The sequence below is a fragment of the Streptomyces sp. NPDC024687 genome (genome assembly GCF_055559055.1).
Genome location: NZ_JBVHLJ010000007.1, coordinates 172826 through 229864, shown reverse-complemented (window position 1 = coordinate 229864; position 57039 = coordinate 172826). Strand labels below are relative to the sequence as shown.

The 57039-nt window shown below is 70.1% G+C and carries 51 protein-coding genes (2 of these 51 only partly in view); 18 read left to right on the top strand and 33 right to left on the bottom strand.

The genetic code is table 11. The annotated features are described in order from the left end of the window. From ACZ39I_RS27535 to ACZ39I_RS27505, 7 genes are all read right to left on the bottom strand, one after another. Window positions 1–152 carry the 5' portion of a hypothetical protein gene (locus ACZ39I_RS27535; protein WP_352390116.1) on the bottom strand. Its footprint begins 139 nt before the window's first position, so 152 of the gene's 291 nt are visible here — the first part of the coding sequence; it begins with the start codon at window positions 150–152; its stop codon lies beyond the left edge, outside the window. After that, the gene (locus tag ACZ39I_RS27530; protein ID WP_352390117.1) at window positions 149–1198 is read right to left on the bottom strand and encodes a helix-turn-helix transcriptional regulator; all 1050 of its coding nucleotides are present in this window, start codon (window positions 1196–1198) and stop codon (window positions 149–151) included. The genes ACZ39I_RS27535 and ACZ39I_RS27530 overlap by 4 nt, the downstream gene beginning before the upstream one ends. A gap of 19 nt (window positions 1199–1217) precedes the next feature. Beyond that, entirely contained in the window at window positions 1218–2171 is a 954-nt protein-coding gene (locus ACZ39I_RS27525) for a helix-turn-helix transcriptional regulator (RefSeq protein ID WP_352390118.1), read from the bottom strand. A 136-nt stretch (window positions 2172–2307) separates the two neighbouring features. Further along, complete coding sequence (locus tag ACZ39I_RS27520; protein WP_467247257.1) at window positions 2308–2679, bottom strand: FKBP-type peptidyl-prolyl cis-trans isomerase; 372 nt, start codon at window positions 2677–2679, stop codon at window positions 2308–2310. Between the two features lie 88 nt (window positions 2680–2767). Next, window positions 2768–3772 carry an FKBP-type peptidyl-prolyl cis-trans isomerase gene (locus tag ACZ39I_RS27515; RefSeq protein ID WP_467247255.1) on the bottom strand — a complete coding sequence of 335 codons (1005 nt, stop codon included), beginning with the start codon at window positions 3770–3772 and terminating at the stop codon, window positions 2768–2770. A gap of 127 nt (window positions 3773–3899) precedes the next feature. Continuing rightward, window positions 3900–5261, bottom strand: coding sequence for a Pup--protein ligase (pafA, locus tag ACZ39I_RS27510; RefSeq protein ID WP_007380857.1), 1362 nt, complete (start codon window positions 5259–5261; stop codon window positions 3900–3902). A 9-nt stretch (window positions 5262–5270) separates the two neighbouring features. Continuing rightward, window positions 5271–6530, bottom strand: coding sequence for an MFS transporter (locus ACZ39I_RS27505; RefSeq protein WP_467247253.1), 1260 nt, complete (start codon window positions 6528–6530; stop codon window positions 5271–5273). An 88-nt stretch (window positions 6531–6618) separates the two neighbouring features. On the opposite strand from ACZ39I_RS27505, the gene ACZ39I_RS27500 reads away from it, so the two are divergent. After that, window positions 6619–7635: a LacI family DNA-binding transcriptional regulator gene (locus ACZ39I_RS27500; RefSeq protein WP_467247251.1), complete on the top strand. Its 1017-nt coding sequence runs from the start codon at window positions 6619–6621 to the stop codon at window positions 7633–7635. A gap of 71 nt (window positions 7636–7706) precedes the next feature. On the opposite strand, the gene prcA is transcribed toward ACZ39I_RS27500, so the two are convergent. The 6 genes from prcA to arc form a co-directional block, all read right to left on the bottom strand. Then, entirely contained in the window at window positions 7707–8462 is a 756-nt protein-coding gene (prcA, locus tag ACZ39I_RS27495) for a proteasome subunit alpha (protein WP_467247249.1), read from the bottom strand. A 60-nt stretch (window positions 8463–8522) separates the two neighbouring features. Further along, entirely contained in the window at window positions 8523–9368 is an 846-nt protein-coding gene (gene prcB / locus ACZ39I_RS27490) for a proteasome subunit beta (RefSeq protein WP_451475931.1), read from the bottom strand. Continuing rightward, window positions 9320–9880 (bottom strand): endonuclease VII domain-containing protein, encoded by a 561-nt coding sequence (locus tag ACZ39I_RS27485; RefSeq protein WP_467247247.1) that lies wholly within the window; start codon window positions 9878–9880, stop codon window positions 9320–9322. The genes prcB and ACZ39I_RS27485 overlap by 49 nt, the downstream gene beginning before the upstream one ends. Window positions 9881–9929: 49 nt before the next feature. Further along, the gene (locus ACZ39I_RS27480; protein WP_007380863.1) at window positions 9930–10148 is read right to left on the bottom strand and encodes a ubiquitin-like protein Pup; all 219 of its coding nucleotides are present in this window, start codon (window positions 10146–10148) and stop codon (window positions 9930–9932) included. Between the two features lie 155 nt (window positions 10149–10303). Continuing rightward, on the bottom strand, window positions 10304–11815 hold the full coding sequence (dop, locus tag ACZ39I_RS27475) for a depupylase/deamidase Dop (RefSeq protein WP_467247245.1): 1512 nt from the start codon (window positions 11813–11815) through the stop codon (window positions 10304–10306). A 245-nt stretch (window positions 11816–12060) separates the two neighbouring features. After that, on the bottom strand, window positions 12061–13827 hold the full coding sequence (gene arc / locus ACZ39I_RS27470) for a proteasome ATPase (RefSeq protein WP_062045307.1): 1767 nt from the start codon (window positions 13825–13827) through the stop codon (window positions 12061–12063). 244 nt (window positions 13828–14071) lie between these two features. On the opposite strand from arc, the gene ACZ39I_RS27465 reads away from it, so the two are divergent. Then, window positions 14072–14377, top strand: coding sequence for a ferredoxin (locus tag ACZ39I_RS27465; protein ID WP_467247243.1), 306 nt, complete (start codon window positions 14072–14074; stop codon window positions 14375–14377). Window positions 14378–14434: 57 nt separating this feature from the next. Here the strand turns inward: ACZ39I_RS27465 and ACZ39I_RS27460 are convergent, their stop codons facing one another. From ACZ39I_RS27460 to ACZ39I_RS27450, 3 genes are all read right to left on the bottom strand, one after another. Then, a complete protein-coding gene (locus tag ACZ39I_RS27460) occupies window positions 14435–15013 on the bottom strand; it encodes a hypothetical protein (protein ID WP_352390126.1) in 579 nt (192 codons plus the stop codon). A gap of 213 nt (window positions 15014–15226) precedes the next feature. Next, window positions 15227–16129 carry a tRNA (adenine-N1)-methyltransferase gene (locus ACZ39I_RS27455; protein ID WP_020117726.1) on the bottom strand — a complete coding sequence of 301 codons (903 nt, stop codon included), beginning with the start codon at window positions 16127–16129 and terminating at the stop codon, window positions 15227–15229. 38 nt (window positions 16130–16167) lie between these two features. Continuing rightward, window positions 16168–17739: a site-2 protease family protein gene (locus ACZ39I_RS27450; protein WP_467247240.1), complete on the bottom strand. Its 1572-nt coding sequence runs from the start codon at window positions 17737–17739 to the stop codon at window positions 16168–16170. 799 nt (window positions 17740–18538) lie between these two features. Between ACZ39I_RS27450 and ACZ39I_RS27445 the strand changes: the two genes are divergently transcribed. Both ACZ39I_RS27445 and ACZ39I_RS27440 read left to right on the top strand, forming a co-directional pair. Next, entirely contained in the window at window positions 18539–19423 is an 885-nt protein-coding gene (locus ACZ39I_RS27445) for a RecB family exonuclease (protein WP_467247595.1), read from the top strand. A 14-nt stretch (window positions 19424–19437) separates the two neighbouring features. Continuing rightward, window positions 19438–20109, top strand: a complete 672-nt coding sequence (locus ACZ39I_RS27440) for a response regulator (protein ID WP_007380871.1) — start codon at window positions 19438–19440, stop codon at window positions 20107–20109. A 122-nt stretch (window positions 20110–20231) separates the two neighbouring features. Here ACZ39I_RS27440 and ACZ39I_RS27435 read toward each other — a convergent pair whose 3' ends face one another. The 4 genes from ACZ39I_RS27435 to metH form a co-directional block, all read right to left on the bottom strand. Next, window positions 20232–21812, bottom strand: a complete 1581-nt coding sequence (locus ACZ39I_RS27435) for an ABC transporter substrate-binding protein (RefSeq protein ID WP_467247238.1) — start codon at window positions 21810–21812, stop codon at window positions 20232–20234. Window positions 21813–21890: 78 nt separating this feature from the next. Continuing rightward, a complete protein-coding gene (locus ACZ39I_RS27430) occupies window positions 21891–23495 on the bottom strand; it encodes an ABC transporter substrate-binding protein (protein ID WP_467247236.1) in 1605 nt (534 codons plus the stop codon). 435 nt (window positions 23496–23930) lie between these two features. Beyond that, window positions 23931–24629 (bottom strand): HAD family hydrolase, encoded by a 699-nt coding sequence (locus ACZ39I_RS27425; RefSeq protein WP_352390131.1) that lies wholly within the window; start codon window positions 24627–24629, stop codon window positions 23931–23933. A 119-nt stretch (window positions 24630–24748) separates the two neighbouring features. Beyond that, window positions 24749–28273, bottom strand: coding sequence for a methionine synthase (gene metH / locus ACZ39I_RS27420; RefSeq protein WP_467247234.1), 3525 nt, complete (start codon window positions 28271–28273; stop codon window positions 24749–24751). A 284-nt stretch (window positions 28274–28557) separates the two neighbouring features. Here metH and ACZ39I_RS27415 point away from each other — a divergent pair, with 284 nt between their 5' ends. The 5 genes from ACZ39I_RS27415 to ACZ39I_RS27395 all read left to right on the top strand — a co-directional run bounded on the left by ACZ39I_RS27415 (window position 28558) and on the right by ACZ39I_RS27395 (window position 34471). Next, window positions 28558–29331 carry an IclR family transcriptional regulator gene (locus tag ACZ39I_RS27415; protein WP_352390963.1) on the top strand — a complete coding sequence of 258 codons (774 nt, stop codon included), beginning with the start codon at window positions 28558–28560 and terminating at the stop codon, window positions 29329–29331. Window positions 29332–29683: 352 nt separating this feature from the next. Then, a complete protein-coding gene (locus tag ACZ39I_RS27410; protein WP_352390962.1) occupies window positions 29684–30484 on the top strand; it encodes an MIP/aquaporin family protein in 801 nt (266 codons plus the stop codon). Between the two features lie 48 nt (window positions 30485–30532). Continuing rightward, on the top strand, window positions 30533–32071 hold the full coding sequence (gene glpK / locus ACZ39I_RS27405) for a glycerol kinase GlpK (protein ID WP_467247231.1): 1539 nt from the start codon (window positions 30533–30535) through the stop codon (window positions 32069–32071). Window positions 32072–32126: 55 nt separating this feature from the next. Beyond that, window positions 32127–33743 carry a glycerol-3-phosphate dehydrogenase/oxidase gene (locus ACZ39I_RS27400; protein ID WP_393604698.1) on the top strand — a complete coding sequence of 539 codons (1617 nt, stop codon included), beginning with the start codon at window positions 32127–32129 and terminating at the stop codon, window positions 33741–33743. Between the two features lie 158 nt (window positions 33744–33901). After that, the gene (locus ACZ39I_RS27395) at window positions 33902–34471 is read left to right on the top strand and encodes an SMI1/KNR4 family protein (RefSeq protein WP_467247229.1); all 570 of its coding nucleotides are present in this window, start codon (window positions 33902–33904) and stop codon (window positions 34469–34471) included. Here the strand turns inward: ACZ39I_RS27395 and mtnK are convergent. Genes mtnK through ACZ39I_RS27375 form a run of 4 tightly spaced genes read right to left on the bottom strand, consistent with a single transcriptional unit; the run spans window position 34460 to window position 39314 of the window. Next, the gene (mtnK, locus tag ACZ39I_RS27390) at window positions 34460–35632 is read right to left on the bottom strand and encodes an S-methyl-5-thioribose kinase (protein WP_467247227.1); all 1173 of its coding nucleotides are present in this window, start codon (window positions 35630–35632) and stop codon (window positions 34460–34462) included. The genes ACZ39I_RS27395 and mtnK overlap by 12 nt on opposite strands. An 8-nt stretch (window positions 35633–35640) precedes the next feature. Then, the gene (locus ACZ39I_RS27385; RefSeq protein WP_467247225.1) at window positions 35641–36687 is read right to left on the bottom strand and encodes an ABC transporter permease; all 1047 of its coding nucleotides are present in this window, start codon (window positions 36685–36687) and stop codon (window positions 35641–35643) included. 25 nt (window positions 36688–36712) lie between these two features. Further along, the gene (locus tag ACZ39I_RS27380; protein ID WP_467247223.1) at window positions 36713–38230 is read right to left on the bottom strand and encodes a sugar ABC transporter ATP-binding protein; all 1518 of its coding nucleotides are present in this window, start codon (window positions 38228–38230) and stop codon (window positions 36713–36715) included. Continuing rightward, complete coding sequence (locus tag ACZ39I_RS27375) at window positions 38217–39314, bottom strand: substrate-binding domain-containing protein (protein ID WP_467247221.1); 1098 nt, start codon at window positions 39312–39314, stop codon at window positions 38217–38219. The genes ACZ39I_RS27380 and ACZ39I_RS27375 overlap by 14 nt, the downstream gene beginning before the upstream one ends. A 516-nt stretch (window positions 39315–39830) precedes the next feature. Between ACZ39I_RS27375 and ACZ39I_RS27370 the strand changes: the two genes are divergently transcribed. Genes ACZ39I_RS27370 through mtnB form a run of 3 tightly spaced genes read left to right on the top strand, consistent with a single transcriptional unit; the run spans window position 39831 to window position 41751 of the window. After that, a complete protein-coding gene (locus ACZ39I_RS27370; protein ID WP_467247219.1) occupies window positions 39831–40430 on the top strand; it encodes a 1,2-dihydroxy-3-keto-5-methylthiopentene dioxygenase in 600 nt (199 codons plus the stop codon). Then, window positions 40427–41146, top strand: coding sequence for an acireductone synthase (mtnC, locus tag ACZ39I_RS27365; protein WP_467247218.1), 720 nt, complete (start codon window positions 40427–40429; stop codon window positions 41144–41146). The genes ACZ39I_RS27370 and mtnC overlap by 4 nt, the downstream gene beginning before the upstream one ends. Next, entirely contained in the window at window positions 41143–41751 is a 609-nt protein-coding gene (mtnB, locus tag ACZ39I_RS27360) for a methylthioribulose 1-phosphate dehydratase (RefSeq protein ID WP_467247217.1), read from the top strand. The genes mtnC and mtnB overlap by 4 nt, the downstream gene beginning before the upstream one ends. 51 nt (window positions 41752–41802) lie before the next feature. Here the strand turns inward: mtnB and mtnA are convergent, their stop codons facing one another. After that, entirely contained in the window at window positions 41803–42834 is a 1032-nt protein-coding gene (gene mtnA / locus ACZ39I_RS27355) for an S-methyl-5-thioribose-1-phosphate isomerase (RefSeq protein ID WP_467247216.1), read from the bottom strand. Between the two features lie 178 nt (window positions 42835–43012). On the opposite strand from mtnA, the gene ACZ39I_RS27350 reads away from it, so the two are divergent. Beyond that, the gene (locus tag ACZ39I_RS27350; protein WP_123759673.1) at window positions 43013–43684 is read left to right on the top strand and encodes a FadR/GntR family transcriptional regulator; all 672 of its coding nucleotides are present in this window, start codon (window positions 43013–43015) and stop codon (window positions 43682–43684) included. Between the two features lie 157 nt (window positions 43685–43841). Further along, entirely contained in the window at window positions 43842–44849 is a 1008-nt protein-coding gene (locus ACZ39I_RS27345) for a PAC2 family protein (protein WP_467247214.1), read from the top strand. A 56-nt stretch (window positions 44850–44905) separates the two neighbouring features. Here the strand turns inward: ACZ39I_RS27345 and ACZ39I_RS27340 are convergent, their stop codons facing one another. The 5 genes from ACZ39I_RS27340 to ACZ39I_RS27320 form a co-directional block, all read right to left on the bottom strand. Next, complete coding sequence (locus tag ACZ39I_RS27340; protein ID WP_467247212.1) at window positions 44906–45835, bottom strand: SMP-30/gluconolactonase/LRE family protein; 930 nt, start codon at window positions 45833–45835, stop codon at window positions 44906–44908. A 203-nt stretch (window positions 45836–46038) separates the two neighbouring features. Next, window positions 46039–47268, bottom strand: coding sequence for a cysteine--1-D-myo-inosityl 2-amino-2-deoxy-alpha-D-glucopyranoside ligase (gene mshC / locus ACZ39I_RS27335; protein ID WP_467247210.1), 1230 nt, complete (start codon window positions 47266–47268; stop codon window positions 46039–46041). 101 nt (window positions 47269–47369) lie between these two features. After that, window positions 47370–48182 (bottom strand): SCO1664 family protein, encoded by an 813-nt coding sequence (locus ACZ39I_RS27330; protein WP_467247208.1) that lies wholly within the window; start codon window positions 48180–48182, stop codon window positions 47370–47372. Then, on the bottom strand, window positions 48146–48736 hold the full coding sequence (locus ACZ39I_RS27325; protein WP_352390947.1) for a DUF3090 domain-containing protein: 591 nt from the start codon (window positions 48734–48736) through the stop codon (window positions 48146–48148). Before ACZ39I_RS27325 ends, ACZ39I_RS27330 begins: the two co-directional genes overlap by 37 nt. A gap of 105 nt (window positions 48737–48841) precedes the next feature. Continuing rightward, window positions 48842–49528: a histidine phosphatase family protein gene (locus tag ACZ39I_RS27320; RefSeq protein WP_467247206.1), complete on the bottom strand. Its 687-nt coding sequence runs from the start codon at window positions 49526–49528 to the stop codon at window positions 48842–48844. 62 nt (window positions 49529–49590) lie between these two features. Between ACZ39I_RS27320 and corA the strand changes: the two genes are divergently transcribed. Next, window positions 49591–50586, top strand: coding sequence for a magnesium/cobalt transporter CorA (gene corA / locus ACZ39I_RS27315; protein WP_352390945.1), 996 nt, complete (start codon window positions 49591–49593; stop codon window positions 50584–50586). Here corA and ACZ39I_RS27310 read toward each other — a convergent pair. Both ACZ39I_RS27310 and ACZ39I_RS27305 read right to left on the bottom strand, forming a co-directional pair. After that, window positions 50583–51371: a ferritin-like domain-containing protein gene (locus ACZ39I_RS27310; RefSeq protein WP_467247204.1), complete on the bottom strand. Its 789-nt coding sequence runs from the start codon at window positions 51369–51371 to the stop codon at window positions 50583–50585. The genes corA and ACZ39I_RS27310 overlap by 4 nt on opposite strands. Before the next feature lie 228 nt (window positions 51372–51599). After that, window positions 51600–52655: an LLM class F420-dependent oxidoreductase gene (locus ACZ39I_RS27305; RefSeq protein ID WP_467247203.1), complete on the bottom strand. Its 1056-nt coding sequence runs from the start codon at window positions 52653–52655 to the stop codon at window positions 51600–51602. 174 nt (window positions 52656–52829) lie between these two features. Here ACZ39I_RS27305 and ACZ39I_RS27300 point away from each other — a divergent pair, with 174 nt between their 5' ends. Both ACZ39I_RS27300 and ACZ39I_RS27295 read left to right on the top strand, forming a co-directional pair. Next, window positions 52830–53813: an aldo/keto reductase gene (locus ACZ39I_RS27300; RefSeq protein ID WP_352390942.1), complete on the top strand. Its 984-nt coding sequence runs from the start codon at window positions 52830–52832 to the stop codon at window positions 53811–53813. Continuing rightward, the gene (locus ACZ39I_RS27295; protein WP_467247201.1) at window positions 53810–56152 is read left to right on the top strand and encodes a helix-hairpin-helix domain-containing protein; all 2343 of its coding nucleotides are present in this window, start codon (window positions 53810–53812) and stop codon (window positions 56150–56152) included. Before ACZ39I_RS27300 ends, ACZ39I_RS27295 begins: the two co-directional genes overlap by 4 nt. 67 nt (window positions 56153–56219) lie before the next feature. Here ACZ39I_RS27295 and ACZ39I_RS27290 read toward each other — a convergent pair whose 3' ends face one another. Further along, entirely contained in the window at window positions 56220–56903 is a 684-nt protein-coding gene (locus ACZ39I_RS27290) for a hypothetical protein (RefSeq protein WP_467247200.1), read from the bottom strand. Between the two features lie 47 nt (window positions 56904–56950). Between ACZ39I_RS27290 and ACZ39I_RS27285 the strand changes: the two genes are divergently transcribed. Next, window positions 56951–57039, top strand: the beginning of a protein-coding gene (locus ACZ39I_RS27285) for a DUF5703 family protein (protein WP_007380901.1). The gene runs 100 nt beyond the window's last position; the window shows 89 of its 189 coding nt (coding positions 1–89); it begins with the start codon at window positions 56951–56953; its stop codon lies off the right edge, out of view.

The window sequence follows — 57039 nt, the reverse complement described above, 5'->3', positions numbered from 1 at the left end:
CCGATGGCGAGGCGCAGGGCGGCGGCGGCCAGCTCGAACCGTTCCCGGCAGTCCGGGCAGCTCGCCCTGAAGGTCGCCGGGGCCGCGCTTCTCATCCCCGCGAAGGCGGCAGCCACCGTCATGCCCGCACCGGACGTCGCCGACTCGCTCAAAGCCCCTGCTCCTGCCTGTCGTACCCACCGTCGTGCACCCGCGTCCCCGGGGTCCTGCCCGCCTCGACCCCGTCATAGGCCGCCAGGGCCTCGCGGGCCGCCTCACGGGCGCTGTCGGCGAGGTCACGCGGCGAGACGATCCGGCCGTCACGGCCGAGCCGGAGCGCCAGTCGGCGCAGCGATGCCGGGTCCGGGGTGCGGAGGGTAATACGCAGCCCGCCGTCGGAAAGCTCATCGGCGCTGTCGTGCGGGTAGTACTCGGCGACCCAACGCCCGCCGGGGCCGACCTCGACGACCACCTCGGGGTCCTCGGCCGCGGGCTGCACGAGCCCCTCCGACAGGTCTCTGAGCTCGACCTCGGGCGGCGCGGACGGCTCGTCGAGGATCTTGATCTCGGCGACCCGGTCGAGCCGGAAGGTACGCCGTGCCTCGGAGCGGCGGCACCAGGCCTCGACATAGGTGTGTCCGACGCTGACCAGGCGGATCGGGTCGATCTCGCGCTCGGTGAGCTCGTCCCGGGCGGGCGAGTAGTAGCGGATCCACAGGCGCCGGCGCTCGGAGATGGCCCGGTCGACGTCCGCGAAGACGCCGCCCTCCGACTCGAAGGTCACCGAAAGACGCGCGCTGGCACCGGCGGTCTCACCGGCCGCGGTCTCCACCTTGGCGGTGGCCCGCAGCAGTGCCTGCCGGTCGCTCTCCCTGAGGCCGGGCAGCGTGGAGACCGCGCGGGCGGCCACCAGCAGCGCGGTCGCCTCGTCGGCGGCGAGGCGCAGCGGCTCGGCCGTCTCCTCGCCAAGGGCGGCGGGGTTGTGCCACCAGATCCGCTCGCCGTCGGTGTCGATGTCGAGCAGATCGCCGCCGCGGAAGCTGGTGCCGCACATGGGCAGCACATCGAGGTCGGAGACCAGCTCGTCCTCGGTGATCCCGAAGGCCCGGGCCACGTCCTCGACCCGCGCTCCGGGACGCTCCTTCAGATAGGTCACCAGCGAGAGCATCCGCCGGGTCTGGTCGATGGCGTTCGTGGGCCTGACCGGTTTGCCTGCCACAGTTCTCTTCCGTTCCCCCTCAGCCCTTGGCCACGGCGCGCAGCCGGTCCACCACGTCGGCCCGCAACTCGGCGGGCTCCAGGACCACCACGTCGGGACCGAACTCCACCAGCCAGGCGTCCAGGCCGTGGCCGTACGGAATCTCCAACTCGTCCCAGCCGTCGCCCAGTTCCCGCACCGAGGTGGCCTTCGCCCGCAGGGGGTACCCGGCGCCCGTGCGCAGCCGGATCCGCGCGCTGCGGTCGGCGGTCTCCCCCGCCCAGCTCGCCACCGTCTCGCGGACGGTGACGACGTCGGGGACCGGGGCCGTGAACCGGGTGCCGCGCGAGCGGACCTTGCCGGTGATCCGGGAGAGCCGGAACACCCGCTCGGCACCCCGGTCCCGGTCGAATCCGGCCAGGTACCAGTGGCCGCGCCAGCACTCCAGCGCCCACGGCTCGACATGGCGCGGCTCGGGGCGGGCGGCGGTGGCCTTGCGGTAGTCGAAGAGGACCGGGCGGCGGTCACGGCAGGCGAGCATCAGCGGTTCGAAGGAGGCCTCGTGCACCGGGATGCGCGGCTCCAGGGCACCGTGCGCCTCGTACGGGTCGACGTCCTCGGGCAGCCCCGCCGCGCGCAGTTTCTGCAGCGCGCCGCTGGCCGCGCCGGCGAGCCGGGCCTGCTGCCACACCTTGGCGGCCAGGCCCAGGGCGGCGGCCTCCTCGGCGTCGAGGGTGATGGGCGGCAGCCGGTTGCTGTCCCGGCGGGCGAGATAGCCGACTTCGCCGTCCAGGTTCTCAACGGTCTCGATCACGAGCCCGAGTTCGCGCAGATCGTCCTTGTCGCGCTCGAACATCCGGTTGAAGGAGTCGTCGGAATTGGCTTCCAGGTAGGCCTCGATGGACTCCCTGAGCTCACGCTTGCTCAGCGGCCGTCGCGTCCCGAGCAGACACAGCGCCAGGTTCATCAGCCGCTCGGCCTTGGCAATGGCCATCGACGCCCTTCGCCTCCCTATGGTGCTTACGGACGATGACCGTACCGCCCCGAAGGAGCAAGGCAAAAGCCGAGGGCCCATGCCCGGACAGGCATGGGCCCTGGTCGATCAGGTCCGCTCGGATGTCGTACGACGATCAGACACCGAGCAGGTCGACCACGAAGATCAGGGTCTCGCCGGGCTTGATCGCCGGGGTGGGGCTCTGGTTGCCGTAGGCCAGGTGGGCCGGGATGGTCAGCTGGCGACGGCCGCCGACCTTCATGCCCTGCACGCCCTGGTCCCAGCCCTTGATGACCCGGCCGCCACCCAGCGGGAAGCGGAACGGCTGACCACGGTTCCAGCTGGCGTCGAACTCCTCACCGGTGCTGAAGGACACGCCCACGTAGTGGACGGTGACGGTCTGGCCGGCCTGCGCAACCTCGCCGTCGCCCTCCCAGATGTCCTTGATCTCCAGCTCCGCCGGGGGCTCGCCGCCGGGGAAGTCGATCTCGGGCTTGTCGATGCTCACGTCACTCGCTCCTGCTTGTTCACGGAAAGGCAACAGGGACCAGTCTTACATCCCGGTCGCACGGACCTGCGCGCATGTCCCCCGTGCGTCACATCTTCGCGAGGATGTCCACGGTGAAGACCAGCGTGGAGTCCTTCTCGATCCCGCTGCCGGCGGGCGGGTTGTCGCCGTAACCCAGCTTCGGCGGAATGGAGATCAGCACCCGGCTGCCCACCTTCTTGCCGGTCAGACCCTGCGCCCAGCCCTTGACGACCTGCTGCAGCGAGAACGACGCCAGCTGCCCCCGCTTGTACGTCGAGTCGAACTCCTTGCCGGTGTCCCACACCACGCCCTTGTACTGGACGAGCAGCGAGTTCTCGGCCGTCACCTTGTCGCCGTCGCCCTCGATGACGTACTCCGCCACCAGCTTGGTCGGCGCGTCCGCCTTGGGGATCTCGATCGACGGTGCCTTGCCGTCGGTGTTGGTGCCGACCTTGGGCAGAGCGGCGTCACCCTGCGCGACCTTCGTGCCCTTGGCGGAGCTCTTCCCGTTGAAGGCGGCCTGCACGTCGACGACGAACACCAGCGTGTCGGTGCCCTTGATGCCCGCCTGCGCGTTGCCCTGCTTGCCGTACCCCCAGGTCGGCGGAATGGAGAACTCCACCCGGCTGCCGGCCTTCTTGCCCGCCAGGGCGTACCGCCAGCCGTCGATGATGCTGTTCTGCGCGAGCTGGATGACCAGCGCCGTCTTACGGTCGTAGGAGTTGTCGAAGACCTTGGCGGTGTTCCAGATCTGGCCCAGGTAGTGGGCCTGGATGTAGTCGCCCTCGGCGATGGTGGTGCCGCCGCCCGCGATGAGCGTCTTGACCGCGAGATCCTTCGACGGATCGCCGCTGCCCTTGGCGACCGTCGGCTTCTCACCGAATTTCGTGCCCGCAGTGACCGCCGGCAGCGGACCGTCGACGATCTTCGGCGCCGGTGGCGGGGAGGCCGAGGACGACGGCGAGGGTGACGTGCTGTCGCTCGCCTTGCTCGAGTCGGACTTGTCGTCACCGCATGCGGCGAGTGTGGCCAGTCCTGCGGGAACGGCGATGAGAAGGGAGCGTCGGCGCACGGTGAGAGCCTCGTAATCGGTCGATCTTGTTGATGGCGTGCGCGCAACTCTACGGCGTGAGAAGGGCGCCGTACGGGAAACGTACGGCGCCCGTGTTGCGTTCCGGCAGTGACGCGGAACGCTTTGCTCACATTCCGGCGATCAGTTTCTCCACCCGGTCGTCGACCGATCGGAACGGGTCCTTGCACAACACCGTGCGCTGCGCCTGGTCATTGAGCTTGAGGTGGACCCAGTCGACGGTGAAGTCCCGGCGCTGTTCCTGGGCCCTGCGGATGAAGTCGCCGCGCAGCCGGGCCCGAGTGGTCTGCGGGGGAACGGACTTGCCCTCGAAGATCTTCAAGTCGTTGCAGATACGGGCGGCTTGACCCTTCCTCTCCAGAAGGTAGTACAGCCCACGACGGCGGTGGATGTCGTGATACGCGAGGTCTATCTGCGCGACCCGCGGGTGGGACATGGTCATGTTGTGCTTGGCCCGGTACCGCTCGATGAGCTTGTACTTCATGACCCAGTCGATCTCGGTGCCGATCCGGTCGAGGTCCTCCGCCTCGATCGCGTCCAGCGTGCGGCCCCACAGCTCCAGGACCTGGTCGACCGTGCCGGTGCGGATCCCGCGCCGCTCGACGAAGTCGACGGCCTTGTCGTAGTACTCGCGCTGCACCTCCAGCGCGGAGGCCTCCCGGCCACTGGCCAGCCGCACCTTGCGTCGGCCGGTGATGTCATGGCTGACCTCGCGGATCGCCCGGATCGGGTTCTCCAGGGTCAGATCACGCATCACGGTGCCCGCCTCGATCATGCGCAGCACCAGGTCGGTCGCACCGACCTTCAGCAGCATGGTCGTCTCGGACATGTTCGAGTCGCCCACGATCACGTGCAGGCGGCGGTAGCGCTCGGCGTCGGCGTGCGGTTCGTCGCGGGTGTTGATGATCGGCCGGGAACGGGTCGTCGCCGAGGAGACACCCTCCCAGATGTGCTCGGCCCGCTGGCTGACGCAGTACACCGCGCCCCGCGGGGTCTGCAGCACCTTGCCGGCACCACAGAGAAGCTGCCTGGTGACCAGGAACGGAATGAGAATGTCCGCGAGCCGGGAGAACTCCCCGTGGCGGGCCACGAGATAGTTCTCGTGACAGCCGTAGGAGTTGCCGGCCGAGTCCGTGTTGTTCTTGAAGAGGTAGACGTCGCCCGCGATTCCTTCCTCGTGCAGGCGTCGTTCGGCGTCCACCAGGAGTCCTTCGAGAATGCGCTCGCCCGCTTTGTCGTGGGTGACCAGTTCGGTCACGTTGTCACATTCGGGTGTCGCGTATTCCGGATGTGAGCCCACGTCGAGATAGAGGCGTGCGCCGTTTCGCAGAAAGACATTGCTGCTGCGGCCCCATGACACGACACGGCGGAAGAGGTACCGCGCCACCTCGTCGGGAGACAGGCGTCGCTGTCCCCTGAACGTACACGTGACGCCGTACTCGTTCTCCAGCCCGAAAATGCGGCGGTCCATGAGTGAACATTACGCCCGATCCCCCGAGCTGAAACGGGGTTCGGCAGCACGGTTTGGATCATTTTCCGATGAAGACGCAACCACCGCCCCTCCCGCGGGAGCTGTGAGGACGCCTCCCGTGACCAGCAGAACCAGCAGCGACACACCCCCCGCCACCCCCGGCACGGCGAAGCCCCACAGGGCCCCACCACCCTCGACGACCGGGCCCGCCAGCCCCGTTCCGACCGAGGCGCCCACGGTGAACGTCGTCACGATCCAGGAGAACGCCTCGGTCACCGTCCCGGCCGGCGCGTGCCGGTCGACCAGCACGAACGCGCACGCGATCACCGGCGCCAGGAACACCCCCGCCAGGACCATCAGCAGCGTCATGGCGACCGCCCCCGGCATCAGCGTCAGCGGCAGGTAACACACCGCCAGCAGGCCCACCAGGACCCGCAGTCGCCACGCGGGCTCACCGGCCCACTGCCGCGCCCCGTACACCGTGCCGCCCACCAGGGCCCCCAGACCGATCCCGGCCATCAGCCAGCCGTACACCGCGTCCCCGCCGTGCTCGTCCGCGTACGGCACGGAGGCGACCGTGATGGACCCGAGCGCGATCCCCACGAACAGGAACGCGCCGAGCAGCACCAGGAGTCCGGGCGAGCGCAACGCACCGAGCCAGTGCGCCTCACGCGGACCGGAGCGCCACGCGCGCGAGGGCGGCGACACCACGACCGAGAGCGCCCCGAGGACCCCGATGACGTTCAGCACCACCAGCGCCGCCTGCGCCGACCACAGCGACACGCACAGCGTCACCAGCAACGGCCCCACGGTGAACATGACTTCCTGTGCCACCGCGTCCATGGCGTACGCCGTGTGCACCTGGTCCTCCCGGCGCAGCACGCTCGGCCACAGCGCCCGCAGCCCGCCCTCCAGTGGCGGCGTGAAGAGCCCCGCGGCCGCCACGGCCACGTAGGCGAGCGGGAGCGGATCGGTGCCGGTGAAGGCGAACACGGCCATCGCGAGGGCCGACAGCACGGCGGACGGAAGCTGCACCCGAGGCTGGCCGTGCAGATCGACCAGCCGCCCGAGCACCGGCTGCCCCACGGCGTTGGCGACCCCGTACACGGCCGCGAGAACTCCGGCGAGGCTGTACGTACCGCCCTGCGCCCGGACGAACAGCACGATCGCGATCGCCGCGGTGGCGTTCGGCAGCCGGCCCACCAGCGTCCCCGCCAGCAGGCGCGCCGCGTGCCTCGCCCTGAGGATCTCCAGGTATCCCGCGGCCATGTCCCGCCTCCAAGTCATACGTATAACGTCGACTCCCATACGTACCATGTGCGCTGTTCGGACGTCCAGACGAAGGAGCGGACCCACGGTGGCACGCAGCAGCACGCGACCGACCAGCCGCGACGTCGCACACGCGGCCGGAGTGTCCCAGGCCGCCGTCTCCCTCGTCCTCGGCGACAAATGGCGCGGCCGGGTCTCCGAGACCACCGCCGAACGCGTCCGCGAAGCCGCCCGCGACCTCGGCTACCGCCCCAACCTCGCCGCCCGCAACCTCCGCCTCGGCCACACCCGCACCGTCCTCCTCGTCGTCCCCGCCCTCACGACCGAGTTCTTCGCCGGCGTCTACACCGGAGCCGCACGCGTCGCCGCCGACCACGGCTTCGGCGTCGTCCTCTACCCCTCCCCCGAAGGCATCGGCCCCGCCCGCGACCCCTTCGCCTCCTCCCAGGCCGCCCTGGACGGCGTCATCGCCTCCTCCATGGCCGCCGACGCCCTCACCGCCATCCGCGGCGACCAGCTCCCCCTCGTCATGCTCGACAGCGACCCCTCCGGCAGCCTCGGCGCCGCCACCGTCAACCTCGACATCGCCGACGGCATCCGCCAGGTCGCCACCCACCTCCTGGACCTCGGCCACCGCCGCTTCCTGCACCTCGCCGCCGACATCCCCTCCTGGACCTTCGAAGTCCGAGCCCGCGAACTGGCCGCCCGACTCGGCACGGTCCCCGGCACCACCCTCCGCACCGCCCGCGCCCCCATCTCCATCGACGACGCCCTGACCGCCGCCGAGGCCGCCCTCGCCGCACCCGGCCCCCGGCCCACCGCCCTGGTCTGCGACGACGACAAACTCGCCGCCGGCGCCTACAAGGCCGTACGCCGACTCGGACTGCGCGTCCCCGACGACATCTCCGTCACCGGCCTCGACGACCTCGCCCTCGCCACCGCCATCGACCCCGAGCTCACGACCGTACGACTGGACGCCGAACTGTTCGGCGAACGCGGCATGGAAGCCCTCCTGGCCGTCCTGGAAGGCCGTACACCACCCGTCGGCGACATCCCCGTCGAGCTGGTCGTACGAGGCTCCACAGCGCCCCCCAGCGCCCCCTGAACGCCCTGTGCCCCGGCCAGGTGAACGGCCGGGGCACAGAAGGGGTGATCGTCGGGCGGAACCCGCCGGGACTAATCGTCCTCGGCACCCTCCGCCTCATCCGAACTCTCCGCCTCGGTGGACGCACCGCCGGCCTCCAGCAAGCGACCCAGCTGACGCCCCACAATGCGCTTGAACTTGCGCTTCTGCGGACGCGTACGGTCCAGCACCGCGACCTCCAGCCGCTCCGCCGGAATCTCCCGCTCACTGCCGTTCGTGTCACGGGACAACGCCTGAACGGCCAGCTTCAGCGCCTCCGCCAGACTCATACCGTCCTGGTGACGCTGATCCAGATAGCTGCTGATCGTCTCCGCGTTGCCGCCCACCGCCACCGAGCCGTGCTCGTCCACGATGGAACCGTCGTGCGGCAGCCGGTAGATCTGGTCACCGTCCGGAGTCTCACCGACCTCCGCCACGACCAGCTCCACCTCGTACGGCTTCTCACCGGCCGAGGAGAAGATCGTGCCCAGCGTCTGGGCATAGACGTTGGCCAGGCCACGAGCGGTCACATCGTCACGGTCATAGGTGTAACCACGAAGATCGGCATACCGCACGCCACCGATCCGCAGATTCTCGTACTCGTTGTACTTGCCGGCGGCCGCGAAGCCGATCCGGTCATAGATCTCGCTGAACTTGTGCAGCGCACGGGACGGATTCTCGCCGACGAACACGATGCCGTCGGCATACTGCAGCACGACAAGGCTGCGACCACGGGCGATGCCCTTGCGGGCGTACTCCGCCCGGTCGGCCATCGCCTGCTGGGGGGAGACATAGAACGGCGTCGACACCGGTTATCCGTCCCTTTCTGTGGAAGTCACTGCGATCACCTTGAACAAGACGGGTGGCGGCTACAGCAGCGCGGCCCGCGGGCCGTCGGGCTGCTCCAGCCGCCGCTCGAGAATCGAACGGGCGATCTCGGAGGACTCGTCGTCGGTGAGCCGGCGGAAGCCGTCCTCGGTGATCACGGTGACGATCGGGTAGATCCGGCGGGCGACATCGGGACCACCGGTCGCCGAGTCGTCGTCGGCCGCGTCGTACAGGGCCTGCACCACGAGCATCGTGGCCTCGGCCTCGCTCAGGGAGTCGTGGAAGAACTTCTTCATGGCACCGCGCGCGAAGATCGAGCCGGAGCCGGTGGCGGCGAAGTTGTGCTCCTCGGAACGGCCGCCGGTGACGTCGTAGGAGAAGATCCGACCCCTGCCGCGGTCCACGTCGTACCCCGCGAACAGCGGCACCACGGCCAGCCCCTGCATCGCCATGCCGAGATTGGAACGGATCATGGTGGACAGCCGGTTCGCCTTGCCCTCCAGCGACAGCTGGGCGCCCTCGACCTTCTCGAAGTGCTCCAGCTCCAACTGGAACAGCTTCACCATCTCCACGGCGAGACCGGCGGTGCCGGCGATCCCGACGGCCGAGTACTCGTCGGCCGGGAACACCTTCTCGATGTCCCGCTGGGCGATGACGTTGCCCATCGTGGCGCGCCGGTCACCGGCGAGCACGACACCACCGGGGAAGGTGACCGCCACGATCGTGGTGCCGTGCGGCGCCTCGATCACACCCTGCATGGGCGGCAGCTGCCGGTTGCCCGGCAGCATCTCCGGCTGGTGCTCGGACAGGAAGTCCATGAAGGACGACGACCCAGGCGTCAGGAAGGCAGCTGGTAGACGCCCGGTGCTACGAGTGTTGGCTTCCACGCGATTCCTTCCACGTAAGCAGCAGCCCGCCTTATGGCATCGGGCCGATCCTTGAACTGCCCCAGTGCGGCATTGCAGCTGAAGCACAGTACGCCTCGGACCCTACCCGTCTTGTGGCAGTGATCCACATGCTCGGGCACGGCCGCCAAACATATGCAGCAGACGCCCCCTTGAGAGGCGATCAACTTGTCTCGCTCGGCTTCGGTGAGGCCGTACTGGCGCTTCAAATGGTCTCGCCGACCCTGAGCCGCTCGGCACGCCTTGCAACGCGTCGACAACCCGTCCGAGGCCGTCGCGTTGCGATGCCATTCGCTCCACGGCTTGATCTCTCCGCACGTGCGGCAGAGCTTGTGCCCGTCCGGGACATCAACATGCTCCCGGACGGGCTTACCCATGGCCTCCCGGCAGTGCACCTGGAGGCCGTCACGCCGATTCCTGTCACGCGCAAAGGCCGCAAGAGGTAGATCCCGCCCGCACTTCCTGCATTCTTTCGCGTCGAGCTCTTCAGCCACTCAATCCCCCCGCAACCTTCACTTCGAAGGCAAAGTGGCCTATCAGCCTCTACTCTCCGCCTTTTTGCACGAAGGAGCGCACGAAATCCTCGGCATTTTCCTCGAGTACGTCGTCGATCTCGTCCAGGACGGAGTCCACGTCGTCGCTGAGCTTCTCCTGGCGCTCCTTGAGGTCCTCGGAACCCTGCGTTTCCGCAGTCTGCTCCTCGACCTCCTCGGTGTTGCGCGTGGCCTTCTGCTGTCCGCCGCCGGTGTCCTTGGTCGCCATAACCCCTCACCCCGCTCGGTTCGACGTTCTTGATCAGACCCTACAAGCAGGGTCCGACATCGGCCCCGCAGTTCCTACAACGTACGGGGGCCATCTCGATGATTCCCTCTGGCCGGGTTTTCCACCCTGCGGGACAACTCGGCCCAGGTATCCGTTCAGTTGCCCGACAGGACCCTGACCAGGTCTTCTGCCGTGCGACAGCGGTCCAGGAGCTCCTTGACGTGATTTCGCGTTCCGCGAAGCGGTTCGAGGGTTGGGACGCGCTGGAGCGAGTCCCGGCCCGGGAGGTCGAAGATCACCGAGTCCCAGGAGGCCGCGGCGACGTCGTCGGCGTACTGCTCCAGGCAGCGGCCGCGGAAGTACGCGCGGGTGTCCTCAGGGGGCTTGGTACGGGCTCGCTCGACCTCGTTCTCGTCCAGGAGGCGCTTGATGCGGCCGCGGGCCGCGAGCCGGTTGTAGAGGCCCTTGTCGGCGCGCACGTCGGCGTACTGGAGGTCCAGGAGGTGCAGCTTGGCGGCGTCCCAGTCGAGGTCGTCGCGGCGCCTGTAACCCTCCATGAGCTCGCGCTTGGCGACCCAGTCGAGCTCGCCGGCGAGGCTCATGGGGTCGTGTTCGAGCCGGTTGAGGGTGTCCTCCCAGCGGGCGAGGACGTCCTTGGTCTGGTCGTCCGCGTCGGCGCCGAAGCGTTCTTCGACGTACTTGCGGGAGAGCTCGTAGTACTCCATCTGGAGCTGGACCGCGGTGAGTGTGCGGCCGCTGCGGAGAGTGACCAGGCGCTGGAGCGTCGGGTCGTGGGAGACCTGGTGGAGGGTGCGGACCGGCTGGTCCACGGCCAGGTCCACGGCGATGAAGCCGTCCTCGATCATCGACAGGACGAGGGCCGTGGTGCCGAGCTTGAGGTAGGTCGAGATCTCCGAGAGGTTCGCGTCGCCGATGATCACGTGGAGGCGGCGGTATTTCTCGGCGTCGGCGTGGGGCTCGTCGCGGGTGTTGATGATGGGGCGCTTCAAGGTCGTCTCGAGGCCTACTTCGACCTCGAAGTAGTCGGCGCGCTGGCTGAGCTGGAAGCCGTGTTCGTGGCCGTCCTGGCCGATGCCGACGCGGCCGGCGCCTGCGAAGACCTGGCGGGAGACGAAGAAGGGCGTGAGGTGGCGCACGATGTCCGAGAAGGGGGTTTCCCGCTTCATCAGGTAGTTCTCGTGTGTGCCGTAGGAGGCGCCCTTGTTGTCGGTGTTGTTCTTGTAGAGGTGGATGGGCTGGGCGCCGGGGAGCTGTGCGGCCCGTTCGGCGGCCTCGGCCATGATGCGTTCGCCGGCCTTGTCCCAGAGGACGGCGTCGCGGGGGTTGGTGACCTCGGGGCTGCTGTATTCGGGGTGTGCGTGGTCGACGTAGAGCCGTGCGCCGTTGGTGAGGATGACGTTGGCGAGGCCGATGTCCTCGTCGGTGAGCTGGCTGGAGTCGGCGGCTTCGCGGGCGAGGTCGAAGCCCCGCGCGTCCCGCAGCGGATTCTCCTCCTCGAAGTCCCAGCGGGCCCTGCGGGCCCGGTGCATCGCCGCCGCGTAGGCGTTGACGATCTGGGATGAGGTGAGCATGGCATTGGCGTTGGGGTGGCCGGGGACGGAGATCCCGTACTCCGTCTCGATGCCCATTACTCGCCGTACGGTCATGCGGCCCTCCTTGCCCGGCGGCGCCCTCGGTCGGGGGCGGCGCTCAAGTACCGCTGGCGCTCCGGTGCGTGTGCGGTGCCCGTCCCCGCACTGCGCGACTCGGCGGTACCGAAGAGCCTAGAACGCCTCTGCGCTGGTGGGGAGATCATTTGCGTCATTGCGTTGCTCGCCTTTGGCCCGGTTAGTTGCCTGAAAAACAGTCGGCTGCGGGTACCCCGGTGAGGGCACCCGCAGCCGCCCTGTCCTTACAGGTACTGACCGGTGTTGGCCACCGTGTCGATGGAGCGTCCGGTGTCGGCGCCCTGCTTGCCGGTGATGAGCGTCCGGATGTAGACGATCCGCTCGCCCTTCTTGCCGGAGATGCGGGCCCAGTCGTCCGGGTTGGTGGTGTTGGGTAGGTCTTCGTTCTCCTTGAACTCGTCCACGCAGGCCTGGAGGAGGTGGGAGACGCGGAGACCCTTGGCGTTGTGATCGAGGAAGTCCTTGATCGCCATCTTCTTGGCTCGACCCACGATGTTTTCGATCATGGCGCCGGAGTTGAAGTCCTTGAAGTAGAGGACTTCCTTGTCGCCGTTGGCGTAGGTGACTTCCAGGAAGCGGTTTTCCTCGGATTCGGCGTACATGTGTTCCACGGCCGTCTGGATCATGCTCTGGACGGTGGTGGCCTTGCTGCCGCCGTGCTCGCCGACGTCGTCGGAGTGCAGCGGGAGGCGCTCGGTGAGGTACTTGGCGAAGATGTCCTTGGCGGCCTCGGCGTCGGGACGCTCGATCTTGATCTTCACGTCCAGGCGGCCGGGGCGCAGGATGGCGGGGTCGATCATGTCCTCACGGTTTGAGGCGCCGATCACGACCACGTTCTGCAGGCCTTCCACGCCGTCGATCTCGGCGAGCAGCTGGGGGACGATGGTGTTCTCCACGTCCGAGCTGACACCGGAGCCGCGGGTGCGGAAGAGGGATTCCATCTCGTCGAAGAAGACGATGACGGGTGTGCCCTCGCTGGCCTTCTCGCGAGCACGCTGGAAGACGAGGCGGATCTGCCGCTCGGTCTCGCCGACGTACTTGTTGAGGAGCTCGGGGCCCTTGATGTTGAGGAAGAAGCTCTTGCCGGTGGCCTGGCCGGTGACTTCGGCGACCTTCTTGGCCAGCGAGTTGGCGACGGCCTTGGCGATGAGCGTCTTTCCGCATCCGGGGGGCCCGTAGAGCAGGACGCCCTTGGGCGGGCGCAGTTCGTGCTCCTTGAACAGGTCCGGGTAGAGGTAGGGGAGCTCGACGGCGTCTCGGATGGCCTCGATCTGGCCGCCGAGTCCGCCGATCTGTTCGTAGCCGATGTCGGGGACTTCTTCGAGGACGAGTTCCTCGACCTCGCTCTTGGGCACGACCTCGTAGACGTAGCCGGAGCGGGGTTCGAGGAGCAGGGCGTCGCCGGGGCGGATGGTGACGTCCATCAGTGGCTCGGCGAGCCGGACCACCCGTTCCTCGTCGGTGTGCCCCTGCACGAGGGCGCGCTGGCCGTCCTCGAGGATCTCCTTGAGGGTGACGATGTCGCCGACGCTCTCGTATTCCATGGCCTCGACCACGTTGAGAGCTTCGTTGAGCATCACTTCCTGGCCGCGCCGGAGCTCTTCGAGTTCGACGCTGGGGCTGACGTTCACCCGCAGTTTGCGGCCGCCGGTGAAGATGTCGGCGGTGCCGTCCTCGTTCGCTTCGAGGAAGACACCGAAGCCGGCCGGGGGCTGTGCGAGCCGGTCGACCTCCTCCTTGAGGGCCACGATCTGGTCGCGGGCCTCACGGAGTGTGTTGGCGAGTCGCTCGTTCTGGGCGGACACGCCGGCCAAGTTGGTCTGCAGCTCGACGATCCGCTCTTCGAGAATCCTCGTGTGTCGCGGAGAGTCGGCGAGCTTGCGTCGCAGGACGGCGATCTCCTGCTCAAGGTAGGCAATCTGCCCGGACGGGTCGTCGGACCCTCGTCCCGGGCGGATGCCGCGGTTCATGTCGTCGTCGTGGGCTGCCACGGTCCTCACCTCCTCCAAGGGGAGCTGGACGCTTCCAGACCCTACCTGGGTGGGTGTCGATTGAAACCCCTAGATCACAAAGACTGTCGAGGTGTGTCCGATCTTCACCCTTGCGCTCTCCCTCACGCCAGGGGAATACCCACCGAACAAGATTGGAAAGCTGCCGAAGGTAGGGTCGAAGTGTTCAACACCCGTCAGAGCTGGCCGGATTCCCGTTCAGCCGGGCGCATAAACGGCAGGAGAGATGAGAGTGCAGCAGGAGGTCGGGGTCGGCGGCGAGACCCTGGAGGTCTGGATCGATCAGGACCTCTGTACCGGTGACGGCATCTGCGTCCAGTACGCGCCGGAGGTGTTCGAGCTGGACATCGACGGTCTGGCCTATGTGAAGGGCTCGGACGACGAGCTGCTGCAGGACAAGGGCGCCACAACGCCCGTACCGCTGCCGCTTCTCACCGATGTGGTCGACTCGGCGAAGGAGTGTCCGGGCGCGTGCATCCATGTACGTCGGGTTTCGGACAGCGTCGAGATCTACGGACCGGACGCAGAGTGACCGGAAAGCCACCCTGCGTGACGGCTGTCTGATTTCTCACAGATGTGATCGCTTCGGTCAGACGGTGTGCGTGCCCGCGGGGGTCGAGCGGATGAATGCGCCGTCCTTCCACTGCCATTTCGCCTTGTCCGTCACGTCCGGGCAGCAACTGGGTACGTCGGACGTGGAGTAGCCGAGCAGGGTCGCGAGGACGGCGCCGTCGCTCAGTGTGAAGTCGGTGACGGTGTTGCGGGTCTTCGGGCTCAGCAGGGTGGCGACGACCCGGGGTTCACCGGTGTCCTTCGCGTGTGTGATGACGTAGACGGCGTCGGGCGGGGTGCCCATGGGGGCGTCGCAGTGCACCACGACGACTGTTTCCGGCCGTCCGTCGCCGTCGAGGTCTCCGGAGACCCGTTTCTGCACTTTCGCCTTGACCGGGCCGCAGTCGATCGGGAAGTGGACGTCCGCGGGGTCGGGCGCCGTCGTGACCACCGGGGCGGGTCTGGCCTCGGGGCCGGCCGCCTGTGCCGCGGTGGCGGGGTTGGGCTGCAGGACCGAGGAGAGGGCCACGACTGCCGCCACGGCGGTGGCGGTGGCGACCCAGTGGATCGGGCGGGTGTGCGTGTGTGCCAGTTCCGGGACGGCGGATTGCTGCACTAGGAGCGTCTCCTGTGAGGGCTGTGCCGGTGGGGGGTGGCCAGCATGGTGCCACACGTCACAGGCCTGGGGAACGGCGGGGTGGGTACGTGTCCTGGTTGCTCTGTGGCGGTTTCTGCCGCTCCCTCAACACGAAGGCGTCGGGGTGGAGTTCTGCTGGTCTGCGGGAACTCCTCCCCGACGCCTGTACGTTGAATGCGGCACGGGGCCGCCCTAGCGGCCGGAGCCTCCGTCGGCGTTGGGGCCGGTGTAGTCCTCGCCGTAGGCGCCCTTTGCGGGGCGGCGGCGGCGCATGGGGGGCTCGACGCCGTCGGCGAGGCGGCGGGCGGTCAGGAGGAAGCCGGTGTGGCCGATCATGCGGTGGTCCGGGCGGACGGCCAGGCCTTCGACGTGCCAGTTGCGGATCATCGACTCCCAGGAGGTCGGCTCGTTGAAGGAGCCGATCTCGCGGATGGACTCGACGGTCCGGGCGAGCTGGGTGGTGGTCGCGACGTAGCAGCACAGGATGCCGCCGGGCACGAGTGCCTTGGAGACGGCCTCCAGGCACTCCCAGGGGGCGAGCATGTCGAGGATGACGCGGTCCACGTCGGCGTCGGAGAGGTTGTCCTGGAGGTCGCCGACGGTGAGCTGCCAGGCGGGGTGCGGGCCGCCGAAGTAGCGCTCCACGTTCTGCTGGGCGATCTCGGCGAAGTCCTCGCGGCGCTCGTAGCTGTGCAGCATGCCCTGGTCGCCGATGGCGCGCAGCAGGAAGCTGCTGAGCGAGCCGGAGCCGACACCGGCCTCCACGACGCGGGCGCCGGGGAAGATGTCGGCGAAGGCGAGGATCTGCCCCGCGTCCTTGGGGTAGACCACGGCGGCGCCGCGGGGCATGGACAGGACATAGTCGGGGAGCAGGGGGCGCAGCGCGAGGTAGGCGACGTTACCGGTGGTGCGGACAACGCTGCCCTCGGGTGCGCCGATCAGCTCGTCGTGCGGGAAGGAACCCTTGTGGGTGTGGAAGTTCTTTCCCTCTTCGAGCGTGAACGTGTAGTGGCGGCCCTTGGGGTCGGTCAGCTGAACCTGGTCCCCGACCTTGAAGGGCCCGCGCCTGCGGGCGGCACCGGTCGGTTCGGACATGTGAACAGCCTACCGGTCCCCGGAGGGGCCGCCGACCACTAGGAGGGTCTGGCCATGGCCTTCACGAAGGCGCGTTCCACGTCGGCCGCGGACAGGACGCCGTAGATCTCGCCGGTGTCCTCGACGACGAGGTATTCGGTGGCCGGCGTCGCGCGGAGGGTGTCCAACAGGTCCTCCCCGGCGAGTTCGGCGGAGACGCGCATGCCGTCGGTGAGGTCCTGCGCGAGGCCGCTGACGGCGACCCAGGGGCGGCGGTGTTCCGGTACGCCGACGATGGCGGCCTCGCGGACCAGGGAGAGGGGCATGCCGTCGGCGTCGACGACGACCAGGGCGCGGGCGCCGGCGTCGTTGGCGCGGCGCAGGGCCTCGGAGAGGGGTGTGTCGGTCTCGACGGGGACCGCGCGGCGGGTGAGGGTGCGGGCGCGCAGGTCGGGGAGGTGTTCGCGCAGGCGGGCCATGCGCAGGCTGTTGCCGGCGCCGGTCCAGATGATCGCGGCGAGGATGGCGGCGAGCAGGGCGTCCATCACGGTGTCCATGCCGACGTTGTCCTCGGCGGAGGAGCCGAGGGCTCCGGACTGGGTGAGCAGCGGGAGGCCGATGAGGACGCAGACGGCGAGGGCGCGGCCGACCCAGGCGGCGGCGATGGTGCCGGTCATGGGCTTGCCGGTGATCTTCCAGACGACGGCGCGGAGCATGCGGCCGCCGTCGAGGGGGAGGCCGGGCAGGAGGTTGAAGGCGGCCACGATGAGGTTGGAGACCATCAGGCCGGCGAGCAGGACGCCGGGGACGGTGCCGGGTTCGACGGGCTGCATGGCGAGGTAGAAGAGGCCGGCCAGGATCAGGGAGAGCAGCGGGCCGACGAAGGCGAGCACGAACTCCCGGCCGGGGGTCTCAGCCTCCTTCTCGATCTCGGAGACGCCGCCGAAGAACTGGAGCTGGATGCGGCGGACGGGGAGTTTGAAGCGCAGGGCCGCGACGGTGTGCGCCAGCTCGTGGACGAGGACGGAGGCGTAGAAGGCGACCGCGAAGAAGAGGGAGACGAGGTAACGGGCGGCGCCGAGTTCCGGCAGCACGCGGTCCAGTTGGCCGCCGAACACCCAGGTGATGAGCGCGGCGACGAGGAACCAGCTGGGGGCGACGTAGACGGGCACACCGAAGGGACGGCCCATCAGGAGTCCGCCGCGCGGCTGGGGGGACGGAGGCGGGGGGCTCTTGGGGGCGCCGGAGTGGGCGAGGGTGCGGTGGTCGTCGGTGGTGTCGGGTTCGCGGGACGCTTCGGGTTTGCGCAGGTCGGCGGGTGCCTGGTGCGTCGCGTCGGGGGCGGCCTCGGAGGCGGGCGGGTGCTCACCTTCTCCGGTGCCGGTCTCGCTCCCGGAGGCTACGGCGGTGGGCGCCGGGGCGGGCGGGGCCTGGGTGGCATCGTCGTCCGCGGCCGGCCGGTGTGCGGCGCCGTCGGTCGCGCCCTCGGTGGGGGCGCCGGTGGACGGGGTCCCGTTCTCGTGCGGGTCGGGGGCGGTGGGGTCGGTGGTCTGGGCCGTGGGCCCTGCGTGGGGCTTGGTCGGCCGGTCCGTTTCGGACCGCGGCTGCCCGCTCCCGCCGCTCTCGTCCACGATGTCCCCTCGTTCGAAGCGTCTTCCGCGCCTGCCGTGCGGAAGGTCTCGGGTCGATGGTATGCGGCGGTCACGACGCGCCCGGCCCCGGCACCCCGTGTTTCCTCGGGGGCCGCAGCGGTCACGGCGGCGAGTGGGTCACTGTCAGTGGCGGGCCGTATGGTCTGTGGTCATGGAGACGAGCACGGAGGGCGAGGCCGAGGCCACCGTCCATGACCCGGGAACACCGGTAGCCGCGGTCACGGCGGAGGCCGGGGCGGTCGAAGAACCGGCCACGGCACGGCCCGGGGCGGACGCGGAACCGGCTGCCGCCGAACTTGCGGCAAGCGGGGAACCGGCTGCGACGGAGCCTCGGACTGCCGACGAACCGGCCACCCCGGAACCCGCCACGAGTGAGGAACCGGCTGCCGCACGGCCCGAGAGGGGCGCGGCACCGGCCGCCCCCGAACCTGCGGCAAGCGGGGAACCGGCCACGACGGCACCCCGGACGCTCGACCAGCCGATCGTCCCCGAACCCGCGACGAGCGAGGAAGCGCCTGCCGCGCGACCCGGGACGGGGGCGGCTCCGGCCGCCCCTGAACCTGCGGCAAGCGGGGAACCGGCCGCGGTGGCACCCCGGGCGGTCGACGAACCGATCGTCCCCGAACCCGCGACGAGCAAGGAACCGCCTTCCGCGCGGCCCGAGGTCGGCGGGGAACCCGCCTCCGGACCCGCGACGGGCGGGGGGCCGGTCGCGGCCGGGGCCGTGCCGGCGGTGGTCGTTGCGGTCGAAGCCGGGGTGGCCCCGGGGGCGGACGTCGTGAGCGACAGCGGCGTGGGGGCTCGGTCCGTCGGTGTGACGCCTGGCGCGCCCGCCTCTCTGTCCCCTTCTCGTGCCAATGACTTCATGCAGTGTCCGTTGCTGTACCGGTTCCGGGTGATCGACCGGCTGCCGGAGAAGCCGAGCGCGGCGGCGACCCGGGGGACCCTGGTGCACTCGGTGCTGGAGCGGCTCTTCGACGCCCCGGCCGGGGAGCGGACCGCGCCCGCGGCCAAGTCGCTGATCCCCGGTCAGTGGGACCGGCTCCGGGAGAGCCGGCCGGAGGTGGTGGAGCTGTTCGCCGACGATCCGGAAGGCGAGCGGCTCGCGACGTGGCTCGCCGAGGCGGAGCAGCTGGTCGATCGATGGTTCACGCTGGAGGACCCGACGCGTCTGGAGCCCGCCGAGCGGGAGTTGTTCGTCGAGGCGGAGCTGGACTCCGGGCTGCGGCTGCGCGGGATCATCGACAGGGTCGACGTGGCGCCGACCGGCGAGGTGCGGATCGTCGACTACAAGACCGGCAAGGCACCCCGGCCCGAGTACGCCGAGGGCGCGCTGTTCCAGATGAAGTTCTACGCCCTGGTGGTGTGGCGGCTGAAGAACGTGATCCCGCGCCGCCTCCAGCTCGTCTACCTCGGCAGTGGTGACGTCCTGACGTACGACCCGGTACTCGCCGACCTGGAGCGTGTCGAGCGCAAGCTGCTGGCGCTGTGGGAGGCGATCCGGCAGGCCACGCAGACGGGCGACTGGCGACCGCGGCCGACCAAGTTGTGCGGCTGGTGCGACCACCAGGCGCACTGCCCGGAGTTCGGCGGCACTCCCCCGCCCTACCCGCTACCGGTGACGTCCGCGACCGGCGAGCAGGGCAGAATGGGGCCGGACTAGCGAAGGAGACTTACGTGGCCATCCGCGTCCTACTCGTCGACGACCAGCCGCTGCTGCGTACCGGGTTCCGGATGATTCTGGAGGCCGAGCAGGATCTCGCGGTCGTGGGCGAGGCCGGAGACGGCCTTCAGGCCATCGACCAGGTGCGGGCGCTGCAGCCCGACGTGGTCCTGATGGACATCCGTATGCCGCGGATGGACGGAGTGGAGGCGACCCGGCAGATCACCGGTCCCGGGCGGGACGGCCCGGCCAAGGTGCTGGTGCTGACCACCTTCGACCTCGACGAGTACGTGGTGGAGGCGCTGCGGGCGGGGGCCAGCGGCTTCCTGCTCAAGGACGCCCCGGCCAACGAGCTCGTGCAGGCGATCCGGGTGGTGGCCGCGGGTGAGGCGATGCTCGCGCCGAGCATCACGCGCCGGCTGCTCGACAAGTACGCCACGCACCTGCCGTCCGGTGACGAGCCGGTGCCGGACACGCTGCACACGCTCACCGACCGCGAGGTCGAGGTGCTGAAGCTGGTGGCGCGCGGACTGTCCAACGCGGAGATCGCCGCGGATCTGTTCGTCAGCGAGACCACCGTGAAGACACATGTGGGTCATGTGCTGACCAAGCTGGGGCTGCGGGACCGGGTGCAGGCCGCGGTGTACGCGTACGAGAGCGGTCTGGTGCGTCCCGGCGCGCAGTAGCAGGAGCGCATTCAGAGGTACGAGAGCGAAGAGGGCGTCCCCCGTCTGACTGGGGGCGCCCTCTTCGTATGTGCGGCCATCGGATCAGCGCGCGCCGCCGGGGAGCAGCGCGCGCCGCCCGATCAGCCCTTGCTGAGCTCCCAGAAGCGGAACACCGTGGAGGCGTCGAGGCAGTACTCCAGGCCGTAGACGTTGTCGCGGACGACGGCGTACTGCTTGGCCTGCCAGACCGGCAGGACCGGGACGTCCTCGGCGACGAGGTTCTGGAGCGTGCCGAAGGGGTCGTCCGTCGCGGCGCGGTCCGGCTGGGCGGCGGTCTCGGGGATGAGCGAGCCGGTGATCTTGTTGTTGCTGTAGTTGTTGTCCAGCACGTTGCCCTTGCCGAAGAAGGGGGCCGTGAAGTTGTCGGCGTCGGGGTAGTCGGGCACCCAGCCCTTGACGTAGACGCCGTACTTGCCGGCCGCGATGTCCTTCTCGTACTGGTCGAAGGCCACGGACTTCACGTCGGCGTCGAACAGGCCGCTGGCGTTGAGCTGCTGGGCGATCGTCTTGAGTTCCTGGTCGGTGGCGGGGCCGTAGCGCGACGGCGTCGACCACAGGGTCAGCTTCACCTTGCCGGTGATGCCCTCGTCGGTGAGGGCGGCTGCGGCCTTGGACCGGGAGGGCTGGGCGCCGTAGGTGTCGAAGAAGGCCGTGTTGTGGCCCGCGATACCGGCCGGGATGATCGAGTAGAGCGCGGTCGCGGTGCCCTGGTAGACGTCGTGGATGAGGGCTTCGCGGTCGAGGAGGTAGGCGATCGCCTTGCGGACGCCGAGCTTTCCCGTGACCGGGTCGTCCATGTTGAAGACGAGGTGCTGGACCTCGGCGCTGGTGCCCTCGACGACCTCGACGCCGGAGTCGGGCGAGGCGTTCTCGATGTCGGTGATGTCGCCGGCGCTCAGACCGCGGTAGGCGAGGTCGACCTTCTTGTCGGTCAGGGCGGTCTTCAGGGCGCTCTGGTCGCCGTGGAAGAACTTCAGCGTGACGCCGGAGTTCTGGGGCTCTGCGGTGCCCTTGTAGTTCTCGTTGACGGAGAACACGGCCTGGTCGTCGTCGAACGAGTCGAGCTGGTAGGGGCCGGAGCCGACCGCCTTGCTGTCCTTGCGCAGGTCGTCGGCGTCGTACTGCGTGTGGTCGACGATGGAGCCGGCGCCGGAGGCGATCTTGCTCGGGAAGGTCGCGTCGGGGGTGTTCAGCTTGAAGACGACGGTCTTCTCGTCCGGTGTCTCGACCTTGTCGAGCATCGGGAACATGATCGCGGGACCGTCGTCGTCGTTGATCTTCAGCATGCGGTCGAAGGAGAACTTGACGTCTTCGGAGGTGAGCGAGTCACCGTTGCTGAACTTGAGGCCGGACTTGAGGGTGCACTCGTACACCTGGGTCCTGGTGTCCGTGAACTCGCAGCTCTTGGCCGCGTCCGGCTCCGGCTCCGTGCCGCCCTTGGGGAAGCTGAGCAGAGACTGGAAGACGTTGTTGAACAACAGCCAGGAGCCGGGGTCGTAGCCGGAGGCCGGGTCGGTGGCGAGGACGTCGTCGGACATCCCCATGACCACGGAGGAGCCGCCGGAACCGGAGTCCCCCGACTCCGTGCCGCAGCCGGTCAGCAGACCGGAGGCGAGCCCCGCCACGATCGGCAGGACCTGCCACTGGATGCGCTTGTTCACGTGCGAGTGCCTTGTCGTCGATTCTTGTGGAATCCCGGGCCCGTCCGCCTGGGTCCGGGTGAAGGAGGTGCCGGCCGGTCAGCCGCTCACGCCCTTGCCGAGTTCCCACAGCTGCAGCGTCGACGAGGAGTTGAGCGCGTAGGCGGTGCCCGTGACGTCGTCGCGCGCGGCGACGTACTGCTTGCCCTGCCACAGCGGGAGTACGGGGACGTCCTTGGCGACGATGTCCTGGATCTCGGTCAGGCTTCCGGACGCGGCGAGACGGTCGGCCTCGCGACGGGAGTCCGGGATGAGGATGTTGCGGATCTCGCTGTTGGCGTAGGGCGAGCCGAGGAAGTTGTCCTTGTCGAGGAAGGGGGCGAGGTAGTTGTCGGCGTCGGGGAAGTCCGGGAACCAGCCCATGCCGTAGACGTCGTACTCGCCCTTCTGCTCCGCCGGGCGGAACGTGGACCAGGGTGCGCCCTTGATGCTGACGTCGAAGAGCCCGCTCGCGTTGAGCTGCTTCTGGAGGTCCTCGAACTCCTCCTTGGTGCCCGAACCGTAGTGGTCGGTCGTGTAGTGGAGGGTCAGCTTCAGCGGGGTGGTGATGCCGGCCTGGGTCAGCAGGGACTTGGCCTTGGTGACGCTCGGGTCGCCGTACTTGTTGAAGAAGGAGTTGGAGTGGCCGGTGATGCTGGCCGGGACCAGCGAGAAGAGCGGCTCGGCCTGGGTGCCGTAGACCTTGGAGACGAGTTCGCTGCGGTTGATGAGCTGGGCCATCGCCTGGCGCACGGCGCGGGACTTCACGGCCGGGGCCTTGGTGTTGAAGGCGAGGTAGCGGATCTCCAGGCCGGCCATCTCGACGAGGTCGACGTCGCCGCCGGACTCGTTCGACAGCTTCTGGATCTGCTGGGGCGACATGGTGCGGGTGATGAGGTCGATGTCGCCCTTTTCGAGGGCGGTGCCCATGGCGTCGGCGTCCTCGTAGGAGCGCAGGACGACCTTGTCGTTGTTCACCGTCAACGCCCCCTTGTAGTGGGGGTTCTTGGTGAACACGGCGTCGACGAGCTCGTCGTTCTTGACGTCGGCCTTCATGGTGTAGGGGCCGGAGCCGTCGACGTCGAAGCCGTCGCGGAGCTTGCTCTTCGCGTAGTCGTCGGGGTTGACGATGCCGGCGACCGGGGTCGACAGCTTGTACGGGAAGGTGGCATCGGCGGTCTTGAGGTGGAAGATGACCTCGCGGTCGCCCTTGGTCTCGACGGTGTCGATGGTGGAGAGCAGGGCGAAGACGCCGGAGTCGGCCTTGATGCCGCGGGCGCGGTCGATGGAGTACTTCACATCGGCCGCGGTGATGGAGTCGCCGTTCGCGAACTTCAGGCCGTCGCGCAGGGTGCAGACGTAGCGTTCGTTGCCGCTGTCGCTGAAGCCGCAGGACTGGGCGGCCTCGGGCACGGGGTCGCCCTCGCCCTTGGGCTGGATCATCAGGGTCTGCACGGTCTGCCGCAGGACGTTCCAGGTGCCGACGTCGTAGGCGTAGGCGGGGTCGAGCGGGGCGGGAGCTTCCTTCGTGGCGGTGAACCGGTCCGTGGTGCCGACGCCGATCGCGTCGTCCCCGCCGCTGCCGCTGTCGGAGCCGCCGCAGGCGGCGAGCACCGGCGCGAGCAGACCGATGACGGCCGGCAGCACCAAAGTCTTGCGGTTCATGCTCGGGTTTCTCCACAGCTGTTCAGTCCGTGTACCCGGCATGCAGGGGTTGGCGTGGCGGATCACGGGGTTAGGGCGATGTTCTCACCAGGAGATTAGTCCGCACCTGCAGGAGGGTTCGCAGCCACCGGAGTTGAGCCTCCATCACAGAGTGAAACCGGGTGTGGACGCACCGAAAGCCCGCCAGGGGAAGGATTGGTGCAGGGTTCCATCAATCAGGACACATGGGCGCGTCCGCGCCCCTCGAAGGGGGGCTTCCGGCACAGCCCCGGTCGCCTGTCGAGGGCCCGTCGAGTGGGGAAGCTCACACCCGTAAGGAGGTGTAGGTGGGCTGGAATTCGAGCGTCCGGGGCGCCGCGAATTCCTGCGACAGGGCCCTGGGGAATTACCGCGCTATCCGTGCTGCACGCTGGGTGAACACCCGAGGCATTTCCGTCATCGAAGGGTGATCAGGCCGCGCAGAAATGCCAGGTCGACGTCTTCGAGCGAGCCGACGACCGTACGTCCGGGGGCGGGGAGGATGGGGGCCACGGAGGGCACGGCCACGACCTGGCAGCCGGCCGCCTCGGCTGCGGCGACACCGGTAGCGGTGTCCTCGACGACCGCGCATCGGGCGGGGTCCGCGTCGAGACCGGCGGCGGCGAACAGATACGGGTCCGGGTGCGGCTTGGTGCGCGGCACCTCGTCGCCGGCGACCGTGAGGGCGAAGTGCCGATGGCCGAGGGCGTCGAGGACACGGTCGATGATGCGCCGGTGCGAGGCGGAGACCAGGGCGGTGGGGATCCGGTGCGCGGACAGTTCGGCCAGCAGGCGGGTGGCGCCGGGCATCAGGGGCAGGGCGTGGCCGATCCGTTCCTCGAAGCCCTGGTTGAGCAGGACGCTGAGCTCGGGGAGGGTGATGTCGGCGCCGGTGGCCTCGATCAGGAAACCGGCGCTGCGGGTCATGGGGCCGCCGACCACGACATGGCGCCAGGAGTCGTCGAGGGTGTGGCCGAGGCGGGCGAAGACCTCCACCTCGACGTCCCACCAGAAGCCCTCGGTGTCCACCAGGGTGCCGTCCATGTCGAGGAGGACGGCCTGGAGGGCGGAGCCGTCTGCCGTACGGGTGATCGGCGCGGGGACCGTACTGGTCATCCACGTACCTCCTTGGGGGGACGAGCAGGCCGGTTCCCACGAAGGGAACCGGCCTGCGGTGGACCGACCAGTGTACGACTTATCCGATCAGTGTGCTCGGCGATCCGGATCTCGGCGGCTCAGCGGGCGTTGAAGTACTTCGCCTCCGGGTGGTGGATGACGATCGCGTCGGTGGACTGCTCGGGGTGGAGCTGGAACTCCTCGCTCAGCTGGACGCCGATGCGCTCGGGGCGGAGCAGGTCGGCGATCTTGGCCCGGTCCTCCAGGTTGGGGCAGGCGCCGTAGCCGAGGGAGAAGCGGGCGCCCCGGTACTTCAGGGCGAACATGTCCTCGACGTCACTGGGGTCCTCGCCCGCGAAGCCGAGTTCGGAACGCACGCGTGCGTGCCAGTACTCGGCGAGTGCCTCGGCCAACTGGACGGACAGGCCGTGCAGTTCGAGGTAGTCGCGGTAGGCGTTGGCCTCGAAGAGCCTGGAGGTCTGCTCGCCGATGCGGGAGCCGACGGTGACGACCTGGAGGCCGACGACGTCGGTGTCCCCCGATTCCTCGGGGCGGAAGAAGTCGGCCAGGCACAGCCGGCGGCCGCGGCGCTGGCGCGGGAAGGTGAAGCGGGTGCGCTCGTTGCCCTGTTCGTCCAGGATGATCAGGTCGTCGTCCTTGGACACGCAGGGGAAGTAGCCGTAGACGACGGCGGCTTCCAGGAGGTTCTCGGTCTGGAGCCGGTCCAGCAGGCCGCGCAGCCGGGGCCGGCCCTCGGTCTCGACGAGTTCCTCGTAGGTGGGTCCCTCGCCGGTGCGGGCCTGCTTGAGGCCCCACTGGCCCTTGAACAGGGCGCCCTCGTCGAGCCAGGCGGCGTACTCCTTGAGCTGGATGCCCTTGATGACGCGGGTGTCCCAGAACGGCGGGGTGGGCACCGGGTTGTCGGTGGCCACGTCGGAGCGGACATGCCCCTCCTCGGGCCGCTCCTCCTCCACCTGCACGGCCGACGTCGCGCGTACCCGGCGCTGCTTGAGCTCGGGCAGTTTGGCGCCGGGCACGCCCCGCTTGACGCCGATGAGGGCGTCCATGAGGCGCAGTCCCTCGAACGCGTCGCGGGCGTAGCGGACTTCGCCCTCGTAGATCTCGTGCAGGTCCTGCTCGACATAGGCGCGGGTGAGTGCGGCTCCGCCGAGGATGACCGGGAAGTCCGCCGCCATGCCGCGCTGGTTGAGCTCCTGAAGGTTCTCCTTCATGATCACCGTGGACTTCACCAGCAGGCCGGACATGCCGATGACGTCGGCGCGGTGCTCGGCGGCGGCTTCCAGGATCGCGGAGACCGGCTGCTTGATGCCGAGGTTGACCACGGTGTAGCCGTTGTTGGACAGGATGATGTCGACGAGGTTCTTGCCGATGTCGTGGACGTCGCCGCGCACGGTGGCCAGCACGATGGTGCCCTTGCCGGCCTCGTCGCCCTCGACCTTCTCCATGTGCGGTTCCAGGTAGGCGACCGCGGTCTTCATGACCTCGGCGGACTGCAGGACGAACGGCAGCTGCATCTGCCCGGAGCCGAACAGTTCACCGACGACCTTCATCCCGTCCAGGAGGGTGTCGTTGACGATGTCCAGGGCGGGACGATCCTCAAGGGCCGCATCGAGGTCGGCCTCCAGGCCGTTCTTCTCGCCGTCGATGATGCGGCGCTTGAGACGCTCCTCCAGCGGCAGCGCGGCCAACTCCTCCGCCCGGCCGGCCTTCAGGGACTTGGTGGTGGCGCCCTCGAACAGGGCCATCAGCTTCTGGAGCGGGTCGTAGCCCTCGGCGCGACGGTCGTAGATCAGGTCGAGGGCCGTCTGGACCTCTTCCTCGCTGAAGCGGGCGATCGGCAGGATCTTCGAGGCGTGGACGATCGCCGAGTCCAGACCGGCCTTGACGCACTCGTCGAGGAAGACCGAGTTGAGCAGGACGCGGGCGGCCGGGTTGAGACCGAAGGAAATGTTGGACAGGCCCAGCGTGGTCTGGACGTCCGGGTGGCGGCGCTTGAGCTCGCGGATCGCCTCGATGGTGGCAAGCCCGTCGCCCCTCGACTCCTCCTGGCCGGTGCAGATGGTGAAGGTCAGGGTGTCGATGAGGATGTCGGACTCGTGGATGCCCCAGTTGCCGGTCAGGTCCTCGATGAGCCGTTCGGCGATGGCGACCTTGTGCTCGGGAGTGCGGGCCTGGCCCTCCTCGTCGATGGTCAGCGCGATCAGCGCGGCACCGTGCTCCCGGGCGAGCTGGGTGACCTTCGCGAAACGGGACTCCGGACCGTCGCCGTCCTCGTAGTTGACGGAGTTGATGACCGCCCGGCCGCCGAGCTTCTCCAACCCGGCCTCGATGACCGGGACCTCGGTGGAGTCCAGCACGATCGGCAGGGTGGAGGCGGTGGCGAAACGGCCGGCCAGCTCCTTCATGTCCGCCACACCGTCACGGCCGACGTAGTCCACGCACAGGTCCAGCATGTGGGCGCCCTCGCGGATCTGCTCGCGGGCCATCTCCACACAGTCGTCCCAGCGGGCCTCCAGCATCGCCTCACGGAACTTCTTCGAGCCGTTGGCGTTGGTGCGCTCGCCGATCGCCAGATAGGAGGTGTCCTGACGGAAGGGGACCGTCTGATAGAGGGAGGCCGCGCCGGGCTCGGGCTGCGGGTTGCGCTCCCCGGGCGTGAGGTTGCGGACCCGCTCGACGACCTGGCGCAGGTGTTCGGGGGTGGTGCCGCAGCAGCCGCCGATCAGGGAGAGGCCGTAGTCGCGGACGAAGGTCTCCTGGGCGTCGGCCAGGCCTTCGGGGTCGAGCGGGAAGTGCGCGCCGTCCTTGGTGAGGATCGGCAGGCCGGCGTTCGGCATGCACAGCAGGGGGATGCGGGAGTGCCGGGCGAGGTAGCGCAGGTGCTCGCTCATCTCGGCCGGGCCGGTTGAGCAGTTCAGGCCGATCATGTCGATGCCGAGCGGCTCCAGCGCGGTGAGCGCGGCGCCGATCTCGGAGCCGAGCAGCATCGTGCCGGTGGTCTCGAAGGCCATGGAGACCACCAGCGGGACATCGGCGCCGGTGGCCTCCAGGGCGCGGCGGGCGCCCAGCACGGAGGCCTTCGTCTGGAGCAGGTCCTGGGTGGTCTCGACGATCAGGGCGTCGGCGCCGCCTGCGAGCAGTCCCTCGACGTTGGCCTGGTAGCCGTCGCGGATCGTGGCGTAGTCGATGTGGCCGAGGGTGGGCAGTTTGGTGCCGGGGCCGACGGAACCCAGGACCCAGCGCGGGCGGCCGTCGCGGGCCGCGTACTCGTCGGCCACCTCGCGGGCGATCCGGGCACCCGCCTCGGACAGTTCGTGCACCCGGTCGGCGATGTCGTACTCGGACGCGGCCGTGTGGTTGGACCCGAAGGTGTTGGTCTCGACGCAGTCGACGCCCACCGCGAAGTACGCGTCGTGAACGGAGCGGACGATGTCCGGGCGGGTGACGTTGAGGATCTCGTTGCAGCCCTCGAGGTTCTCGAAGTCCTCAAGGGTGGGGTCCTGGGCCTGCAGCATGGTGCCCATCGCTCCGTCGGCGACCACCACTCTGGTGGCGAGCGCCTCACGGAGCGCGGACACACGGGTCCGGCTGTCGGCGGAAGGGGTCAGTGGCGACGAGGCCATGAAAGGGCTCCCTCAGTTGCGACGGCTGTCGGCTTCAGGCGCCCGCGAGACGTCCCACGCCGGGCGCACCACGCCAGGGTAGCCGGGTCCCCGCGGGGATGGTCGGCACGTCCACGGGACGGACGAGGATGGCGGGCAGGTCACCAGCGTGTCGCCGGTGGCGCAACAGATGCCGACCGACCATTAGCGGGAGGTCGGCATCGACCGGTAGTGTTCGACATTGCCGAACAGCGGCAGCGACGCCGTAACACGCGGCTGTCGAAGGGGACGGAGGCAGAACGGCGATGGCACGGAACATCCAGTCGCTGGAACGGGCGGCCGCGATGCTGCGGCTCCTCGGGGGCGGCGAGCGGAGACTCGGCCTGTCGGACATCGCCTCGTCCCTGGGCCTCGCCAAGGGCACCGCGCACGGCATCCTGCGCACCCTCCAGGCGGAGGGGTTCGTGGAGCAGGACGAGCCCTCCGGGCGGTATCAGCTGGGCGCCGAGCTGCTGCGCCTGGGCACCACCTACCTGGACGTGCACGAGTTGCGCGCGCGTGCGCTCGTGTGGACGGACGACCTGGCCCGCTCCAGCGGCGAGAGCGTCCATCTGGGCGTGCTGCACCAGCAGGGCGTGCTGATCGTGCACCACGTCTTCCGGCCCGACGACAGCCGGCAGGTGCTGGAGATCGGGGCCATGCAGCCCCTGCACTGCACGGCGCTCGGCAAGGTGCTCTCGGCCTACGACCCGGTGGCGCACAGCGAGGCGCTGGAGAGCGACCGCAAGGCGTTCACCGAACGGACCGTGTGCGACCTGGAGGATTTCGAGCAGATCCTCGACGTCACGCGCGCGCGTGGGTACGCGGCGGACGTCGAGGAGACCTGGGAGGGCGTCGCGTCCATCGCCGCACCCATCCACGACCGGCGGCGGATGCCGGTCGGCGCGGTCGGCATCACGGGCGCCGTGGAGCGGCTGTGCCGGCCCGACGAGGAGGGCGCGCTGCGTCCCGAGCTGATCGCGGCGGTACGGGACTGCGCCCGCGCGGTCTCGCGGGACCTGGGCGCCGGGCGGTTCTGAGCAGCGCGAAGGGCCGCGGGGGTCTGCGTGTAGGACCGCGGGAAGGGCCGGTGCGGCGGTTGACGTACCGGCCCTCTGCCGTACCTGACACAACGGCACAAACCGCCAGAACAAGATCGTTGACTCACAGTTATGAATAACGATCGTGTTTTCGACAACAGAACTCTTGACGTGCACGTAACCCCGGAGCAAGACTCCCGTCCATCGGTCGGCATTGTCGAACACCTACCGGCAATACGCGCTAGAGTGTGACAACGCCAAGGGCCGGCATCGCCCTCACCCCCGAGGGCAGCTCGAACCTCCGGAGGGACCCGGGGTTCGGTCCCCTGGACGAAGGACAAAGGAGTCGCGGGTGTCCAGCTCCGACATCTTCATCGGCGAGACCATCGGTACCGCCATACTCATCCTGCTCGGCGGTGGCGTGTGCGCCGCTGTCACGCTGAAGGCCTCCAAGGCCCGTAACGCCGGCTGGCTCGCCATCACCTTCGGGTGGGGTTTCGCCGTTCTGACGGCCGTATACACCTCGGCGCCGCTCTCGGGCGCCCACCTCAACCCGGCCGTGACCCTGGCGCTCGCGCTCAAGAAGGACGGCATCTCCTGGAGTGACGTCCCGATCTACTGGGGCGGTCAGCTGCTCGGCGCCATGATCGGCGCGGCGCTGGTCTGGATCGCCTACTACGGCCAGTTCCACGCGCACCTGACCGACAAGGAGATCGTCGGCGCTCCCGGCGCGCAGGCCACCACCGCCAAGGCCGTCGAGGCGCAGGAGAAGGGCGCCGGGCCGGTCCTGGGCGTCTTCTCCACCGGCCCCGAGGTCCGGGTCGCCTGGCAGAACGTCGCCACCGAGGTCATCGGCACGATCGTGCTGGTGCTGGCCGTCCTCACGCAGGGTCTCAACGGCGACGGCAAGGGCCTGGGCACCCTGGGCGCCCTGATCACCGCGCTCGTGGTCGTCTCCATCGGTCTGTCCCTCGGTGGCCCGACCGGCTACGCGATCAACCCGGCCCGTGACCTCGGCCCGCGTATCGTGCACGCCCTCCTGCCCCTGCCCAACAAGGGCGGCTCCGACTGGAGCTACGCCTGGGTTCCGATCGTGGGTCCGCTGATCGGCGGTGCGATCGCCGCAGGCATCTACAACGTCGCTTTTGCTTAAAGCACCGGTAGAACGTCCCCTTCACCCACGGAACCCCAGGAGAACACAGTGACCGACGCCCACACCGCCGGCCCGTTCATCGCCGCCATCGACCAGGGCACCACCTCCAGCCGCTGCATCGTCTTCGACCGGGACGGCCGTATCGTCTCGGTCGACCAGAAGGAGCACGAGCAGATCTTCCCGAAGCCGGGCTGGGTCGAGCACAACGCCACCGAGATCTGGACCAACGTCGAGGAAGTCGTCGCCGGAGCCATCCAGAAGGCCGGCATCACCCGCGACGACATCAAGGCCATCGGCATCACCAACCAGCGCGAGACCACCCTCCTCTGGGACAAGAACACCGGTGAGCCCGTCCACAACGCCATCGTCTGGCAGGACACCCGCACCGACGCCCTGTGCCGGGAGCTCGGCCGCAACGTCGGCCAGGACCGCTTCCGCCGCGAGACCGGCCTGCCGCTGGCCTCCTACTTCGCCGGCCCCAAGGCCCGCTGGCTGCTCGACAACGTCGAGGGCCTGCGTGAGCGCGCCGAGCGCGGCGACATCCTCTTCGGCACCATGGACAGCTGGGTCATCTGGAACCTGACCGGTGGTGTCAACGGCGGCAAGCACTACACCGACGTCACCAACGCCTCGCGCACCATGCTGATGAACCTCCACACGCTGGAGTGGGACGAGAAGATCGCCGAGTCCATCGGCGTGCCGCTGAACATGCTCCCGGAGATCCGCTCCTCCGCCGAGGTCTACGGCGAGGTCACCGGCGGCAAGCTCGGCGACATTCTCGGCGGCATCCCGGTCGCGTCGGCGCTCGGCGACCAGCAGGCGGCCCTGTTCGGCCAGACCTGTTTCGCCGAGGGCGAGGCCAAGTCGACGTACGGCACCGGCACCTTCATGCTGCTGAACACCGGCGAGAAGATCATCAACTCCTACTCGGGGCTGCTGACCACGGTCGGCTACCGGATCGGCAACGACAAGCCGGTCTACGCCCTGGAGGGCTCCATCGCCGTCACCGGTTCGCTGGTGCAGTGGATGCGCGACCAGATGGGCCTGATCTCCACCGCCGCCGAGATCGAGACGCTCGCGCTCTCCGTCGAGGACAACGGCGGCGCCTACTTCGTGCCGGCCTTCTCCGGTCTGTTCGCCCCGTACTGGCGCTCCGACGCCCGCGGTGTGATCGCCGGTCTGACCCGGTACGTCACCAAGGCGCACCTGGCGCGTGCCGTCCTGGAGGCCACCGCTTGGCAGACCCGTGAGATCACCGACGCCATGACCAAGGACTCGGGCGTCGAGCTCGCGGCCCTCAAGGTCGACGGCGGCATGACCTCCAACAACCTGCTGATGCAGACCCTCTCGGACTTCCTGGACGCCCCTGTGGTGCGCCCGATGGTCGCCGAGACCACCTGCCTCGGCGCCGCCTACGCCGCCGGTCTCGCCGTCGGCTTCTGGACCAGCACCGACGACCTGCGCGCCAACTGGCGCCGGGCCGCCGAGTGGACCCCCCGCATGGACGCGGATACCCGCGACCGTGAGTACAAGAGCTGGCTCAAGGCCGTCGAGCGGACCATGGGCTGGCTCGAGGACGAGAACTGACGAGAGAGCTCACAAAAGCTCATCTCGCCGTTCTGATGAGGAGTTAGAACCCCACATGACCAGTCAGTCCACCCTGCAGTCCGTGCCTGCCCTCGGTACGCGCCCGGCCTTCGGCTCCCTTCCGAGCCGCGCCGAGACCCGGGAGCAGCTCTCCAAGGCGTCGTACGACCTTCTCGTGATCGGCGGCGGCATCCTGGGCATCTCCACCGCCTGGCACGCCGCGCAGTCCGGCCTCAGGGTGGCACTGGTCGACGCCGGCGACTTCGCCGGCGCCACCTCCTCCGCCTCCTCCAAGCTGCTCCACGGCGGTCTGCGCTATCTGCAGACCGGCGCGGTGAAGCTGGTGGCGGAGAACCACTTCGAGCGCCGTGCGGTCTCCCGCCAGGTGGCACCTCACCTGGCGAACCCGCTCACCTTCTACCTCCCCGTGTACAAGGGCGGGCCGCACGGCGCCGCGAAGCTCGGGGCGGGCGTCTTCGCCTACTCCGCGCTCTCGGCGTTTGGTGACGGCGTCGGCCACCTCCTGTCCCCCGCCCGGGCGGCGCAGGACGTGCCCGAGCTGCGCACCGACAACCTCAAGGCCGTGGCCGTCTACGGCGACGACCAGATGAACGACGCGCGCATGGCGCTGATGACGGTCCGCGCGGCCGTCGAGGCGGGCGCGGTCGTGCTCAACCACGCCGAGGTGACCGGGCTCAGGTTCACCAAGGGCCGGGTGACCGGCGCGGATCTGCGCGACCGGCAGTCCGGTGACGAGTTCGGCGTGAACGCCCGGCTGGTGCTGAACGCGACCGGGCCGTGGGTCGACCACCTGCGCCGGATGGAGGACCCGAACGCGGCGCCGTCCATCCGCCTGTCCAAGGGCGCGCACCTGGTCCTGAAGCGGACCTCGCCGTGGAAGGCCGCGCTCGCGACCCCCATCGACAAGTACCGGATCACCTTCGCGCTGCCCTGGGAGGACATGCTCCTGCTCGGCACCACGGACGAGGAGTTCGAGGGCGACCCGGCGGACGTCACGGTCACGGAGAAGGACACCGCCCAGATACTCGACGAGGCCGCGTTCTCCGTGCGCGACCAGCAGCTCTCCCGTGATCTGATCACCTACTCGTTCGCGGGTCTGCGGGTGCTGCCGGGCGGTCCCGGTGACACGGCGAAGGCCAAGCGCGAGACCGTGGTGACGGAGGGCCGTGGCGGCATGCTGTCCGTCGCGGGCGGCAAGTGGACGACGTTCCGGCACATCGGCCGTACGGTCATGCAGAAGCTGGAGGCGCTGCCCGGCGCTCCGCTCGGTGACGGCTACGAGCCCATCTCCTCCCTGCCGAAGCGGCTCCCGCTGCCCGGTGTCGCCAACCCGCGCGCGGTCGCGCACCGCCTGCTGGTGGACAACCCGGCGCCGGGTCCGCGCATGGCCGCCGACACCGCCAGGCACCTGGCGACCCACTACGGCTCCCTCGCCTTCGACATCGCGCGCCTCGCGAACGAGAACCCCGAGCTGGGCGAGCGCGTCCACCCGGACGCCCCGGAGATCTGGGCGCAGGTCGTGTACGCACGGGACAACGAGTGGGCCCAGACGCCGGACGACGTGCTGCGCCGCCGTACGACGCTGACGATCCGGGGTCTGGCCACGGACGAGGTCCGTGCGAAGGTCCAGGACCTGCTCGACAAGCAGTAGCCCCGGGTCCGGTCCCTCCCCGACCGGGACCGGCATCCCGAGAACGGCCCCTCTCCTCCCCTGGAGGGGCCGGCAGGCGAAGGGGGGCGGCTCCCCGCCGAGGGAGCCGCCCCCCTTCGCGTGCCGCGCTGTCGGTGCCGGGTGCTTTCATGGCCGGCATGGACAACGATCAGGCCACCTGCGGGGAACTCGCCGCGCTGCGAGAGGCGTTCGGCGTGGACGACGAAGGCGCGTCGGCGCTCGGTTGGGAAGCGGTGCGAGCCTTCGAGGCGGAGCACGCGGTGGTGCTGCCGGAGCCCTACCGGAGCTTCGTGGCGGAGGTCTCGGACGGGTCGTACCAGGGGCCTCCGGAGTTCGGGCTCGTGGGACTGGCCGAGCTGCCGGCGGACTGGGGGAACGACGGGTCCGACCGGGACCCCGGCAAGCCGTTCCCGCTGACGCGGGGCTGGCTCTGGGAGGAGGACGACGGTCCGTACGAGGATCCCGACACCGTCATCCACCACGTCGTCGACCACGGTTCGATCGTGCTCGGGACGGACGGATGCGCGATGAACTGGCATCTCGTCGTCACGGGCCCGCACCGGGGGCACATCTGGCACATCTCCGATGTGGGCGCCATGCCGTTCGGCTCGGAGTTCGGGTACACCACCGCGGAGCCCGGCTTCGGCGGCTGGGTGCGGCACTGGGCCGCCGGCAAGGAGTGGTTCGACGCCGGGTCAGACGAGTGACGTCACAAGATCGCGTACGGCGCTCGGCAACGACAACTCGGCGCGGCGCACGATGAGTTCGCGACCGAGCAGCAGTGCTCGCCGGGATGCCGGGACCTGGTCCGGGAGCGTTGTGAGGTCCGTCAGGTGGGCGAAGCCGATGATGCGGCGGATGATTTCCGTGCCCGCGTAGCCGAGGGACTCCGTCCAGACCTTCCTGAGAAAGCGGTCCAGGTAGGCGTCGTCGAAGAACCTGTCCACCCGGGTCGGCCACAGGCGGCGGAACTCCGTCTCGAACGCCTCCCAGGACAGCCGGAGTTGGTCGGCGTGGTCCGTCAGGCCGCCCAGCGCGCGGGCCCGTTCCTCCGAGACCAGGGCGTTGGCCCAGTACAGGCCGAGATCGAAGCCGATGGGCCCCACGAAGGAGAACTCGGGGTCGAAGACCCGGACGACCTGGGCCCCTTCGCGGTCGCCGACCATGATGCTGCCGGTGTGCAGGTCCCCGTGGAGGAGGGCCTGGGCGCCGGTCATGAACAGGTGTTTGAGCTCGGCCACCTCCGTGCGGAGCGTCGCGTCCGCGCGGAAGGCGGCCGCCAGGTCGTCCACGCCCTCGTGCCAGTGGTTGTGTTCGTGCTCGATGTACGGCTCCGACAGCACCACGTCTTCCGTGATCTTGCAGAGCTCGGGGCTCACCGAGGCCGCGATCAGCGCCTTGCGTTCGGCGGAGGGCATGCCGAAGTCGCTGGTGGCGAAGGAGAGCCGGGCCACCAGTTCACCGACGCGGGCCGACGTGTGGGGGCCGTACGACGCGCCCTCGTTCAGGAGGGTGCGCAGGACCTGCAGGTCCGACATGTCCTCCATGACGAGCGCGTAGTTCTCGCTGTCGTAGCCGTGGATCGCCGGTATCTCGTCGGGGGCGACCTTCGCGATCTGCTCGTAGGCGCGGGCCTCGGCGTCGGCGCGGTCCGGGTTCATCGGCCAGGACGGGCCCGCCACGCGCACCCAGGGCAGGGCCTGCTTCACGGCGAGGCTGCGGCTGCCGTCGGCCGAGGAGGCGAGGAAGACCCGGTTCATGTTGCCGTCGGAGACCTCCCGTACGGCGATGTCGCCCAGGTCGTCCCAGTGGCCGCGCTCGCGCAGGTACGCCGGGATGTCGTCGGTCTCCAGGATGCGGTAGCCCATGTGTCTCCTCAGGACGTGCGGCGCTTGGACAGGGTGAAGCTGAAGACCAGGGCGAGGATGAGGACCGCGCCCTCGACGACGTCCTGGGTGTAGTACGGCAGGCCCTTGATGGTCAGGCCGGTGGTGATGATGCCGATGAGCACCGCACCGAGGGCCGTGCCCCAGACGTTCGGGCGGCCCCGGCCGAGGACCGACGTGCCGACCAGCGCCACGGCCACCGCCTCCAGGAGCTGAGAGGTTCCGGCGGAGACGTCGCCCTGGCCGATGCGGGAGGCGAGGATCAGGCCGCCGATGGAGGCGAGGACGCCGGAGACGACGTAGGCCAGTGCCCGGTACGCGCCGACGCGGATGCCGGCCAGGCGGGAGGCCTCCGGGTTGGCGCCGATCGCGTAGAGCACCCGGCCCCAGCGGGTGCGGGCGAGGAACACCCAGGCGGCGACCGTCAGTCCGCCGAAGATGAGGACCGAGACGGGAATGCCGAGCACGGTGCCGCGGTCGATGCGCAGGAAGCCGGCGGTGAACCTGCCGGGGGCCGTGGTGCCGTCGTCCAGGGTCATCCCCGGGGTGATGGACTGGCCGTCGACCAGGATCAGCTTGCCGCCCTGGATGACGAACATAGTGCCGAGGGTGGCGAGCATGTCGGGGATCTTCAGTACGACGATGAGCAGGGCGTTGAGCAGGCCCGCGAGGGCGCCCGCCACGAGGACCGCGATGATCGCGACCGCGCCGACCTGGTTCTGGACGACCATGGTCTGGGCGGCGACCGAGACGCCGAGACCCGCGACCGCGCCGACGGACATGTCCATTCCGCCGACGGCCATGGTGAGGGTGACGCCGAGGCCGAGGATCGCGGCGACGGAGACGTACCGCAGGGTGTCCAGGAGGGTCGCCGACTCGCGGAAGGAGCCCTCGCTCAGCGCGAAGTACAGGAACAGCGCGACCGTGACGAAGATGAAGCCGTACTTGATGACGGCGTTCTGGACGCGTAGGGCGGTGCTGTCGGCGGGCGGGAGCGCCGCCTTCGTGGGGACTTCCGTGCTCTGGGTGGTGGTCATGGCGTAGTTCCTCAGGGAGCCGGGGTCACACGGACGCGGAGATGGTCTGGATGACGCGGTCGCGTTCCGCGTCCTCGCCGTACGCGTCGAGGTGGATCTCACCGGCGGCGAGCACGACGACCCGGTCGGCGATCTCCAGGACCTCGTCGACGTCCGCGGACAGGACGAGCACGGCGGCGCCCTCGGCGGCGAGGGTGCGGGCCCGGCGGCCGATGTCACGCCGGGCACCGATGTCCACGCCTCGGAACGGCTCGTCCAGGATGAGCACACGGGGTGTCTCGGCGAGCCAGCGGCCGACGACGACCTTCTGCTGGTTGCCGCCGGACAGCTCCTCGACGGTGCTGTGCTCGTCGCGGGCGACCACGCCGAGGGCCTCGATGGTGTGGCGGCCGAGGGCGTCCTCCTTGCCCGTGTTCACCAGCCCCGTCCTGGACAGTGACTTCAGGAACGGTAGCGAGATGTTCTGGGCCAGGGACCAGCCGGGGACGAGCGCGTCGGCGTGCCGGTCCTCGGGGACGAGGTGGACGCGCTTGCGGATCGCGTCGGAGGGCCTCTTCGGCGCGTACGGTGTGCCGTCCAGGTGGACGGACCCGGCCGCGAAGGGCTCGGCGCCGAACAGGCCGCGGGCCAGCTCGGTCTTCCCGGCGCCCAACAGGCCCACGACTCCGGTGACTTCGCCGGTGCGCAGGTCGACGTCGAGCGATCGGCCCTCGAAGAGCTGGACGCCGCGCAGCGAGAGGGCGACCTCGCCTTCGGCACCTTCCCTGACCGGCCGGGCCGTCGTCGCCTCCTGGGCCTGGGCCAGCATCGCGCGCAGGGCGCTGTCCCAGTCGAAGGGCTTGGCCTGGTCCTCGGTGAGACGGCCGTCCCGCAGGACGACCAGGCGGTCGGCGAGCGCGTCGATCTCGCCGAGGCGGTGGGAGACGTAGAGGACCGCGATGCCGTCGTCACGCATCTTCTCGACGAGCGCGAAGAGGCGTTCGGCCTCGGTGGCGGACAGGGCCGAGGTGGGTTCATCGAGGATCAGCAGCCGGGGGCGGGTGGCCAGGGCGCGGGCGAGGATCAGCAACTGGCGGTCGGAGATGCCGAGTTCGCTCACATCGCGGCGCAGCACCGAGTCGCTCCAGCCGAGATCGAGGCCCGCCTGGATCTCGCGGGCCCGCGCGAGGACCCGGCGCCGGTTCAGGAACGGGTTGCCGCGCGCCTGGGCCAGTTCCTCGAAGACCAGGTTCTCGGCGACCGTGAGGCCCGGCACGATGCCCTCGCCGATGCGCTGGTGCACGGTCTGGATGCCCAACTGGCGGGCGGCGAGCGGGGACCGCAGAGCCGCGGGCTCGCCGGCCACCCGCACCTGACCCCCGTGGTCCGTGTGCACCCCCGACAGGATTTTGATCAGCGTGGACTTGCCGGCACCGTTCGCGCCGAGCAGCGCGGTCACGCTGCCCGGGGCGATGTCGAGGGTGACGGAGGCGAGGACGGTCTTGCCGCCGAACGCCATGCTGACGTCGGTGAGGGCGACAGCGGGAGCCTCAGTGGGCGACATTCGAGATCCAGTCGGCGGTCGACACCTGCGACAGGTTCAGCGCGGGCAGCGCCTCACGCAGCTGGTCCATGTTCTCGATCTTCTTCTCGCGCAGGAAGTCCTGGGTGATGGCGACGGCCGGGAACTCCACCGAGCTCTTGCCCAGCTGACCGGCCAGCTCCAGGGCGGTGGTACGGACGACGGCGGCGCCGACCGCGGACGGGTCGGTGCCTGCGGTGGCGACCCACGGGCTGTCGGCGGCGGTCATCTGCTGGATGTCGGCGTTGGAGACGTCCGCGCCGAAGACCTTCACCTTGTCCTGGAGCTTCTTGTTCTGGACGGCGAGGACCGTGCCCTTGGCCAGCTCGTCGTAGGGGGCGAAGACGCCGGTCACGTCCGAGTGCTGGGTGAGCGCGGCGGAGACCAGGGGAACGTTGTCGGTGGCCGTGGAGTCGGTGACCTTGCCGACCTTGAACTGCTGCTTCCAGCCCTGCGCGGCGACTTCCTTGGCCCAGACGGTGTTCCGCTTGTCGAGGGCGGCGTAGCCGGCGACGTTGACGTACCCGACCTTGGCGTTCTTGCCGAGGTCCTTCGACATCACGTCGAGGACGGCCTGCGCCATGCTGGCGTCGTCCTGCTCGGTGCTCACCACGCCCTTGGTGGGGGTCTCGACGTCGTAGACGACGACCTTGATGCCCTTCTTGACGGCCTTGTCGATCTCCGGCTGGATCGTCGCCGGGAAGCCGTGGTCGATGATGATCGCCTTGGCGCCGGAGTTGATCGCCGAGGACAGGTCGGTGGCCTGCTTGGCGTTGTCCGCCTGGGCGTCGTACACGGTCAGGTCGATACCGAGGGCCTTGGCCTGGGCCTTGGCGCCGTTGCCCCACTGCTCGAAGTAGTCGCCGGCGCCGCTCTGCCGGACCAGGGCCACCTTGACCGCGCCGGCGCTGAAGGGGGCGGGCTTCTTGCCGGTGGCGGCCGAGGCGGAGGCGGTGGTGCCGCCGGTGTTCTTCGACGCGTCCGTGGACTGCGCGCAGCCCGCGAGCGCGAGGGCGGAGACGGACGCGAGGGACAGCGCGGCGAGGGGCAGACGGGTACGGGACATGAGGGGCTCCAGGTACGGGGTGAGGAAGACAGAGGGAGTGCGTGTCCCGGAGCGAGCGAAAGAAATGCGCCACCGACGTCAGGGGTGGCGGGGCGCGCGAGGGCTCCGGGAGGGGTCAGCGACAGCGGGCTGTGGTCGACCGGAGCAAGTCCACGTACAGCCGCCGCACGAGCAGCAGCGTCTTCATGGACAGATCATGGGAACGTTTCCAGCCAATCGTCAAAGCCCTGGACACCGATTCTCACAAAGTGAGACAACGACTACGTCACACCAGGTCGGCGAGGCCCCGGGAGTTACCATCGCAGAACCGGCACCCGATCCGGCACAGTGAGGCTCCGATGACGACACCTGGCGCGAAAGCGACGTGTATGCCCGGCATGCACCGCTGTCCCGGCGCGCCGTGTCGCGGCTGACCGACTTCCGCCGACCGTCCTCCGCCGCTCCTCTTCCTCCCCCTTCCGTCCGGTGCTTGTCTCGGTATCCGGACTTTCCTTCCAGAATCCTGGAGTTGCTCCCATGACGCTGCTGACCACCTGGTCCGAGTCCGGCCCCGAGACCCTGGTCCGCCGCACCTCGGACCCCGTCAAGATCGCCGAGGCGCTCAAGCCGATCGGTGTGCGCTACGAGCAGTGGCCGATCCGCGAGGACGTCCCGTCCGACGCCGACAGCGAGACGGTCTTCGCCGCCTACGGCCCCGAGATCGACAAGCTGAACGCCGAGGAGGGCTTCACCACCGTCGACGTCCTCGGTCTGCACCCGAGCGACGACCCGGAGTTCCCCGCGAAGGCCAGGGCGGCCCGCGAGAAGTTCCTCCAGGAGCACACCCACGACGACGATGACGAGGTCCGCTTCTTCGTCTCCGGGTCCGGCATCTTCTACCTGCACGTGAACGGCGAGGTGCACGCGGTCCTCTGCGAGAAGGGCGACCTCCTCGGCGTGCCGCGCGGCACCACGCACTGGTTCGACATGGGCACCCGTCCGTCGTTCACCGCGATCCGCTTCTTCCACGAGGAGGACGGCTGGGTCGGCACCTTCACCGGCTCCCCCATCGCCTCCCGCTTCCCGGACTACGACACCATCGCGGCCGGTTACGAGGCCGACAGGACCGCCGCATGACGTTGCACCACGACGTCGACGCCGTGGTGCTCGACATCGAGGGCACAACGAGCGCCACGGGGTTCGTCGTCGACGTGCTGTACCCGTACTCCCGCTCGCGGTTCGCCGCGCTGCTCACCGAGCGGTCCGGGGACCCCGAGGTGGCGCGGGCCGTCGCCCAGGTCCGCGAGGAGATCGGCGAACCGGACGCCGACGCCGTCCGCGTCGAGAAGGCGCTCAACGCCTGGCTCGACGAGGACCGCAAGACGACCCCCCTCAAGACCCTCCAGGGCATCGTCTGGTCCGAGGGCTTCGCCCGCGGCGACCTCGTCTCGCACTTCTACGACGACGTCGTACCGCGGTTGCGCGCCTGGCACGCCGCGGGCGTACGGCTCCACGTCTACTCGTCGGGGTCCGTCGCCGCGCAGCGGGCGTGGTTCACCCACAGCCCGGAGGGCGACCTCACCCCGCTGGTCTCCGGGCTCTACGACACGGAGAACGCCGGGCCCAAGCAGGAGGCGGAGTCGTACCGCCGGATCGCCTCGGCGACCGGCGTCGCGCCGGGCCGTCTGCTGTTCCTCTCCGACCGGCCCGGCGAACTGGACGCGGCCCGCGAGGCGGGCTGGCACGCCGTCGGGATCCGGCGGCCCGGGGAGCCGTACTTCGAGCAGGGCGTCGGCGACCACGCCGTGGCGGGGACGTTCGACGAGATCACCGTTTCAAGGAGCACTTCGTGACCGCCGACATCAGCGCACTCGACCTGGAGGAGGCGGGGGCGGTCCTCGCCGCCGAGTCCGCCCGTTTCGCCTCCTTCGGCTGGATGCGAGGGACGTCCGGGAACCTGTCCGTGGTGCTCTCCCGTGAGCCGCTGCGGCTCGCCGTCACCGCCAGCGGGCACGACAAGGGTGAACTGACGCCCGCGGACGTGGTGCTGGTCGACGGTCAGGGGGCCGCCGTGCAGGGCGGTAAGCCGTCCGCCGAGGCCGAGCTGCACGCGCGCGTCGCGGCGCTCACCGGGGCCGGTGCCGTGGTCCACGTGCACACCGTCGCCTCGGTGGCCATGGGCAGGCGGAAGCCGGGCGGGATCGTTTTCAGCGACCTGGAGATGCTCAAGGGCGTCGGCCAGAGCGCACACGGCGTCGAGGTGACCCTGCCGGTCATCGCCAACAGCCAGGACATGAAGGTGCTCGGGGACCGTCTGGAGGCGGCACGGAACCCCCGGATGCCGGCGGTGGTCGTGGCCGGGCACGGGCTGTACGTGTGGGGTGCGGATCCCCGGCAGGCCCGGCATCACACCGAAGTGGTGGAGTGGCTGCTGGAGCTGGAGCTGACGGGCCGCTGAGACGGCGGAAGGGATCCCCGGTTGCGGGGATCCCTTCGCTGTTGCGGGCGGCTACTTCAGCCGGTCGCCCGGGAGTTCGCCCGCCGAGACCTCCAGTACGCCCTGCTCGGTCACGAGGCCGGTCACCAGGCGCCCCGGTGTCACGTCGAAGGCCGGATTGTGGCCGCGGGACTGCGCCGGAGCCGTCCGCACACCGCCCCACTCCAACACCTCGGACCCGTCGCGCAGTTCGATGTGGATGTCGTCGCCGCTCTTGGTGGCGAGGTCGACCGTCGTGGTCGGTGCCGCCACCAGGAACGGTATGCCCGCGTCGGCGCAGGCGAGGGCGAGGGCCACCGTGCCCACCTTGTTCGCCGTGTCGCCGTTGGCCGCGATGCGGTCCGCGCCGACGATCGCCGCGTCGACCTCGCCGCGCAGGATCGTTCCTGCGGCGGCACCGTCGGCCTGGACGTAGTGCGGGATGCCCTCCTGGACCAGCTCCCAGGCGGTGAGCCGGGACCCCTGGAGCAGGGGACGCGTCTCGTCGGCGTAGACGACCTCCAGGCGCCCGCGCGCGTGGAGTTCACGGATGACGCCGAGGGCCGTGCCCCACCCGGCCGTCGCCAGCGCACCGGTGTTGCAGTGCGTCAGGATCCGCAACGGGCGGTCCCGGCCGACCCGTTCGAGCAGCCAGTCCGCACCGAACGCGCCCATCGCCCGGTTCGCCGAGACGTCCTCGCGCTGGACCGCCTCGGCCTCCCGCAGCACCGCGTCGAGCCCCTCCTCGAAACGGGTCATCACCCGGTCCACGCACACCATGAGATTCACGGCGGTCGGGCGGGCCTCCCGGACCCGGGCGACGGCCGCACGCACCTCGGCCTGCGACCACCCCTCCCGCTCCCCCTCGAGCAGAGCCAGCGCGACGCCGTAGGCCCCGGCCGCCCCGATGGCCGGGGCGCCCCGCACGACGAGGCGCTGGATCGCGTCGACCAGAGTGTCCACATCGCGGACCACCCTCGTCTCGGTGCGATGCGGGAGCAGCGTCTGATCGATGAGCGCGAGGCCGGATCCGGTCCATTCGACAGCACGCAGTTCCTGGGGCATTTCGGGGCACTCCTGATATTGCGGTGGGTCTCGCCACGGTACATGGCCTGGGGGAACGACTCGGTCGGCGGTCCGCTCCGACCTGCCGGGTCTGGACGCGCCCCGTCCTGCGGTGGCCTCATAATGGGCTGATACATCCGACGTCTCAGCGCACCACGGGGCGAGAAGGAGGCCGCACATGGCTGTCACCGACGAGGCGATCGAGAAGATCAAGGGCATGATCGTCTCCGGCGCGCTGCGCCCCGGCGACCGGCTCCCCAAGGAGAGCGAGCTCGCCTCCGAGCTGGGGCTGTCCCGCAACTCGCTGCGCGAGGCCGTGCGGGCCCTGTCGCTGATCCGCATCCTGGACGTGCGGCAGGGCGACGGCACCTACGTGACCAGCCTGGACCCGCAGCTCCTGCTGGAGGCGCTGAGCTTCGTCGTGGACTTCCACCGCGACGACACGGTCCTGGAGTTCCTGGCCGTGCGCCGCATCCTGGAGCCGGCCGCCACCGCGATGGCCGCCTCCCGGATCAGCGAGCAGCAACTGGACGCCCTGGGCGCACAGTTGGACAAGCTCGGCGACAGCCCTTCGGTGGAGGAACTGGTCGCCTGCGATCTCGACTTCCACCGGGGGATCGTGCAGAGCTCCGGCAACTCCGTGCTCTGCTCCCTCATGGACGGCCTGTCCGGGCCCACCACCCGGGCCCGCATCTGGCGCGGCCTGACCCAGGAGGACGCGGTCAGCCGCACGCTGCACGAGCACCGCGCGATCCTGGCGGCCCTGCGGGACCGGGACGGCGAGGCGGCCCGCTCCTGGGCGACGGTCCACATCGCGAGCGTCGAACAGTGGCTGCGCTCCACGCTGTGAGCCGCTCCGGGGACGGCCTGCCCGAAGGGCGGGGTGTCCGGGGGTGGCGAACGGGGCAGTGATCGTTCACTCCCCCGTGCAAGGGGGCTGCGGGCGCCCCCGCCGGACGCCGTAAGGTTGGTGCGTTAGGCGAGGGCACGTCGGAAGGAGGCGCTGGGTGATCGAGCTCGAGGGGGTTCCCGAGCTGATCGACCCGGTCATGGTGGCCGCGTTCGAGGGCTGGAACGACGCCGGCGACGCCGCCTCCACCGCGGTCGCGCATCTGGACAAGGAGTGGAAGGGCGAGGTGTTCGCGGCGCTCGACGCCGAGGACTACTACGACTTCCAGGTGAACCGTCCCACGGTGTGGCTGGACGGCGGAGTGCGCAAGATCACGTGGCCGACGACAAGGTTGTCGGTGGTCCGCGTCGGCGGTGACAAGCCGCGCGATCTCGTACTCGTCCGGGGGATCGAACCGTCGATGCGATGGCGCTCGTTCTGCAACGAGTTGCTGGGCTTCGCCCACGAACTCGGCGTGGAACTGGTGGTGATCCTGGGCGCGCTGCTCGGTGACACCCCGCACACCCGTCCGGTACCGATCAGCGGGACCACGTCCGACGCGGACCTGGCCCGGCGGATGGACCTGGAGGAGACCAAGTACGAGGGCCCCACGGGCATCGTCGGCATTCTCCAGGAGGCCTGCACCCACGCGGGCGTGCCCGCGGTGTCGCTGTGGGCGGCCGTACCGCACTACGTGTCGCAGCCGCCGAACCCGAAGGCGACGCTGGCCCTCCTGAACCGTCTGGAGGACCTGATCGACGTGCGGATCCCGCTGGGCGAGCTCGGCGAGGACGCGCGCGCCTGGCAGGTGGGCGTGGACCAACTGGCCGCCGAGGACAGCGAGGTGGCGGAGTACGTCCAGACGCTGGAGGAGGCCCGGGACACCGCGGAGCTGCCGGAGGCCTCGGGCGAGGCGATCGCCCGGGAGTTCGAGCGGTATCTGCGGCGCCGGGACGGCGGCCAGCCGGGCGGACACGCGACCGCGGACGGCAGCGACAGCACGACCTATCTGCGGGACAGCCCCGGTGGTCGTACGAAGCCTCCCAAGGCGCCGAAGCCGGAGGCGGAGACGGAACCGGAGCGCGAACCGGAGACGGACGACGAGGACTCCTCGCCGGAGGACTGAGCGGAGACCGGGGTCGGTGAGGGCGGTGCGCGGGATGCGCACCGCCCTCGGCCGTGTCAGACCTGACGCACCGCCACCACGTCGTAATCGGTGGTGGGTGTCGGCTCCACGTCGAAGCGCGCGTTGGGCAGATACAGGCGCCCGCCCCAGGCGGCGACCGTCGTCGGGATGCGGAACCGCGGGTCGGTGATCCGGGTGATCGCGGTGCCCCGGGTGCCCGAGTCGTTCAGCCGGAACACGTCGATCGCGTTCTGCCGCTGCTGGACGACGTGGAGGATCCGGCCGCGCAGCAACAGACCGTCGCCGTTGGGGAGTTTCGCCCCGCCCAGGTCGACGGCGCGCGCGGCGCCGGTGCGCGGGTCGACCCGCAGGAGACTGCCGCCGTCCGCGAAGTCGTTCACCACGAGCAGGGCGCGGCCGTCGGGTGTGCGTTCGATGCCGTTGGCCGTGAAGTCGGGGCCCTGCTGCCAGTCCCCGGTCAGCGGTACGGTCGTCAGCGCACCCTTGGCCAGTTTGTAGAGCACCGGCTCGAAGGAGTCGGTGAACCAGGCGGCGCCCGGGGTGAGGATCACGTCGTTCACGAAGGTGCCGCCGGTGGCGTACACCTGCTCGGTCTCGCCGGAGCGGGCGTCGACAGTCCGTATCTCGCCGCTGTCGCCGCCGGCGAGGAAGAGTCTGCCGTGCCGGTCGATCTTCAGGCCCACGGCCGGGCGCCCGGAGCCCTTCGCGACGACCTTGCCGCGTCCGGTGGCCAGGCTCGCCCGGTAGATGTCGCCGTTCGCCAGCGAGCCGAAGTAGGCGTACGGCTCGGAGCCGATGGTGATGCCCTCGGGCCGGAAGCCGTCGGGGAGGGGAAACTGCGCGGGCCACGCGGCGTGCCGGGTTTCGGCCGCGTGCGCGGTGCCGCCGAGCAGGGCCGCTCCGCTGAGCGCGGCGGTCGTGGTCAGGAGTGTGCGACGTGCGAAGGAACGGTCTGCGAGTGCCACGGTGCGTCCTTCTGCAAGGGGGCCGGCGCACGGCCGGCCGAACGGTCAAGCGACGCTCCCACCCCATCACACGACGGCCGCCGCCACAGTCCTTATCGCCATGAACTCCCGCCGCGACCGCGGCAGTTCGGCACGGGACCTGACCGGTGGCCGCAGCGACAAGGGGCGCTTCCCTGTCGCTGCGGCTTCTGGCAGAGACCGTTCTAGAGGGCCACGCCGAGCAGTGCGTCCACCGCACGTGTCACCACACCGGGAGCGCCCATGTCGGTACCGCCGTGCTCCTCCTGTGCGGCGGCCCAGCGGTCGACGGCGGCCAGCGCGGTGGGCGCGTCGAGGTCGTTCGCGAGGGCCTCGCGGATCTCCTCGACGAGGGTCTCGGCGGACGGTCCGTCCGGCCGCGAGACGGCGGCACGCCAGCGGCCCAGCCGGTCCACGGCGTCCTGGAGGACCTGGTCGGTCCACTCCCAGTCGGCCCGGTAGTGGTGGGCGAGCAGCGCCAGCCGGATGGCGGCGGGGTCGACGCCCTCGCGCCGCAACTGCGACACGAAGACCAGGTTGCCCTTGGACTTGGACATCTTCTCGCCGTCGAGGCCGACCATGCCGGCGTGGACGTACGCCTTGGCCATGGGGAACTCGCCGGTCAGCACCTGGGCGTGCGAGGCGCCCATCTCGTGGTGCGGGAAGGCGAGGTCGGAGCCGCCGCCCTGGACGTCGAAGCCCATGCCGAGGTGGTCGAGGGCGATCGCGACGCACTCGATGTGCCAGCCGGGGCGCCCACGGCCGAGCGAGGCGCCGTCCCAGCTGGGCTCGCCCTCGCGGGCGGCCATCCACAGCATGGGGTCGAGCGGGTTCTTCTTGCCCGGACGGTCCGGGTCGCCGCCGCGCTCGGCGGACAGCAGCCGCATGGCGGCCGCGTCGAGGTTCGAGACCTGGCCGAAGTGCGGGTCGGACTCGACGGAGAAGTAGACGTCCCCTTCTAGCTCGTACGCGGCACCGGCGTCCCGCAGCCGCTCGACTAGCGGCACGATCCCCGGTATCACCTCGACCGCGCCGATGTAGTGCCGCGGGGGCAGCATCCGCAGGGCGGTCATGTCCTCGCGGAAGAGGGCCGTCTCCTTCTCCGCGAGGGCGGCCCAGTCGAGGCTGTCCCGCTCGGCGCGCTCCAGGAGCGGGTCGTCGATGTCGGTGACGTTCTGGACGTAGTGAACCTGGCGCTTGGTGTCGAGCCACACGCGCTGCACGAGGTCGAACGCGTTGTAGGTCGCCGCGTGCCCCATGTGGGTGGCGTCGTACGGCGTGATGCCGCAGACGTAGAGACGGGCGACGGGACCGGGGTCGAGGGAGACCAAGCCACCGGTCGCGGTGTCGTGGATCCTCAGGTCGCGGCCCTGACCAGGCAGGGCGGGGACCTCGGAAGCGGGCCAGGCATGCATGTCATGAGCCTAACCGGACGGATGTTCCGTATACGAACCGGACCGGGCCGGGTGGCCGGTAAGGCCTTCTTGCGCGGTCCGGGCCTGTGTGCAGTGTCCTGCTAAACGGGCGGCCAGGGAATGGCCGGCCACTCGCCGCTCGGTTCCGGGTGCTTCCCGGAGTCCAGCAGCGCGTCGACGCGCGCGCGCGTGGCCTCGAGTTCGGCCGGGGTGATCAGAGCGGCCAGCCGGGCGGCCAGCTCGCCCGACAGGGCCTCCTTGAGGCCTTTGAGGACGTCGACCGCCTCCCCCGTCAACGGCTCCCCCGCCCAGCCCCACAGCAGGGTCCGCAGCTTGTTCTCGACGTTGAAGGTCACACCGTGGTCGATGCCGTAGAGCCGGCCGCCCTCGGCGGGCAGCAGGTGGCCGCCCTTGCGGTCCGCGTTGTTGATCACGGCGTCGAGGACGGCGAGCCTGCGCAGCCGCTCGTCGTCCGCGTGCACCAGCAGCGCGGTCCTGCCCTCGCCGACCTCGGCGAAGCCGATGGCCTTCCAGCCCGGCTCGGGCTCCTCGGCGTCGACCAGGGCGAGCAGCTCACTGCCGGGCGCACCCTCGACCCACAGCTGGCACATGCCCTCGCCGAAGGGCCCGTCCCGCAGCACGGTGGGCGGCACCAGGCCCCAGCCGGTCACCTCGGACACCTCGTACGCGGCGACCTCGCGCTGGGCGAGGGTGCCGTCGGGGAAGTCCCACAGCGGTCTCTCGCCGCGGACCGGCTTGTAGACGCACAGGAGCTCCTGGCCCTCGTACGAGACGGAGCAGTGCAGCACCGCGTTGGAGGCGTCCCGGATCTGTCCGCGTACCGTCAGCTCACCCCGGGCGAGCAGCTCTGCCGTGCTCACGCTCCGCGGCGGTATCCGTTCTGGCGCGGACATACGTGTCCTTCCGGGTCGAGCGGGAGGCTGCACAGCGGGCACGGCGGCCGCCCCGCGTTGACGACGTCCAGGGCGCGCTTGGCGAAGGCCCGGGCCTGCGCGCCGGTGAGCCGGACCCGCAGCATCGGGGGTCCGTTCTCCTCGTCCTGGAGGAGTCTCTCCTCGGCCTCGGCGAGGTCCTCCTCGGAGTCGGCCTCGAGCTCCACGAGGGCCTGCGCCTCGACGATCATGCGCTGCTCCTCGCCGTCCCAGGCGAGGGCCATGGTGCCGACCCGGAACTCCTCCTCGACGGGGGTGTCCAGGGGCGCGGTGTCGGCGATCTCGGTGGGCGGCACGGCCGGGACGGGGGCGCTGCCGCCGCTGCGGCGCACGACCTCGTCGAGGAGTTCTTCCATCCGCTCGGCGAGAGCGGCCACCTGCGTCTTCTCCAGGGCCACGCTGGTCACTCGGGGGCCGGCCGTGGCCTGGAGGAAGAACGTACGGCGTCCGGGCAGTCCGACCGTGCCGGCCACGAAACGGTCCGGCGGGTCATAGAGGAACACCTGACGGGACACGTCCTGTCTCCATGGGATTCGTGAGTAAGGGAACGACGGCAACGACGGGAACGTCCATGCGTGAACGCGCTTGGGTGAACCGCTTCACCCTACTGCGCGCGACGATCACGGTGCGCCCGCACCACCACCGACCGGGGCGTCACCGCCCGCGGCCTCCTCGCGCGGCACCAGGGAGGCGAGGTCACCGGTGTCGCCGAGGCGGAGGAGAAACGGCCTCAGACGGGTGTAACGGATGACGGTGATGGAACACGGTTCAACGGAGATCCTCTGGAAGAGGTCGAGATGAAGTCCGAGTGCGTCGGCGACGAGCGACTTGATGATGTCGCCGTGCGAGCACATCAGATAGACGGCGTCGGCTCCGTGATCGCGCTCCACGCGCGCGTTCCACTCGCGTACGGCCTCCGCCGCGCGCGTCTGCATCGCTCGCATGGACTCGCCGCCGGGGAACGCGGCCGCCGACGGATGCGCCTGGACGACCTCCATCAGCGGCTCGTCCCCCAGCTCGGCGAGCTTGCGCCCGGACCAGTCGCCGTAGTGGCACTCCCCGATGCGCTCGTCGCTGTGCGCGGGGAGGCCGGGGCGGGCGTCGAGCAGTGGCCGGATCGTTTCCTGGCAGCGCTGCAGGGGGCTGGCGACGACCTCGGAGATCGGCACCCCTTCGAGGCGTCCGGGCAGCGAGGCGGCCTGCGCGGAGCCGCGCTCGTCCAGGGCGACCCCGGGCGTCCACCCGGCGAGCAGCCCCTCGGTGTTCGCGGTGGATCGTCCGTGCCTGACAAGGATCAACGTGGGCATGCGGCCCAGGGTAGGCGTACGCCGGACCGCGGCGTCCTTCGAGCGAGGGGAGAACACACTCCGTGATCGTTGACTGTGCCATCTACCGGGAGGGTCACCGCTCGGAGGGGCCCGAGGACCTGTCGGACGCGCTGGATCAGGCGCGGCTGGCGGGCGGGTTCGTCTGGATCGGGCTGCACGAGCCGTCGGAGAAGGAGTTCGAGCTGGTCACGAAGGAGTTCGGACTGCATCCGCTGGCGGTGGAGGACGCCCTCAAGGCGCATCAGCGGCCCAAGCTCGAGGTGTACGACGACTCGCTGTTCGTGGTTCTCAAGCCGGTGGTGTACGAGCCGGAGAGCGACACCGTGTCCACCGGCGAGGTCATGCTCTTCCTCGGCGACGCCTTCGTGGTGACGGTCCGTCATGGCGTGGGCTCGCCGCTGAAGGCCGTACGCGACCGCCTGGAGCATGAACCGAAGCTGCTCGGCAAGGGGCCCACCTCGGTGCTGTACGCGGTGGCCGACGCCGTCGTGGACCACTATCTGGAGGTGGCGACGGAACTCGGCACCGACCTGGAGGAGCTGGAGGCGGAGGTGTTCTCGCCGGACGGCGGCGGTTCGCGGGGCACCGCGTCGCGGATCTACACCTTCAAGCGGCAGATCCTGGAGTTCCGCCGGGCCACCGTGCCGCTCTCGATGCCGCTGACCCGGCTCGCGGGCGTGGGGGCGTACGGCGGGACGGTGCCGTTCGTGAACGACCGGGCGCGGCCCTTCTTCCGGGACGTCAACGACCACCTCGCGCGCGTGAACGAGTCGGTCGAGGGCCTGGACCGGCTGGTGTCGGACGTCCTGTCGGCGCATCTGGCGCAGATGAGCGTGCGGCAGAACGACGACATGCGGAAGATCTCCGCGTGGGCGGCCATGGCGGCGATCCCGACGATGATCGCGGGGATCTACGGCATGAACTTCGACCACATGCCCGAGCTGCACTGGGTGTGGGCGTATCCGGCGGTGATCGCGCTGATGGGAGTGCTGGAAGTGCTTCTGTACCGGACGTTCAAGCGCCGGGGATGGCTCTAGGCGAGCTCGGGGGCCGGCGTGGCGGGTCCGCCGAGGGCGTCGCGGCGGTCGGGCGTCTTCAGGGAGACCATGCGGCGCCAGCCGCCGAGGCGCTCGTAGGCGTACATCGCGTGGATGCCCGCCGCGAGCACCGCCGACTTGGCCTTCGGCCAGCCGAGGATGCCGCCCATGTGGGCCATGGTCGCGAGGCTGACGTCCCGGTAGACGCGGATCTCGGCGAGCGCGCACGAGCGCAGGGTCCGCTGGATGTACGGGCCGTGCCCGGCGGCCGCGAAACGCAGCAGTTCCTCGTGGGTGTACGCGAGGTGGTTGTCCTCGTCGTTGGAGATCAGCTTGACGGCGTTGCCGACCTGAGGGTGGTCCGCGAAGAACTTCCGCAGCATCACCATCTGGTCCGCGGCACGCTGTTCGGTCACCCGGCTGTGGGCCAGGTACGTGATGACGTCCTGCACGGTGAGCGGCTGGTCGGCCTTGAGCTTCTCGTGGGCGAGACCGATGCCCTGCTGCTCCAGGAGCATCGTGTAGTCCGTCTCCGGCGGGACGGGGACGGGTTCGAGTCCGCGCTTCCTCATCAGGGCGTTGAAGATCCGCCCGTGCTTGTCCTCGTCGGCGCCGTGCCGGGAGATCTTGGGGGCGAGGTCACGTTCGCTCGGCGGCACCAGAGCGGCGATACGGGCGTTCTCCCAACCGCCCTGCGACTCACCACTGGCCGCGATGGAGCAGAACAGCCGGAAGGACTCGTCGTGGTCGAGGATCTCCTGGAACAGACTCTTGGCCGAAAGCATTGTGGGGCACCTCTCTGCCGGACTCCGCGGCAACCCGCAAAGAAAGAGTCAAATGCGGCGCGAGAGGTGCCGCAACAGCTGTGCCGGACAACTGCGCCAAAAGGAGGACCACCGGGGTCACCCCGGGGGCGTAACCGCGCGGGCGCGGGCGCGTTGAATCACGTGACGGCCGTGGCGGGGAAGACCCCCGAGCCCCCACCACGGCCGTAGAAGCTTTCCGAGCGCCGGTTACGCGAGTCCGGCGCGCTCCAGGGCCTCGGTGCCGGCGCGGAGCGAGGCGAGGCGCTCGTCGAGGGTGAAGCCGGCGGGGGCCAGGGTCAGGGTGGTGACGCCGGCCGCGGCGTACTCCTTCATGCGGTCCGCGATGCGGTCCACGGAGCCGAGCAGTGTCGTCTTGTCGATGAGCTCGTGCGGAATGGCGGCCGCGGCGCCCTCCTTGTCGCCGGCCAGGTACTTGTCCTGGATCTCGGCGGCCGCCGCCTCGAACCCCATGCGCTGGGCGAGCTGGTTGTAGAAGTTCTGCTTGCGGCTGCCCATGCCGCCCACGTACAGCGCGGTGTAGGGGCGGAAGGTGTCGGCGAGCGTGGTGACGTCCTTGTCCTCGCCGAGGGCGAGCGGGAGGGTCGGGGCGATGTCGAACCCGTCGAGCGTCCTGCCCGCCTTCTCGCGCCCGGCACGCAGATGCCGGATCGCGGTGTCCTCCAGGTGCTCGGCGGAGGGGAAGATCAGCAGGGCGCCGTCGGCGATCTCGCCGGTCTGCTCCAGGTTCTTCGGGCCGATCGCGGCGATGTACAGCGGGATGTGCTCGCGCTCCGGGTGCACCGTCAGCTTGAGCGGCTTGCCGGGGCCACCGGGCAGGGGCAGCGTCCAGTGCTGTCCCTCGTAGGAGAGGCGCTCGCGCGACATGGCCTTGCGTACGATCTCGACGTACTCACGCGTGCGTGCCAGCGGCTTGTCGAACTTGACGCCGTACCAGCCCTCCGAGACCTGCGGGCCCGAGACACCGAGGCCGAGGCGGAAACGGCCGCCGGAGAGGGAGTCGAGGGTGGCGGCGGTCATCGCGGTCATCGCCGGCTGGCGGGCCGGGATCTGGAAGATGGCCGAGCCGACGTCGATGCGCTCGGTCTGGGCGGCGACCCAGGTGAGCACGGTGGCCGCGTCCGAGCCGTAGGCCTCGGCGGCCCAGCAGACGGCGTATCCGAGCCGGTCGGCCTCCTGGGCGACGGCGAGATTGTCCGCGTCCATTCCGGCGCCCCAGTAGCCGAGGTTGATCCCGAGCTGCATGGCCGATTCCCCTTACCGATCAGTAACGTCCTTGTCGGCAGACCTTAGCGCGGCCGCGCTCGCCGGGGCAGGTCGCGGCCCTTGCCGTGCCGGGGCGCGTTTCTCGCGCACCTGTCCCAATCCGTTGTCCACAGGCCCCCACGCGACAGGCCGTGGCCAGTAATCTCGGCGTTCATGGAGCAGAGGCATCTCGGCCGTACCGGCCTGCGTGTGTCCCGCATCGGGCTCGGCACCCTCACCTGGGGCAGGGACACCGACGAGCACGACGCGGCGGACCTCCTGAAAACATTCTGGGAGGCAGGCGGGACGCTGGTCGACACGGCGGACGTGTACGGCGACGGGGAGGCCGAGTACCTGCTCGGGCGCCTCATAGAAGGACTGGTCCCGCGCCGGGACCTGGTCATCTCCACGAAGGCGGGCAGCGTGCCCGACCCGGACGTCCGTGTCGACGGCTCGCGCGGGCATCTGCTCTCCGCGCTGGACGACTCACTGGCCCGGCTCGGCACGGACTACGTCGACGTGTGGCACATCCACGCCTACGATCCCCACACCCCTCTGGAGGAGACGCTCCAGGCCCTCGACCTGGCCGTCAGCAGCGGCCGCGCCCGCTACGCCGGGGTCTCCAACTTCTGCGGCTGGCAGCTCGCCAAGGCGGGTACCTGGCAGCTGGCTGCGCCCGGCCTGCGGACCCGGCTGGCCGCCACTCAGCTGGAGTACTCGCTGCTGCAGCGCGGGCTCGAGCGGGAGGTGCTGCCGGCCGCGCTCGACCTGGGCATCGGGCTGCTGCCCTCCTCGCCGCTGGGGCGGGGCGTCCTGACGGGCAAATACCGCAACTCCACCCCGGCCGACTCGCGGGGTGCCTCGGAGCACCTGGCACCCTTCGTCGCGCCGTACCTCGACGACACCGCGAGCCACATCGTGGACGCGGTGACCACGGCGGCCGACGGGCTCGCGGTGACGCCGCTCCAGGTGGCCCTCGCGTGGGTCCGGGACCGGCCCGGGGTGACCGCGCCGATCGTCGGCGCGCGCAACTCGCAGCAGCTCACGGCGGCATTGTCAGTGGAGGCCCTTAGTCTTCCTGACGAGATCTGCCGGGCGCTCGACGATGTGTCGGCGCCTGTGCACCGCTATCCCGATCACGACTGGAGCACGCTGTGAGCACGGAGCCGGAGCCCACGGAGAAGACCGAACCGGGGACGCGGGGCGCCGCACCGGAGCCGGAGGGCACGGGGGGAGCACCGGGCTCGGAGACCGACGGCGCCGGGGGCGGCGAAGCGACAGGCCAGGGGGCTGCCGGGGCAGACCGAAGCGGCGGCGACGACGAGGTCTTCGCGGGGGCTTCTGCGAGCGGTGGTGAGACAGGGCCGGGCGAGGGGGAAGCCGGCGCTGGTGACCCGGGGGCGGCCGAGGGCGAGAGCGGTGACGCGGACGGCGCGGCCAAGGACCGGCTGTCCGAGGCCGAGGCCGAGTTGGCGGCGCAGCGGATCGAGCAGGAGCGGATCGCCCGGCGGAAGGCCGAGAAGCAGGGGCCCGTCGAGGCCGGGGCCAAGCTCAGCGGCAAGGCGGCCGATCTCCTCGCGGCCGTACGGGCGGTGGAGAGCGGGGCGAAGCCCGTGGCCGGCGTCTTCAGTGAGCCCGAGCCACCGCGTCGGCCCGCCCAGGAGCCGGTGCGGCCCCGGCCGGTGTCGGCCGGGGCGACCGGTTCCGGCGGCGCGGCCGGTGTCGCCGGTCCCGTCGGCCCGTCCGCGCCGGAGACCGTGGAGGCCGTACGGCGGGTGCTGGCCGAGGGCGGGGCGCCGGAGGCCCTCGCGGCACCGGCAGCCGCGGTCCTCGGGGACGGGGCCGACGACGAACTGCGGGCGGATCCCTGGCAGTTGCTGCGGGTCACGGGCGTACGGCCCGAGCAGGCCGACGGGTTCGCCCGGGCGCTGCTCGGCGCGGAGTGCGCGCCCGACGACGAGCGGCGGGGGCGGGCGGTCACCGTCTGGCTCCTGGAGCAGGCGGCGCTCGCCGGGCACACCGCGCTGGAGATGCCGACGCTGACCGCCGCGCTGGCCCAGCGGGGCGTGCCGGACGCCGACGCGGCCGTACAGAGCACGATCGCGGAGGCCGAGGCCCTGGTCTTCCAGGACGCCCTCGACCCGGGGGCCCCGGAGCCCGCGGAGGACGACGAGGAGGGGGTGGAGCGGCCGGTCCGGATCCTGATCGGGCTCGAGCGGTACGCCCTCGCGGAGGAGAGCCTCGCCGACGGACTGGCCCGGCTGATCAACTCCGTGCCCAAGGAGGGCGGTTCGGCCGAGGACTGGGAGCGTGCCGCAGCGTCGGCCGAGGGTTCGGCCGCCGAGCTGATCCGCGCGGTCGCGGCGGGCGGCCTGGTCCTGCACACCGGCGGCGAGGCGTCCCTGACGGAACCGGCGGCGCTGCTGGCGGCGGCGCGGGGTCTGGGGCTGCGGGCGTGGGCGGCCACCCACAGCCCCGTGGGCCGCGACCGTTTCGGCGCCCTGCTCGGAGCCGGGCGTCCGGCCGACTCGGTGTCGCCGGAGCCCGTCACCACCGTCGCCGGGCTGCTTTCCGGGGCGGAGGGGCCGGGCCGGGACGGCGACGGGGCGTTCGATCTCGACCTGCTCGTCGTGCTCGACGCGCCTCAGCTGGACGTCGAGACGGCCGCGCTGCTCGTGGAGTCCCTGCCGGACGGGGCGCGGCTGGTGCTGGGCGGGGATCCGGCGGTGCTGTGGTCGGTGGGGCCGGGACGGGTGTTCGCGGATCTGCTCGCGGCGCGGATCTGCCCGCAGGTCGCCTCGCGGAGGCCGGACCCCGGCCCGCTGGGCGAGCTGGTCTCCGGGATCGGCATCGGTGAGCTGAACCAGGTCGAGGCCCCCGGCAAGGAGGTCGTGATCGTGCCGGTGCGGGACGCGGGCGAGGCCGTGCACCGGACCGTGCAGCTGGTCGCGGACTCGGTACCGCGGGCGATCGGGGTCCCCGCCGAGGAGACCCAGGTGATCACCCCGGGCCACGGCGGCGCGGCGGGCACCCGCGTCCTGAACGCGGCCCTGAAGGAGCGTCTCAACCCCGGTCCCGGCCGCTTCGGCGGATTCGACCCCGGTGACCGTGTCGCCTACTCCCCCGTACCGGGTCGTACGCTCCCGGGCCAGGTGGTGGGGGCCGACGCGGACGGCCTGCACCTGACCTGCTCCGGCGAGCCCGTCGTCGTACCGAAGGAGCGGGTGGAGCAGTCCGTGCGGCACGGCTGGGCGCTGACCGCGCACCAGGCGGTGGGCGGCCGCTGGCCCGCGGCGGTCGTGGTGCTGCCCGGGGACGCGGCCCAGGCCCTGAGCCGGCCCTGGGTCTACACGGCGTTCGGCAGGGCGGACCGCCATCTGTCCGTGGTCCACGGCGTGGACCAGGCCCTTGCGAGGGCGGTCGCCGAGATCCCGGCCAAGCCCCGGACGACTCGGCTGCCCACCCTCCTCGGGACACAGTCGCCGACGGCCGGCTGACCCGCCCCGGAACGGAAAAGGGCGCGGCCCCGGAGATCGTTCCTCCGGGGCCGCGCCCTCATGTGCCTCAGCGGCGATCCACGTCCAACGGTTCCAGATCCTCGTCCTCGAGATCGGGGTCCTCGAGGTCGGGCTCGTCCGCGTCGTCGTCCAGGTCGTCGTCGAACACCGCGCTGACATCGAACCGGCACACCACCCGCTCGACGTCGACCTGCTCGAACGGCGCCTCCAGCCACTCCCCCGGCTCGGCCGGTTCGTCCGCCGCGGTCACCCACAGCGTGGAGTCGCCCTCCTCGAGGCCGAACTCCTTGTGCCGGGTGGCGATCTCGTCGGGCTCGAACTCGCCGAACAGCACTTCCAGCGCGCCGTGCACCGTGCCGGAGGCCTCCGTGCCGAGACCCTCGTCGGCCGCCTCGACCCGCTGGGCCTGCGCCAGCAACCGCTGCGGCTCCACCACGGCGTAGTCACGCCGGATCAGCACACTCAGCGCGTTCGGCTCCTCGGGGCCCGTGTACGGCGGGGCGTCCTCCGCGCCCGGGATCTCGAACGGGGTGACCTCGTCGTAACGGTCGTAGAGCAGCTCGTCGTACACCTCGGCGGCCGCGGCCAGTTCGTTGAAGGCCTCGTAGACAGCCGGGTCGTCCTCGCCCGACCTTCGTTCGACCGCGGCCAGGTGGCGGTCGAGCGCGGTCTTGACCGCCTCGGCGGCGGCACGTACCTCGGCAGCGGTGGGCTGCACAGCATCAGACATAGTGCAGACGCTATCCGTAGCGGGCCCCGGCCCGCACAATAGATGCGATGCCGGAATACGAATTTGTCGACGTGTACGTACCGCGGGGGGTCTCCCGCAAGGACGCCACACGTCTGCTGACGGACCATGCAGAGTA

Bases quoted from the DNA above. Each gene is read 5' to 3' on its own strand.
- ACZ39I_RS27350 (WP_123759673.1), top strand. From the start codon at position 43,013: ATGGCTGTCACCGACGAGGCGATCGAGAAGATCAAGGGCATGATCGTC.
- ACZ39I_RS27505 (WP_467247253.1), bottom strand. From the start codon at position 6,530: ATGGCCGCGGGATACCTGGAGATCCTCAGGGCGAGGCACGCGGCGCGC.
- metH (WP_467247234.1), bottom strand. From the start codon at position 28,273: ATGGCCTCGTCGCCACTGACCCCTTCCGCCGACAGCCGGACCCGTGTG.
- ACZ39I_RS27395 (WP_467247229.1), top strand. From the start codon at position 33,902: ATGGACAACGATCAGGCCACCTGCGGGGAACTCGCCGCGCTGCGAGAG.
- ACZ39I_RS27400 (WP_393604698.1), top strand. From the start codon at position 32,127: ATGACCAGTCAGTCCACCCTGCAGTCCGTGCCTGCCCTCGGTACGCGC.
- ACZ39I_RS27330 (WP_467247208.1), bottom strand. From the start codon at position 48,182: ATGTCCGCGCCAGAACGGATACCGCCGCGGAGCGTGAGCACGGCAGAG.
- ACZ39I_RS27385 (WP_467247225.1), bottom strand. From the start codon at position 36,687: ATGACCACCACCCAGAGCACGGAAGTCCCCACGAAGGCGGCGCTCCCG.
- mshC (WP_467247210.1), bottom strand. From the start codon at position 47,268: ATGCATGCCTGGCCCGCTTCCGAGGTCCCCGCCCTGCCTGGTCAGGGC.
- ACZ39I_RS27465 (WP_467247243.1), top strand. From the start codon at position 14,072: ATGAGAGTGCAGCAGGAGGTCGGGGTCGGCGGCGAGACCCTGGAGGTC.
- ACZ39I_RS27425 (WP_352390131.1), bottom strand. From the start codon at position 24,629: ATGACCAGTACGGTCCCCGCGCCGATCACCCGTACGGCAGACGGCTCC.
- ACZ39I_RS27370 (WP_467247219.1), top strand. From the start codon at position 39,831: ATGACGCTGCTGACCACCTGGTCCGAGTCCGGCCCCGAGACCCTGGTC.
- ACZ39I_RS27375 (WP_467247221.1), bottom strand. From the start codon at position 39,314: ATGTCCCGTACCCGTCTGCCCCTCGCCGCGCTGTCCCTCGCGTCCGTC.
- ACZ39I_RS27455 (WP_020117726.1), bottom strand. From the start codon at position 16,129: ATGTCCGAACCGACCGGTGCCGCCCGCAGGCGCGGGCCCTTCAAGGTC.
- ACZ39I_RS27305 (WP_467247203.1), bottom strand. From the start codon at position 52,655: ATGCAGCTCGGGATCAACCTCGGCTACTGGGGCGCCGGAATGGACGCG.
- mtnA (WP_467247216.1), bottom strand. From the start codon at position 42,834: ATGCCCCAGGAACTGCGTGCTGTCGAATGGACCGGATCCGGCCTCGCG.
- ACZ39I_RS27525 (WP_352390118.1), bottom strand. From the start codon at position 2,171: ATGGCCATTGCCAAGGCCGAGCGGCTGATGAACCTGGCGCTGTGTCTG.
- ACZ39I_RS27415 (WP_352390963.1), top strand. From the start codon at position 28,558: ATGGCACGGAACATCCAGTCGCTGGAACGGGCGGCCGCGATGCTGCGG.
- ACZ39I_RS27320 (WP_467247206.1), bottom strand. From the start codon at position 49,528: ATGCCCACGTTGATCCTTGTCAGGCACGGACGATCCACCGCGAACACC.
- mtnK (WP_467247227.1), bottom strand. From the start codon at position 35,632: ATGGGCTACCGCATCCTGGAGACCGACGACATCCCGGCGTACCTGCGC.
- mtnC (WP_467247218.1), top strand. From the start codon at position 40,427: ATGACGTTGCACCACGACGTCGACGCCGTGGTGCTCGACATCGAGGGC.
- ACZ39I_RS27380 (WP_467247223.1), bottom strand. From the start codon at position 38,230: ATGTCGCCCACTGAGGCTCCCGCTGTCGCCCTCACCGACGTCAGCATG.
- dop (WP_467247245.1), bottom strand. From the start codon at position 11,815: ATGACCGTACGGCGAGTAATGGGCATCGAGACGGAGTACGGGATCTCC.
- ACZ39I_RS27310 (WP_467247204.1), bottom strand. From the start codon at position 51,371: ATGCTTTCGGCCAAGAGTCTGTTCCAGGAGATCCTCGACCACGACGAG.
- ACZ39I_RS27430 (WP_467247236.1), bottom strand. From the start codon at position 23,495: ATGAACCGCAAGACTTTGGTGCTGCCGGCCGTCATCGGTCTGCTCGCG.
- ACZ39I_RS27480 (WP_007380863.1), bottom strand. From the start codon at position 10,148: ATGGCGACCAAGGACACCGGCGGCGGACAGCAGAAGGCCACGCGCAAC.
- pafA (WP_007380857.1), bottom strand. From the start codon at position 5,261: ATGGACCGCCGCATTTTCGGGCTGGAGAACGAGTACGGCGTCACGTGT.
- ACZ39I_RS27290 (WP_467247200.1), bottom strand. From the start codon at position 56,903: ATGTCTGATGCTGTGCAGCCCACCGCTGCCGAGGTACGTGCCGCCGCC.
- ACZ39I_RS27300 (WP_352390942.1), top strand. From the start codon at position 52,830: ATGGAGCAGAGGCATCTCGGCCGTACCGGCCTGCGTGTGTCCCGCATC.